A 44114-nucleotide genomic window follows, 5' to 3' on the forward strand; every position below is an offset into this window, starting at 1 on the left:
GGGTGAGGAGGGGGAGGCGGGGGGAGAGGTGGTGGAGCCCTTGGGCGTGGGCGGCGAGGGCGTGTTGGCGGGCTTGCTCGGTGCGGCCGGTGTGCAGGGCTGCTTCGGTGAGGTCGAGGAGGGTGCGCGGGGCCTGGTGGGCGTAGGGCGTGAAGGTGCCGGGGGGTGTGATGCCGATGGCGTGGAGGTAGGCGGCTTCGTGGTCGCCTTCGGCGAGGGAGGCGGTGGTGCCGATGGTGTCGGTGATCTGAGTGAGGAAGCCGATGCCGCGGGGGCGGGCCCAGGCGTCGACGGCCGCTTGGAGTTGGCGGGCGTGTTCGACCTGACCGCGCAGCGCGGCCAGCAACCCCAGGTAGGCCTGCGTGTGATGGACGAACAGAGTGTGCCGGTGTGTCGTCGTCAGTCGCAGACAGCGCTGCCCGGTGCGCTCGGCCTCGTCCCATTCACCGACCGCGATCTGGTCGAGCATGATCAGGTGCAGCATGGTCATGGCGTCGGCCAGGGCCCCCGTCTCCACCTCACGGTCCACGGTGCGCTGGAGATGCGGTCGGTACCGGCTGAGGGTGTCCACGTGGTAGGCGGCGACGGCCAGCCGGGTGAGATCCCACGGCTCCAGGTCACCCGGAGCGGCGAAGGCGCGTTCCACCCGCTCCGCCACCCCGGCGCCGCGACGCACCACGTCACCCCACGCGTCCTGGTAGATCCGCGAGTGCGACGGGACCAGGCCGCCCAGCGAGTCCAGCAGTTCGTGAGACCGCTCCCACGCGTCGGCGTCGCTCGCGTACTGGTTGATCGCCAGCAGCAGGTCGATCAGGCGGGTGAGCACCTCGTTCGGCTCCTCCACCCCGCTGTCCCGCATGCTCTCGATCGCCGCGAAGACCTGGCGCTGCGAGGACCGCACGTCCCCGTCCTCGAAGAACGCGACATAGCCGGACGCCACCACCGACGAGGGGGAGTCGCCGGTCCCGGACCCGGCGTCCGAGAGGACGAGCTGCCGGACGTGGTCCAGCCGCCCCGAGTGTCCGGCGACGTACGCCGCGCTGCCCAGCCGCCTGGACCGTTCCTCGCGGCTCTCGCTGAGCTCCGCGGCTCGGGTCAGCCAGGCGACGGCGGTCACCGCGCCGCCCCGCCTGGTCGCGGAGTCCGCGGCCGCCTCCAGCGCCGCGGCCACCGCCTCGTCCGGGTCGACCGTCGAGGCCGCCAGGTGGGTGGCCCGCCGCTCGATGTCGTCGCGGTGCAGCTCGGCGAGGGCCGCGTGTGCGGCGCGCCGCTCGTTGGGGGTGGCGGTCTGGACCACGGTGGACCGCACCAGGGGGTGCCGGAAGACGAAGTCGCCGCTGAGCGGATCGATCTCCAGCAGCCCGAGGGCGGCAGCCTCGTCGGCGTCGCGCATGCGGTAGCGGGTCCCGCGAGTGCGGTCGGCCGCCGTGCCCGATCCGACGCCGTCCAGCGCGCCGCGCAGCAGTTCGGCGCGCACCGCCCCGTCGAGCGACTCGATGCGCGCGCCGTACACCTGTTGCAGCCGCAGGGGCAGCGGGACGCCTGTGTAGCCGAACAGTTCCGCGGCGCTGCGTCCCGCCCGGCCGCCGCGCACATGGGGCGGCAGTTCGAGCAGGGCCAGGGGATTGCCCCGTGCCTCGTCCAGGACCAGGCGGCGGATCTGCGGATCGAGCCCGGGGTGGCGCAGGTCCAGGAGCCGCTCGGCGATCTCCGTCGGGAGGGTGGTGACCGGCAGTTCCGGCAGCGCCGCCGTGTCGAAGCCGGAGGGCACACCGGAGCGCAGGCCGACGACGAGCTTGATGGAGCTGCCGGTCAGCCGGCGTCCGACGAAGCCGCACACCTCGGTGCTGGAGGCGTCGAGCCACTGGCCGTCGTCGAGGACCAGCAGGAGGGGCTGCCGCGAGGCCGCGAGGGAGAGCAGGTCGAGGACGGCGATCCCGAGCGTCATGACCGAGGGCGGAGTGTCCTGGGCCCTGCCGAAGACGACGTCGAACACCCTGCGGTGCGCGTCGTCCAGCCTGTCGAGGTGGTTGAGCAGCGGATACAGGAACTGGTGCAGTCCGGCGAACGGCAGCTCCGACTCGGCCTCGACACCGGCCGCCCTGATCACCCGGTGGTTCTCGGCCGCCGCGAGGTCGACGACGTGGTCCAGCAGGGCGCTCTTGCCCACCCCCGCGTCACCGCGCAGCACGAGCGCGCGGCCCCCGGCGGCCGCCACGAACGCCGACAGCGCCTGCTGCTCGCCTTCACGACCGACCATGGTTCCGACGATCGACTCCACGCCCCCACTCCCTTCACCGCTGAACCGGCCCGGCCCGAACGGTCTCGCGTCCGTGCGTGCGGATCACGCCGGGCGCCAGGCGAGGGTACGTCGTCGTCCCGGGCAGCCACATGCCGGGCGGCTGCGTGCATGACAGCAGGCCCAGTCGCCGGCCGGTCACTCACACCTGTCGCAGAAGACTAGATGCCCCGGCGGGTTCACGTCACCCGGTATGGCTGAAAAAGGCTCTTGTGAGCCAGTCTCATACGTATGCGCCGACAATCGAATCCAACGCTCTTTCCGCACTGGAGTGCGCTGCGGACGGGACGGCCGGAACGGGCGCGCGGTGCACTCGCCCGTTCCTGTCGGGCGAGACCGCGGACCTCGCCCCCGAGAGCGGCCCTCGTCGACACATGTGATCGACCACCGAGAAACATGTCTACAGTGTGGGCATGACCCAGCACCGCAAGGGCCTCGTTCTCGACTTCGGTGGTGTGCTGACCACCCCGCTGCTGCCCGCCGCGCTCGCCTTCGAGCGCCGCGAGGGACTCGCCGAGGGGACCCTGCTCACCGGCCTCTACCTCGATCCCCGGGGCATCCGGCTCACCGAGGAACTCGAGCGCGGCAAGCTCACCCAGAGCGAGTGGAACGAGGCGGCCGCCGAACTGCTCGGTGTCCGGCCGGACAACCTGATGGGCCGTATCTTCGCCGATCTGCGTCCCCAGCCCTCCGTGATCGCCGCGGCCGCCGCCGCCCGCCGAGCCGGCGTCAGGGTCGGCATCCTCTCCAATTCCGTCGGCCCCGACCCCTGGAACCTTTACGCGGGCTACGAGTTGGAGGAGCGTTACGACGCCCTGGTGCTGTCGGAGGGCCACGGCACGCGCAAGCCCGAGCCGGAGATCTTCCGGATCGTGCTGGACGAACTCGGCCTGCCGGCGGAGGAGTGCGTGTTCGTGGACGACACCGAGCAGTACCTGGCGCCCGCGGCCGCGCTGGGATTCGCCACCGTCCACGCCGTGGAGCCGACGCGGACGGTGGCGGCGACGGAAACCCTGCTCGGCATCCCGTTGACGGGCCGGAACCCGGAGCGGGTCACACCCTGAGGAGACACCTGTGAAACTGGGCCTGGCCCTGCCCACCTTCGGCCCCGACGCCTGCCCCGAGGGCATCGTGCGCGTCTGCCGTACCGCGGAGGACATGGGATACGACTCGCTGTGGACCGGCGACCGCGTCCTCGCCCCGCATGTGCCGGGCGCCCCGTACCCGAGCGCCGACGGTGAGATGCCGCGCGCCTACGAGAACCACATGGACCCGCTGGTCGCCCTGACGTTCGCCGCGTCCCACACCACACGGGTCCACCTGGGCACGAGCACCCTGAACGGCCTGTGGCTGCCGCCGGTGATGCTGGCCCGGAGCCTGACCACCCTCGACCTGCTCAGCCGGGGGCGGCTGATCGTGGGTCTCGGCCTGGGCTGGATGCCCGACGAGTACACCGCGGTCTCCGTGCCCTGGAAGGGCCGCGGCGCCCGCCTCGACGAGACGCTGGACGTCCTGCGGGAGTACTGGGCCAATGACGTCTTCTCGCACCAGGGACCGCTGTTCACCATTCCGGAGACCGTCGTAGGCCTCAAACCGCGTCAGAAGCCCGCACCGCCCGTGCTGCTCGCCGCGTTCACCCCCGGTGGACTGCGCCGCATCGGACGGCGGCTCGACGGCTGGCTGCCCGTGGCGATGCCGCTCCCGCATCTGATGGGGATGTGGGAGGTCATCCAGAAGGCGGCGGCCGAGGCGGACCGCGACCCCTCCGCCCTGCGCATGGCGCTCCGTGTCAACCCGCGGCTGACCGACTCCCGTACCGGTCCGGAGCGGATGCCCGCCGCGGGCACCCTCGCCCAGTACGTCGATTACGCGCGGGCCGCCGCCGAAGCGGGTGTGCACGAGCTGTTCGTGGACTTCGGGCAGACACCCGCCTCCCTCGCCGAACGCGTCGACCTCGCCGGCCGCTTCATCGAGGGGGTCCGCCGCGGCTGATCCGCTTCACGGCGACGGAACACCCACAGCGGGACCGACCGGCGCCGACAGGTGTGTCAGGACGTCCCGAGACCGTTGAGGAGGGTGTCCACGACGACGTCCGCCGCCTGGCCCGCGCTCAGTTCGGGCAACTGCCGGGAGACCAGGTGCATGAGCTGGGGCAGCAGCGCGCTAGCCCAGCCCTGGGGCAGCCCCGGCCGCAGCAGGCCTTCGTCGGTGGCCCGCCGCAGGAAGGCGTCGACCTCCTCGACGGCCGCGTCACGCCGGGCGTGGACGCTCTCGTCGGTGAGCATGCGGGTGAGGTCAACGGGCCAGGTGCGGTTGACGGTGATGATGTTCTCGACGTAGCGGTGCAGGGCGACGGCGACGGGTGCTTCGCGCAGGCGGGCGTCCTGGATGGCGTGTTCGATGGCGGTGAGGCGGGCGTCGTAGATGGCGGCGAGGAGGTCGTCGCGGGAGGCGAAGCGTCGGTAGACGGTGCGTCGGTCGACGCCTGCTTCGGTGGCGATGCTCGCGATGCTCGCGCCGGGGTCGGCGGCGAGCATGCGTGCGCCGGTGGTCAGGACGGCTTCGAGATTGCGCGCTGCATCAGCTCTCACCGCACTGATTCTAGTGGCGGAATGTGATGCCTGAGACATCTAGCGCCTCTCAGGAGTAGAAGCCTGGCTTGTAAGTGCTACATTCTAGTGGCAGATAGATCTGGTAATGACAGATTGATGAGTCCTCTAGAAAGGCACCTTCCATGTCGAAGGCATCCGCAGCTTCATCACCCAGGGCGGGAGGGGTGGCCGCCGCGATGAGCGCGCTGGTCCTGGCGGTCCTCCTCGCCGCCCTGGACCAGACGATCGTCTCGACCGCGTTGCCCCGGATAGCCGAGGACCTGGACGGCTTCGACGACATCGCATGGGTCAGCGCCGCCTACCTGCTCGCTTCGACCGCGGTCACACCCCTGTGGGGCAAGCTCGGCGACATGTTCGGCCGCAAGAGGCTGTACCTGGCCTCGACCTCGGTCTTCCTGATCGCCTCCGTGGCCTGCGGCCTGGCACGGAACCTGCCCGAACTGGTCGGTGCCCGCATCCTTCAGGGCGTGGGCGGCGGCGGCATGATCGTGCTGACCTTCGCCCTCGTCGGCGACATCGTCGCCCCGAGCGAACGCGGCCGCTACCAGGGCATGTTCGGCTCGGTCTACGGCGTCGCCAGCATCGTCGGCCCCCTGCTGGGCGGCGTCTTCACCGACCAGCTGTCCTGGCGGTGGGCGTTCCTGGTGAACCTGCCGGTCGGCATCGTCGCCCTGGCCATCGCGGCGCGGGCGCTCCCCGCCGCCGGCCGGGGCACCCGGGCCCGCATCGACTACCCCGGCGCCACCGTGCTGGCCGCCATCGCCACCGGCCTGGTCCTCGTCACGTCCTTCGGGGAGCGCTGGGGCTGGGGCTCGCCGGCCATCGTCGGCCTGATCGCCGCCACCGTCGTACTGGCCGTGCTGCTGGTGCCGGTCGAGCGCCGCGCCGCCGCCCCGGTCCTGCCCCCGGCCATGTTCGCCTCCCGGACCGTGGTGTTCTCCTCGCTGATCGCCTTCTTCGCCAACGCCGCTATGTTCGCCGTGCTGGTCTACCTGCCGACCCACCTCCAGATCGTCCACGGAGTCTCGGCCACCCTCTCCGGCGTCCACATGCTGCCCCTGGTCGCCGGACTCGTCGTCAGTCAGTCCCTGGCCGGACGCTGGGCCGCGCAAGTCGGGCGCCTGCGGACGATCCTGCTCGCGGGCCTGGTCGCCAACCTCGCCGGACTGCTCCTGCTCGGCACCATCGGAGCGGCCACCGACACCGTCCTGCTGAGCGTCTACTTCCTGATCACCGGTGTCGGCATCGGCATGGTCCCCATGGTCGTGCTGACCACCGTCCAGAACAGCGTGCCCACCGCAGACCTCGGCGCCGCCAGCGCCGTGGTCACCTTCGCCCGCTCCATCGGAGCCGCTTTCGGAGTCGCCGTCTTCGGCACCCTCCTGAACACCGGCTTCGCCGACCGTACGAGCAAACTGCCGACCACCGGCGGCTTCGACGCCACCCGCCCCGACACCATCGGCCGGCTTCCCGGCGCCCTGCGCGACACCGCACTGGACGCCTTCGCCCACGCCACGGCCGACGGCTACCTCTGGATCGCGCCCGCCCTCGCCGTCGGGATCGTCCTCGCCCTGTTCCTCAAGCCGGCACGCAAGAGCGGCGAGACCACCACCGACGACTCCACCCCCGCGCCCGCCGAGGACTCCGTCCGGGCCGCCTGACCCACCACGCCCTCGACCGGCCGACGCCCCCGGGTGCCGGCCGGCGGCGCGCTGCGGGCGTCCGCTCACGCACCGCCGTCCTCCGACGGCGCCCCCGGCCTCCGCTACACCCCGTCGTCCTGCGGAGCCGCCTCCGAGAGCCGCTTGAGCTGGTCGGTCCACAGTGCGTTCAGGCGCTGCGCCCACAGCGGGGACGACGCTGTCAGGGATCTGGCGGCCGGCCCGCGGACCACGTTCTCGGTGACCACGTGGGTGCCGTCCGCCACCGGCGTGAGCAGCCACGCCTGGTAGAGCTGCACCCCGGCGCCGACACCCGACCAGCCGAGCCGCGTGTACGGCACGTGCTCGCCCGTGAACATCTCGAACCGGTGGCCGTGGAAGCACACCTCGAAGCTCCGCGCGAGCGGCCCGGCCCGCACCCCGGTGAGGCCCGGCACCCACTCCGGCCACCGCGGCACATCCGTGAGCAGGGCGAACGCCAGCGCGGGCGGGGCCTGCACGACGGCCTGCGTCTGGCAGAAGCTGTGCGCCTGGTCGGGCGAGAACCCCGACGGCCAGTGGATGTCCGGATGGCGGTCCGCGGCACCGGACATTCCGTCCCCTCTCGTACGCGCTGCGAGGCGGCGTCGGATGCGGCCACCGGTGACAGGGCACCGGCAGGGATGCCCCTCGGTCCACTCTGCTCGGCGGCCGTGGGCCCGGCATACGTCGAATGACTGAGGCGAGGACAGGCCCGCCGCACAGGGCCCGCGGGGTCACCCGCCGCTGTTCGCCTCCAGATCGGAGAGGGCGTCCCGCAGTGCGGCCCTCGAAGTGATGCCCAGTTTGGGGTAGATCTGGTACAGGTGCGTGCCGATGGTCCGATGGGACAGCAACAGCCGCTCGGCGATCTGCTTGTTCGTCAGTCCGGTCGCCGCGAGCCTGGCGATCTGGAGTTCCTGTGCCGTCAGGGCCCCCGGCCCGGGCCTGGCGGCCACCGACGCGGAGTGCCCGCCGGCCCGCAACTCCGCCGCGGTGCGCGCCGCCCAGGGCTTGGCGCCCAGGCGCTGGAAGTCCTCGAGCGCCCGGGAAAGCTGCTCCCGGGCCTCCGCAGCGACCCGCAGCCGCCGCAGCCGCTCGCCGTAAAAGAGCCGCACGCGTGCGACGTCGAACGGCCGGTGCTCCGGATCGGGCAGGGACAGCGCCTGCTCGAACAGCGCGAGCGACGCCTTACCCGGTGTGGTCAGCGCCTCGCAGGCCAGTACCGACAGTTCCAGACGGGGCGACAGCGCGGCCATCGAGCTGGCGCGCATCGCCGCCGCGTGTGCCGCGGCCTCCTTGTCCCGTCCGGTCCGGACGGCGGCCTCCACCAGGTCCATCGCACCCCACATGGCGATCGGCACGTAGGGGGCCACGGTCCCGGCCGGGCTCAGGGCGCAGGCGTGCTGGTACGCGGTCTCGAAGTCGTTGCCGCCCAATGCGGCCAGCGCTCTGGCATGGCAGGCGAAGTACCGGGCGCCGTGCGTGCCGCGAGGGGTCGCCCAGCGGACGATCTCCTCGGTCAGCCCGGCACTGGTGGCCGCGTCGCCCTGTGCCGCGGCCACGACCGCCTGGATGTACTGGAAGTACCAGGCGAAGAACCGGTAGTCGTGGTTCTCGCACAGCGCGAGCCCCTCGGCGGCCAGCTCGGCCGCGTCGTCCCACCGGCCCAGGTGGAAGTAGTCCAGACCCAGGTGCATCAGCGCGCCCAGATGGCGGCGGACGGGCGCGGCACCTGCGCGGCCCTGCTCCACCAGCCGGCGCGTGGCCCACCGGAAGTCCCCGAGCCGGTCCGCGAACACCGCGGCGGTGCCGACACGGATCACCCGGGTGGGGTCGTCGCCCACGGTGGTGATCAGTCGCGACAGCAGGGGCAGCGCCGCGGCCCCGGTGCGCGCCGGGTCGCCGAAGGTCCGGGTGATCACCCAGAGCAGTTCGGGCGGCTCGGGCGTCAGCCGTTCCACGTACTTCAGGAGCGGCTGCCACAGCTTCGGGTCACCGCCGTACCAGCACAGCAGCACCAGGACGTGCAGGGCCTCGATGAGGCCCTCGTCCGAGGCGTCGTAACCGTGCCCCCCGGACTCGATCGCCCCGACCAGGAGCTGGTAGGCGGTGTCCATGTCGCCGTCCCGGTTGATCAGCAGGAACGCCGCCGCGGCCGCCGCGTGCAGGGACTGCTGTCCGGTGGGATGGGCCTGGGCTCCGGCCAGCAGCCGCGTGGCGTCGTCCAGGTCGCCGCTGGAGTCCACGCCGACGTAGGCCGCCTCGGCCAGCCGGCGGCTCTCGTCGGATGCCGCGGGGCTGAGTCCCGCGGCGCGGGTCAGTGCCGCGACCGCGCCGAGCGCGTCCCCGCGCCGCAGCCGGCGGCGCGCGGCCTCCTCCAGCAGCGCCGCGACCGTCTCGTCCGGCCCCACGGCCGCTTCACCCAGGTGCCAGGCCCGTCGCTCCAACTGGTCGCCGAGCACGTCGGCGAGCGCACGGTGGGCGCGTCTGCGTTCGGCGGCGGGGGCAAGCTCCACCACCGCGGAACCGATCAGCGGATGCCGGAAGGACAGCCGCCGGTTGTCGGTGGAGATGGTCACCAGCCGCTTTTGCTCGGCGGGGCAGAGGTCGTCGACACCGGCCCGGCCGGATGCGGCGGCCTCGACGGCGGCCAGGTCACCAGTCCCGTCGAGGGCCGCGAGCAGCAGCATCAGCCGGGTGGGAGAGGACAGCCCGGCCACGCGCGAGGCGAACATCGCCTGGAGCCGTTCGCTGAGGGGCAGCACGCTCGGTATCGCGGCCAGGGTCGTGCGCTGTTCGGCGGAGAGCGCCATCGGCAGCTCCACCAGCGCCAGCGGGTTGCCGCGCGCCTCGGCCGTGATGCGGCGGCGTACGGCGGGGGAGACGTCGGGGTGCGTGCGGGCGAGCAGTTCGGCGGCGGAGGCGTCGTCCAGCGGCTCCAGCCGCCGTTCGGTCAGGCCGCTGGACTCGAAGAAGCTCTCGGAGTCCGTGCGGGAGGCGGCGAGGAAGCCGATCCGGCTGCCGATGAGCCGCCGGGCCACGAAGCCGAGCACGGCGTTGGTCGCCCGGTCCAGCCACGGCAGGTCGTCGACGACGAGCAGCAGCGGCGTGCGGGCCGATATCAGCCGCAGCAGCAGGAGGACCGCGGTGGAGGTCAGGAGCCGGTCGGGCGCCGGCCCGCCGCCGATGCCGATCGCGACCCGCAGCGCCTCGCGGTGCACGGGGTCCAGGACGTCGAACTCGTCGAAGAGCGGCACCAGGAGCTGGTTGAGTCCGGCGTAGCCGATGTCCGCCTCGAACTGCACCCCGGCCGCGCGCAGCACCCGGACGCCGTTGCGCGCGGCATCCGTCGCCACGGCGTCGAGCACGGCGGTCTTGCCCACTCCCGCCTCGCCCGAGAGCAGCAGTGCCGCCCCGTGGACCTCGGAGTTGTTGAGGAAGGAGTGGATGAAGTCGAGGTCCCCGTCGCGTCCGACCAGCCGTGTCGAGGCCGGGCGGACGGGCGGGTCCAGGTCGTTCATCGAGCTGCCTCCAACGGGGGACGTCTGGAGGCCTGGTGGGGTCCGCCGGCCTGGCCGTGCCTGCACCCGGCTCCGTGCGGCCCATGCAATCACTGGAGTGTAAAGGACGTCCACATCGTGCCCACGTCAGCGCGGTCGGGTGCGGAAGGCGACCGGCAGGCGCTCCGGACCCGCCCCGAGGACTGTCCGGAACTGGACCCTCTCTGACGTGAAGGGCGGTGTCGCCGCACCCCGGACGGCGAAGATCGTCGCACCCGGCGCAGAACATTCCACCGCACACGACGAAGTGAGGGACTGCCGTGACCGACCTGACCGCCGCTACCGAATCCGTGGCACAGCTCCGCACGGTCTGGCGTGCCATGGTGCTGGACCGGAACGAGGAGGCGGACGTACGTGATCTGCCGGGGGTCGCCGTCCGCTGGGCCGACTGCCGCTTCGCCTTCTGGAACGCGATCACCCTGACCGAGACGGGGGCCGACGCGACGCTTCTGGAGAAGCGGCTGCGCCAGGCGGCGGACATCATGGCCTCCAAGCGGCACCCGGGCTTCTTGTGGCTCTTCGAGGACCTGCTCGCCGACGACGCGCGCGAGGCGCTGGAAGGGGCAGCGGACAGCGCTGGCCTGTCCTACGCCTTCCCCGGCACCGGCATGGCCGGCGACTTGCTGCCCGTCCCTGACGCCCACCACCCGGAGCTGACGTTCGAACGGGTCACCACCGACGAGCACCTGCTGGCGTACGCGGACCTCAACTCGCGCGCCTACGGCTTCCCCCTCGACGACGGCCGCGACGGACTGGCGGGCTCCCGCCTGTGGAAGCGGGAGGTGTACGCCTACCTGGCCCTGCGGGACGGCACACCCGTCGCCTGCGCCGCCACCGTCGAGGCCCAGGGCAGGCTCTTCGTCGTGCTTGTCGCCACCGAACCCGGGCAGCAGCGCCGCGGTTATGGCGAGGCGGTCACCCGCAAGGCGCTGTACGAGGGTGCCCGCGCCACCGGCCTGACCCGGGCGACCCTGCACGCGACCGTCGCCGGGGCGCCCGTGTATCCGCGCATCGGTTTCGAGCCGAACTCCCCGATGCGCTTCTACGCGCTGAAGGGCTGAGCCGTGACCGTGCGACCCGTCCCTGGGCGTGGGGGACTCACTCTTCTTCGGCGAGGAGTCCTACTGACCGGGCAGTGCCCCGCGTGTGCCGTCCGACGGGCACAGCCCCCGCAGGAGGACGTCGAGGAGCCGTTCCGACCGGGCGTACTCCTCGTCGTCCGCTCCGACCCGCCACAACGGGCCGAGCAGCAGGAGCACGTCCTCGGCCGTCGTCCCGGGCACGATGGCCCCGGCCGCCTCGTTGGCCGCCACGAGGGCCGAAAGGGCGTCCAGCAGCGGCTGGTACGCCTGCCCGCACTCCTCGGTCAGTACGTCGCCCGCCGTGCTCATGGCGCACGCGAACTCCGGTGTGCACGCGCCGACGTCCAGGAGGCGCTTCAGCCAGGTCCGCAGCGCGAGCGGGGGATTCAGGGCGCCGAGGAGGGCGGGCACGGCGGCCGCCAGCTCCTCCACCTCCTCCCAGTACACCTCGAGCACAAGGGCCTCCCGACTGGGGAAGTGGCGGTAGATGGTGCCCTGGCCCACGCCGGCTCTGCGCGCGATGGACTTGAGCGAGGTGTCACCGGCAGCGGCGAGGGTCTCCGCCGCCGCTTCGAGGATGCGCAGCCGGTTGTGGCGTGCGTCGGCTCTCATCGATGCTCCGGCCTCTCTCCGGTGGCGATGCCGAGCAGCGCGGTGTGCCGCGCCGGGCAGGGGAAGGAGTGCAACACATGCAACACATGTCGCCGTCGCCGCGATAGGCACACATGAGACACGTATTCTGATGGAAACCTACACCCGCACGCCGTCCGACCGGGTGGGGGCACCGACATCTCGTCCGCAACCGACGGAAGGCCCTCGCTTCCCATGCCGCATGAGCGCCTCCCCGCACTGTCCGCCGCCCTCACCGCGGACCTCGACCAGGGCGTCTGGGCCCCGGGGCCCCTGGAGTGCACCCTCGCGGCCCGCCTGCTGGTGGCCTGCGCCGGTGACGGCCAGTTCACCCCGGTTCGGCTGCGCGAGATCCTCTGGGAGGGCAACGTCGCTCTGTCGCACACGGGTGGCGGTCGGCTGGCCCGTCTCCTTGCCGCACTGCACGAGGCGACCGCACGGCCGGGGCCTGGCGCCGACGTCGAACTGGCAGCTGCCGCCCGCCTGTTGGAGCGGGTGGCACAGGAACCGGAGTCCGCCCGCGGCCGGTGACGTGGTCAGCGTTCACGGGGGCGGGGGGAAGCCGGAACGGTCCGCGGGGACCCCGCACCCGGTGGCCGGCCGCCGGTGTCGGCGGGAGAGGACGCGTGGTGGGGCTGTCGGTGGAGGTCGCGGAGGAAGTCGGTGAGGAGCTCCAGCGTCCGTTCCGGTTCCTCGAAGGTGGCCGTGTGCCCGCCCTTGACCGCGGCCAGCCGTGCCCCTGGTATCCCCTCCGCGAGTTCCACCGAGTGCTCCGGAGCCACCAACTGGTCGCCCGTGGCCGCGACGACCAGGGTCGGTGCGCTGACGGCGGCGAGATCGCCGCGCAGGTCGATGCCCAGGGCCAAGGCGATCTGCTGAGAGACGCCGGGTGCGGATCCCGCCAGCCGGGCGGTCAGCCGCCGGGCCTCCTGCGAGGTGTGCGCGGCGAGGTAGGCCCGGGAGAAGGACAGTGAGGCGAGGAAAGCGTGCAACTCGGCGTCGCCGCGGGCCAGCACCGACGCCCACATCTCCAGACCGAGCCACAGTGTCGTGCGGGGCCGGGCGAACCCGCAGAGGGTGAACAGGCCGCGAACCGGGCGGGGATGGCGGGCGGCGGTCGCGACGGCGACGGCCGCGCCCAGTGAGGTCCCGGCGATCACGAACTCCGTCAGCCCGGCCTCGCGCGCCGTGGCAGCCACCTCGTCGGCCACGGCACCGACCCGCAGCGGGCCGACGGGCAAGGGGCTGCGGCCCGACCCGGGGAGATCGATCGACACGACCGTGTGCTCGACCGCCAGGTCGGCCAGTAACAGCTCCCAGGTGTCCGCCGCGGTGCCCCCGATCCCGGCCAACAGGACCAGACCGGGTCCGCTGCCCCGGACGTCGTACGCGAGCATGCCCACCTCTTCCGCTTCCCCAGGAGCACGAGCCTGCCCGGGACCATGAGCCTCCCCCGGAGCACGAGGGGAGGAGGGTCCGCGGGTTCAGCCGGCGGGAGCCTATCGGGATGTGTGCCGTGCTGCGTCCGGTTCCGTCTGTCGCGCGGTCCAGGAGGCGAGGATGCGCAGCCCGTCGTGCGAGGGGCTGCCGGGTTCGGCGGTCAGGACCATCAGGCGTTGCCCGGAGCCGTCGCCGCCGGACCAGGTGTCACAGTCCAGGGTGAGGTCGCCCACCAGGGGGTGGCGGTAGTGCTTGGTGCCGTACGTGGCGCTGTTGACGCGCTGCTGGGCCCACCAGGTGCGGAAGTCGGCGTCCTGGACGGTGAGGTCGCCGACCAGGCGCGCGAGTTCAGGGTCGTCGGAATCGGCGCCCGCCTCCATCCGCAGGGCGGCCACCGCGTCCCGGGCGTCGTGGGCCCACTCCCTGTGCAGCCCCCGGATCGCCGGGTCGGTGAACATCAGCCGCAGGTAGTTGCGCTGGTGGGCCGGTACGGCGGCGAAGTCGGTGTAGAGGGCGGTGGCGGTGGGGTTCCAGGCGAGGATGTCGAGGCGTCTGCCGAGGACGAGGGCGGGGGTGTGGGTGAGTTGGTCGAGGAGGCGACGCATGGCGGGCCGTAGGTGTTGGGGTCGTCGGCCGCGGCGTTGTGGGCGGTCGTCGGTGCGGCCGGCGAGTTGGTAGAGGTAGCGCTCCTCGTCCTCATCCAGGTGCAGGGCGCGGGCGAGGGTGGCCAGGACGGGGGTGGAGGCGCGGACGCGGCCCTGTTCGAGGCGGGTGTAGTAGTCGACGCTGATGGCGGCGAGTGCGGCGACTTCTTCGCGGCGCAGTCCCGTGACCCGGCGGGTGGAGTCCGTGGCGGGCAGGCCGCACTGCTCGGGACGCAGTTGCGCCCGGCGGGCCCGCAGAAAGGCACCGAGGGCATGCGGGTCGGGATGTGAGCTCATGTCGTCGATTCTCCTGCGGATCACCCGCAAGGGCGATGTGCCGGGTGAGGTCGGGGAACGGCCCGAGGGCGGCGGAACCCGCGATCGGTCCCACCGCCCTCCGGGGTGTCAGCGGACGGTGGCGCGGGCCGCGCGCTCGATCACGTCGGCCACCAGGCGGGGGTGGGAGACGGCGACGGAATGGGAGGCGGCGACCTCGGTGGTGTGCGCGTGGGCGCGCTTGGCCATGAAGCGCTGCACGGCCGGGGGGATGTTGAGGTCCTCGGTGGTGACGATGTCCCAGCTCGGGATGGTCTTCCAGGCCGCGGTGGTGGCCTTCTCCTCCAGGGCGGCCTGGGCGATGGGACGCTGCTCGGCGGCCATCAGGGCGGCCTGCTTGGCGGGTACGTCGGCGGCGAATTGGTGGTGGAACTCGTCCTGCCGGATGTACAGGTCGGTGACGGTGGAACCGTCGGCCTGCTGGTAGGTGACCGGGTCAAGGGTGCCGGGGAGGGTGGAACCCGGGTACTTGTTCGTGAGCTCCAGGGCGCTTTCGCCGGGGGCGGGCAGGAAGGCGGCCACGTAGACCAGGGCCTTGACCTCGGGATCGTCGGTGGCGGCCGCGCTGATGACGTTGCCGCCGTAGGAGTGGCCGACGACGATCTTCGGGCCCTTGACGTGGTCGAGGACGGTTCGCAGGGCGGCGGCGTCGGATGCCGGGCCGCGCAGCGGGTTGGCGGCGGCGACGACCGGGTAGCCGTCCGCGCGGAGCTTGGCGATGACGCCGTTCCAGCTGGAGCCGTCGGCGAAGGCGCCGTGCTCCAGGATGACGGTGGGCTTGGCGTGCTTGCCGGCGCCGGCCGCCCCGGCGCTCTCGGTCGCGCCGTTGGCGGTGCCGGTGAGGGCGAACGCGCCCAGCGCGAGCCCCGCCGTGGCCGTCGCGACCGCGCCCGTCACCAGCCGCTTGCGTCCACCCTTGATGCTCACCACGACAAAACCCCTCTCAGGAATGTTTCTCGGTTTCGGTACTTGAGGTGTTCCGGTTCGACCGGATTCCGTCACCGCTCCGACCGGTGACGAATTTCGCACAGAAGATCGTCACCTGTCAAGGAGGTGACCGATCGTCGAGGTCGTGCTGCTGCCGATGGCTGTGGCTCAGAGGTGGTCGGCGTCCACCACGGCCTGGGCGAAGGCGGTGGGTGCTTCCTGCGGCAGATCGTGACCGATGTCCGTGATCGTCCGGTGCAGGTACGGGCCGGTGAAGTGGTTGCGGTACGAGGTGCCGTCGCCCGGTGCCGTGAACGGGTCCAGGGCCGCGTCGAGGGTGACCGTGGGGACACCGATGGAGGGCTGAGCGGCAAGGAGGCGCTCGTAGCGGTCGTAGCGCCGGTCGCCCTCGATCAGGCTGATGCGCCACCGGTAGTTGTAGAGGACGATCGCGGCGTAGTCGGGGTTCTTGAAGGCCTCGGCGGTGCGCGCAAAGGTGGCGTCGGAGAAGTCCCAGTTCGGGGAGACGAGGGTCCACACGTAGCGGCACAGCGCGATGCGCTGGTCGACGTTCTCCATGGCCTTCACACCCCGGTCGGTGGCGAAGTACCACTGGTACCACCAGTTGTGCTCCACGGCCGGGATCGCGGGCTCCAGCTGCGCCTTGCGGTCGGTGATGAGGTAACCGCTGGTCGACACAAGGGACTTGACGCGCTCGGGCCACAGGGCGGCGATGATGTCGGCGGTCCGCGAGCCCCAGTCGAAGCCGGCGAGGACGGCCTTGTCGATCTTCAGGGCGTCCATGAACGCGATGATGTCCAGGGCGATCGCGGACTGCTCGGTGGTGCGGGGGGTGTGCCGGGACAGGAAGCGGGTGCTGCCGTGGCCGCGCAGGTACGGGACGAGGACCCGGTAGCCCAGGTCGGCCAGGAGCGGGGCGACGTCGACGAAGCTGTGGATGTCGTACGGCCACCCGTGCAGGAGGACGACGACCGGGCCGTGCGCGGGGCCGGCCTCGGCGTAACCGATCTCCAGGACGCCCGCCTTGACGTGCTTCAGCCTGCTGAACTCGGTGTGGGTGCCGGGCGTGACGGTCGGCACCGTGGGAGCGGCGGCGCCGCTCGACAGCTGCGAGGCGGTCGCTGCGGACGCCTGGATCTGGAGGCCGGCCAGGGAGGCCGCGGCCGCGCCGGTGCCCAGACCGACGGCCTTGCTGAAGGTACGCCTGTTGATCATGTGAAGTCCTCCGGAGTGCGTTCGAGATGACCGGCCCGTGCTCGCCGGGCCGTTGGCGCGATGACCCTCGCACAGCGTCTGTCACCTGTCAAACAGGTGACGAGCGGGGTCGATGTCCATACTCTCTCCCGTAACGAAACCGGACACATCAGTCATGTGACGGTCGGATACGCGGCGTCGGCACGGGCGTGCGGAGCGCCACCCGGTCAGTCATTCGACTCAGGCGAACGACCTGCGTTGCGGGCCTGCGGGTTCCCCTGGGCAAGGTCCAGCGTCAGTTAGCGGCACAGCCGAGACCGGCTTCGGATGACGCTGGTCCAGCAGCCATCGCCAGACCGAGTCCGACAGGACGTCCACGGGAAGTCGGTCGAGGGCGAGGTGTCGAGTCCTGAACGATGCCCGAGCGGCATGTCAAGCCTGTGTGCGTGCGGCTCCGTTTTCGCGGCGAAGTGAGTCGCGGAGCCCGGCCCGCCCCGACTCCGGCGATCCGTCCGTCACGGCCACTTGCTACTGGTGCCCGCCGGGTGTGCGGCGCGCTCACCCGGAGAGCCTGCTGTGCCGCCGAGCCCGCAAAGATACGTGTCGACCGCCACGTCGGCGGCCTGCCCCGGACTCAGGTGGGCGAGGTGATGGGCCGCCAGGTGCACCAGCGCGAGCAGCAGCGACCCTGCCCAGTCCCGTGGCCGGTCCCGGCGCAGCAGATCCCCGTCGGCCGCCCGCCGCAGGAAGGCCTCGACCTCGGCGATACAGGCGTTTCGACGCTGCTTGATCGCCTCGTCGGTGAGCATGCGGGTGAGGTCGACGGGCCAGGTGCGGTTGACGGTGATGATGTTCTCGACGTAGCGGTGCAGGGCGACGGCGACGGGTGCTTCGCGCAGGCGGGCATCTTGGATGGCGTGTTCGATGGCGGTGAGGCGGGCGTCGTAGATGGCGGCGAGGAGGTCGTCGCGGGAGGCGAAGCGTCGGTAGACGGTGCGTCGGTCGACGCCTGCTTCGGTGGCGATGCTCGCGATGCTCGTGCCGGGGTCGGCGGCGAGCATGCGTGCGCCGGTGGTCAGGACGGCTTCGAGATTGCGCGCTGCATCAGCTCTCATCCCACAAAAGTACCGCTCATGTGGATGCTAGAACTCTGCAGTGCACTCTTATGAGAATCTAACCGAGAGAAGTGCTACATTAAAGTGGCAATTAGAAGAGCATGATCTACGACCGCACCCGAAGAGAGAACGCACATGATCACCTACGCCCGACTTTTCATCGGAGGCATCTGGGTCGAGCCGAGCAACCCGGAGCTGCTCGACATCTCCTCCCCGCACGACCGCTCGGTGATCGGCCGCGCCGCCCAGGCGCAGCCGGCGGACATCGACCGGGCCGTCGCCGCGGCGCGGGCTTCCTTCGACAAGGGCGAGTGGCGCCTTACCCCGCCCGCCGAGCGCATCGCGGTCCTGCGGCGGTTCAACGCCCTGCGCGAGGAGAGCGCCGAGAAGATCGCCCACCTGATCTCGCTGGAGAACGGCTCGGCCGGCTGGTTCACCCGCGCAGGCCAGCCGGGCCTGACCCGCCAGGCGAACGCCTACCTCAAGGCGGCGGAGGAGTTCCCGTGGGAGGAGACGCTGGTGCCCTCCGACCCGGCGGCCCCGGTGCGCAGCGTGGTGCGCCGCGAGGCGATCGGCGTCGTGGCCGCCGTCATCCCCTGGAACTCCCCCTTCTCCTCGGCCACTTCGAAGATCATCCCTTCGCTCCTCGCGGGCAACTCGGTGGTCCTGAAGGTGTCCCCGGAGAACTCGCTGAGCATGGGCTTCCTGTCCGAGCTCATCGAACGGGCGGGCCTCCCCGAGGGCGTGATCAGCGTGCTGCCCGCCGACCGTGAGACCAGTGAGTACCTGGTCTCCCACCAGGACGTCGACAAGATCGCCTTCACTGGCTCCACCCGGGCCGGCCGTCGCATCGCCGCGATCGCCGGCGAGCAGCTGAAGCGGGTCAGCCTGGAGCTGGGTGGCAAGTCCGCCGCGATCATCCTGCCCGACGCCGACATCGAAAAGGCCGTCGCGGGCGTGAGGTTCGGCTCCCTGCTCAACAACGGCGAGTCCTGCATCGCCCAGACCCGCATCCTGGCCCCGCGCAGCCGGTACGAGGAGGTCGTGGCCGGGCTCAAGGAACTGGTCGAGTCCCTGAAGGTCGGCGACCCCAACGACCCCGACACCTTCATCGGCCCGATGATCCGCCCCGACCAGCAGGAGCGGGTGCGCAACTACATCCAGCTCGGCATCGAGGAAGGCGCCCGCCTGGTCACCGGCGGCCCCCAGATCCCGGAGGGCCTGGAGAAGGGCAACTACGTCACCCCGACCGTCTTCGCCGACGTCGACAACGCCATGCGGATCGCGCAGGAGGAGATCTTCGGCCCGGTCCTGGTGGTCATCGCCTACGACGACGAGGACGAGGCCGTCCGTATCGCCAACGACTCCGAGTACGGCCTGTCCGGCGGTGTCTGGTCCGCCGACGAGGCCCACGCTCTGGAGGTGGCCCGTCGCGTCCGCACCGGCACCGTCACCGTCAACGGCGCGTCCGTCGCCTTCGACGGCCCGTTCGGCGGGTTCAAGGCCAGCGGCATCGGCCGCGAGTACGGCGCGGTCGGCCTCGGTACGTACACGGAGTACAAGACCATCACGGTCTGACCCGGAACCGTATGGCGGTCCCGGCGCACCCAATGACCCGTTGGTGCGGTGATGAACGCAAAGCGTACGCACGTGTCTCACCCCTCCGGGCGACCAGAAGGCGGTACTGCCGGGCAACCGAAAATCACCGCCTTGGAGGCGCCGTGTCGCCTCAGGGGCTGGACACGACTTCGTCACCGGCTTGACAGGTGACGAGCGAAAGGCCATGCTGAGAGTCGTCCGGGCGACAATCAGGACGCCGTCCGCGATCGACGAAGTGGAGCAGGGTCATGAACAAGGGGCTCAGCACGGAAGACGCCGAGGCGGCGGTTCGGCACGCGCGGTTCGGCAAGCTTCCCGAGCGCATACGTTTCGGCGACATGACCGAAGCGGTCGAGGCCGCCCCGGCCGGCGGGGCGAACGGATCGTACGACCCCGAAGGCTCGTGGAAGTACTACTCCTGCCTCGCCCTCGACCTCGGTCTGTAGATGCCCGCCGGGCGTCGATCCCGGCGACGGACGCTGAATGGCCTGGATCGCCCGGTCGGCCGTGCTCCGCACGGTGCCGACCGGGCGATCCTGCGTTTGAGTCGCCGGCTGCCCGGGCCTCGGGGTGGCTGTGCGGTGGCGAAGGTGTCCGGAGCATTCTTAAGTCTACCGGTGTAGACTTATGTTGTCGTGATGATCGACCCTGGCCGTCATGGCCCGGGAACACCGAGGAGAACAGACATGAACCTGAATCTGACCGGAAGGCGCGCCCTCGTCACCGGATCGAGTGCCGGCCTCGGTGAGGCCACCGCGAAGCTGCTGGCGGCGGAGGGAGCGACCGTCGTGGTGCACGGCCGGGACAAGGAGCGTGCGGACAGGGTCGCGGGCGAGATCCGGGAGGCCGGCGGGACGGCCACCACGGTCGTGGGCGACCTCGCCGACGACGACGCGGCAGCGGAGGTCGCCCGGGCGGTTTCCGCCGACGGCGCCGTCGACATCCTCGTCAACAACGCGGGTTTCTACCGCCACCTGTCGTGGACCGAGGCGAACCCCGACGAATGGCGGAACACCTACAACGTCAACGTCGTCTCCGGTGTCCGGATGATCCAGCACCTGGTCCCGGCGATGCGTGAGCGCGGCTGGGGCCGGGTCGTCACCATCGGCGGCGGTCTCGCCTCCCAGCCGATGAACACCCACCCGCAGTACAACGCCACCCTCGCCGCCCGGCACAACCTCGCCGTGTCCCTGGCCCGCGAACTCAAGGGCACCGGCGTCACCTCCAACGTGGTGTCGCCCGGAGCGATCCTCGTCGAGGCCACGAAGGAACTCGTCACGCAGATCGGCCCCGCCCGCGGCTGGGGCGACACCTGGGAGGAGATCCAGCCGAACGCCGTGAACGCCCTGATCCCCAACGACCAGGAACGCTTCGGCCGGCCCGACGAGATCGCCGCGGCCGTGGCGTATCTGTGCAGCGACTACGCCCAGTACGTCAGCGGAGCCACCATCCGCGTGGACGGCGGTCTCATCCGCTCCGCGTTCTGAACAGCCCCCGGGACCGGACGCCGACGGCTACCCGGCGGCGCCGTCCGGGCCGGCCGCGGGAGACCGGTGCAGGCCCGAGGTCCGGGTGACCGGACGGAGCATGTCGGCCAGGAGATCCGCCAGTTGGTCGTTGTCGGCCGAGGCGAGCGCGGTGGTGCCGACGACAGTGCGCAGCAACCACGTACCGGCGATCACGGCCAGTCCCAGCTGCGCCCGCACCTCCGCGTCGGAACCGTCGAGCAGACCGGCGAGCCGCGCTCCCACGTGGGTCTCGATGCCCTGCCGGACGATGTCCACCGCTTCCGGGTCCGCCGCCGACCGCAGCAACAACAGGAACGGGTCGAGCGGTTCGGCGCCGGGCGCCGTGCGCTCGGCCAGTGTGCGGGCGACGGAGTCCGCCAGGCCCGGCAGCTGGTCGCCGACCACCGTCGGCGGCGCGAAGGCACGCTCGACGGCCTCGGCGAACAGCCGGTCCTTCGAGCCGAAGTAGCGGTTGATCATCATCGCCGTCACCCCCGCCCGCTCGGCGATCTGTCGCACCCCGGCGCGGGCGTACCCGTGCTCGGTGAACTCGACGACCGCGGCAGCGAGGATCGCCTCGCGCGTCGCGGCGCCGTCGCGTCGGCGAACGGGATGTGCGGTACTCATGAGGTCGAGCATACGGGGGGCTCCCGTCCGGGTGGATGCCCTGGTGTCCCGCTGGGACACATGTCTGCCCACGGAGTCATATCCAGGTGTCGAGCCACATCCTGTCGTGCCAGTCGGCGTACGGGATCGTCTGCCCCGTGTAGACCGGGAAGAAGTAGATGAAGTTCCAGGCGATCAGCAGCACCACCACGCCCACGGCCACGGCACCTTGGACGCGCCGTCGGGCCTGCGCGCCCGGCGGACCCCCCAGGGCGCCCAGCATCGTCGCCACGGCCAGGCACAGGTACGGCACGAACACGACGGCGTAGAAGGAGAAGATCGTGCGGTCCTGGTAGAGGAACCAGGGCAGGTACCCGGCCCCCACTCCACACAGGACGGCACCGGCACCCCAGTCGCGCCGCAGGGCCCACCGGTACAGCAGATACACGAGCGCAGCGCATGCCGACCACCACAGTGCCGGCGTTCCGAGCGCGAGGATCGTCTGCGAACAGTCGACGGTCGTGCCGCACCCGTCCACCCCCGGCTTCGGCGACTCGTAGTGGAACAGCACAGGGCGGCCCAGAACCAGCCAACTCCAGGGGTTGGACTCGTACTTGTGGGGCGAGTGCAGCCCCACGTTGAATGTGTACACCGCGTGCTCGTAGTGCCACAGGCTCCGCAGCGGCGCCGGAATCCACGCCCATGGACCGCCGCGTCCCTCGGCCCAGTGCCGCCCGTAACCGTCGTCGGACAGGAACCAGCCCGTCCAGGTCGCCACATACGTCACGACGGCGACCGGGACGAGGGACACCAGCGACCAGCCGGCGTCCCGGCGCAGCACCGCGCGAAAGGGCCGGTACGCCCCCGCCACACGCCGGGCCCCGACGTCCCACAGCAGCGTCAGCACGACGAAGAAGGCGAGGAAGTACAGGCCGTTCCACTTGGTCGAGGCCGCGAGCCCGAGGAAGACGCCGGCCGCGAGCCGCCAGGGGCGCACGCCCGTTCCCGCGTGGTCACCGGTGGGCCCGTGCGGGCGCACCCGGCCGTCCCCGCTCACCGGAAGGGCCGCCGCGAGCCTGGCCCGCGCGGTGTCCCGGTCGATGAGCAGGCATCCGAACGCCGCCAGCACGAAGAACGACACGACGAGATCGAGCAGTGCGACGCGGCTCATCACCAACTGCAACCCGTCCATCGCCAGCAGCAGCCCCGCCAGACAGCCCAGCAGCGTCGAACGGAACAGCCGGCGCCCCGTGCGGCAGAGCATCAGCACCGACACCGTGCCGAGAACCGCCGTCATGAAACGCCAGCCGAACGGCGTGAGACCGAACATCCACTCACCCAGGGCGATCACCCACTTGCCCGTCGGCGGGTGCGCGACGAAGACCCCGCCGTCGGACAGGGGGATCACCTGAGGATGGGCCAGGATCTGCGGGTCGGCGATCTTCCGGTCCGGCCAGGTGCCCTCGTAGCCGAGCCGCAGCATGGCCCAGGCGTCCTTGGCGTAGTACGTCTCGTCGAACACCACGGCCCGTGGCTCGCCCAGCCGCCAGAAGCGCAGCACCCCGGCGAAGAGCGCCACCATCAGCGGTCCGCCCCACCCCGACCAGCGGGCCAGGCGAGCCGCCGACCTCGGGGACAGACCGAGGATCCGCCATGGCCACAGGGCGGGTTCGGGGAACGGCACCACCAGGCGGTCCCGCACGGACACGCGGGCACCTTCGACATGACCGAAGCGCCGCAGCCGTCGTTCCCAGGAACCCGGCTCGTGACTGGCCGGCACCTCGGGCCCGTCGACCGACGGGGAGGCGTTCTCACGTATCACGGGCATCAGCGCGTCGAGCCCGACCAGGTGGCCGCATAGGGCGTGTCGGAGATACGTGTCGGCACCGGGACCCCTGAGGCAGTGGCGCCGGAACGAACCGTCGACGGTGTCGGGACCGACTCGGCGGAAGTGACCGGACGGGGCTGCGGGCTGTTGGACACGCCCTGGGCGAACGCCCCCGTCAGGAACAGGAGTCCGACACCGGCACCGGCGAGGGTCAGCACCGACGCGGTGGCCATCCAGGCCTTCCGTATCCGCTGCCGGGCACGGACTCCGGCCCGCAGCCGGGCCCGGTGCCGTTCCTCGTAGGGGGCCTCCGTGTGACTGTCACGCATCATGCGTGCCAGTTCCTGCTCGAAGTGGTCCATGGCTCCTTCTTCACTCGACGGACTCGACGGACTCGACGGACTCGACCGGAGCGACCGACTCGGCGGACTCGGCGGACTCGGTCGGCTCGACCGACTCGGTCATCAGCCGTCGCAGCCGTGCGACACCCCTGGACGTGAGCGAACGGGCCGTCCCCACCGGGCACCCCAGCACCCGTGCCACCTGCCGCTCGGGCAGGTCCTGGTAGTACCGCAGCACCACCGCGGCCCGCTGCCGGGTCGGCAACAGCGCCAACACCGCCTCCAGCCGGGTCCGTTCGTCCACTACGGCGGCCTCGTCACCCACCCAGGGCGGGTCGGGCATCTCCTCCACCGGCTGCTCACCCCACCAGCGCCGCCGCGCGGAACGTGCCGCGGCGCGAACGAGCACCCGCCGCACATACGCCTCGGGCGCCTGCTCCGCCACCCTCGGCCAGGCGAACCACAGCTTGACCAGTGCCTCCTGGAGCAGATCCTCCGCCCGGTGCCGGTCGCCGCCGGTGAGCAGCCGCGCCAGATGGTGCAGGGCCGACCACCGGGCCGACACGAACCGGTCGAACTCGTCGGTCCGCAACCGCCCCATCGGAGCCGCCCCCTGTCCCTTGCCGCACATGCGCTCTTCCACCTACATCAAAGGCGCTGGGCCCTCCGCCGCTATGCGCTCCGAACACGTGGCGTGGATCACATGGCCCGCGGCGGGGGCAGGGAGGGTACTTCCGCCCGTGGATCCGTCGCCGGGCTGCCAGGGCATCATGGACAGAGCGGACGGGGAGAACATGTCCGTCGGTGCCCGGAGAGGACAGCATGAACGCACGGACCAGCGGCCGGCGGCCGTACCGCAACGACAGACGGGCGGAAGCGGCCGCGGGCACACGGGCAGCGATTCTCGATGCCGCTCTGAGCCTCTTCGTCGAGCACGGGTACGCGAAGGTCACGATCGGCGACATCGCGAGAAGAGCCGGAACCGCCGTGCCGACGGTGTACGCCAGCACCGGTGGCAAGGCCGCCATCATGACCGTCCTGATGAACCGGGGCGTGGACGACCCGGTCGTCGAGAAGACGCTGGACGAGGTCCGAGCCGCAACCGACGCCAGGGCGGCGATCGAGGCCATGGCCCATGGGGTGCGCCTGGACTACGAACGTCATCTGGAGATCATCCAGGTCATGATCACCGCGGCCGCCGTGGAGCGAGGTGTCGAGGAGGAACTGCACCGGGTCGCCGCCGTCTACCGCCGGGCGCTGGGGGTCCTGCCGGAACGTCTGGCGGAGCTGGGGGCGCTGCGCCCCGGGCTGAGTCACGAGCGGGCCACCGACATACTGTGGTTCCTGTTCGGGCTGCCGTCCTGGCGCCTGTTCGTGGCGGAGCGCGACTGGCCCTGGGACGAGACCGAGCGCTGGCTCGCGGAGCAGGCCGCCGCCGCGCTCCTCGCCGGGCCGGACGGTCACTGACGGGGGCCTCCCGAAGCGGTCCGGGCGGGAGGCGCAGGCCGCGAACGGTGCGAGGCACGGGCCGCGAACGGCTGGTAGTGCCGGGACGGTGAAACGGCGGCCAGTGACAGAACCGCCCGCAACCGCATGCAGCACGGCGGCCAGTGGCAGAGCCGCATGCAGCACGGAGGGCGACGCCGGACCGCGACACGGCGGGTGCTTTCCCCGCCGTGTCGGGCTGACGAGCGAGACGGAGGTCAGCCGAGCAGGCCGACCAGGTGCCCGGCGACCTCGCCGGGTGAGGGCATCGCCGCGATCTGCTCGGCCGCGCGGCGTGCGTTGTCCCGGTACTCCCCGTTGCCGAGCACCTCGTCCACCGCTGCCGCGACGGCCTCCGCCCCGGCGGGCGGCATGACGGCGACGCCGGTGCGCGAGCCCGCGACGGCACCCGCCTGGAGGAACTGGTCGGCACCCTGCGGTACGACGACCATCGGCAGGCCGCGCGAGAGCGTGCCCAGGGTGGTGCCCGCTCCGCCGTGGGTGACCACCAGGTCGATGCCGCCCAGCAGTTCGGCCAGCGGGGTGAAGCCGACGAACTCGACCTGGTCGAACCCGTCACCGTAGTCCGCGGCCGAGGCGGTCAGACCGAGGGTCACCACCAGGTCCGCCCTGGCGGACAGGGCGTCCACGATCGGGCGCAGCACCTCGGGTGCGGCGAAGTGCGTGCCGAAGGAGAGCAGCACCCTGGGCCGGGTGCCGCCGCCGACGGACGCCGTCTCGGCCGTGTCCGGTGTGTCGGGGCCGCGGTGGGCCTCCGGCCGGAGCGGCAGACGGCCCTCGGGTGCCTGCCAGTCCGGGCCGCGGAGCGCTTCGGGGCACGGGTCCAGGTACCAGGTGGGAGCGGGCGCGGTCAGGCCCCGCTCCTTGTAGCGGCGCTCGGCCACGGCGTCGAAGACGTCGGTGAACTGCGTGGGGATCAGCGGGCCGAACGCGAGCTTGGCGTAGGGGACTTGGAGAGCGGCCGCGACGAGCGGGCCCACGTAGTCGGTGGCCTCGGCGACGATCAGGTCCGGGCCGAACTCGCGCGCGGCGGCGATGGCCGCGTCCGCGGTCAGGTCGATCCGCGCTCCGGCGAACAACTCGGCGGCCACGGCGGGGTCGGGCACCGTCGGGTCGTCGACACCGGCCAGACGGGCCGCTTCCGCGAGGAGTTCGGGGATCTCGGGGCCGACCGGGAGCAGGGTGATGCCTTCGGCGGCGAACAGGGGCCCGAAGGACGCCGAGGTGATCACGGCGACGTCGTCGCCACGGTCACGGAAGGCGCGGGCGAGGGGCAGCTCCGGCAGCAGGTGGCCGTGCTGCGGAGTGCTCGAGAAGAGGATACGCATGCGAGGGAGTCTATGACATTCGATGAAGTGTGCCTCTATCGAATATGCCGAGTGGTCGACATGTGTGCCGCTACCCCGTTCGTCATCCGTCACCGGCTTGACGGGTGATGGGGCGGCTGCCATGATTACGTCACCGCTTCAACCGGTGACACAAAAGTGCGCAGGTCGGAGGCGTCACGGCCTTTCGATTCAGATGGGGAGCATCAGCCATGGCAGTCAGCTACACCGCCGTCGTCGACGTCGACGGAGAAGGCCGCAACGGCGGACACGTCCGCTCCTCCGACGGTCTGCTGGAGACGTCCCTCGCCCTCCCCAAGGAACTCGGCGGCTCCGGCACCGCGACCAACCCCGAGCAGCTCCTGGCCGCGGGCTGGGCCGCCTGCTTCCTCGGCGCCCTGCGCCGTGCGGCCACTACCCGCAGGATCCGGCTCACCAGCACGACCATCACCGCCGAGATAACACTCACCCACGGCGACGACGGCGAGTTCTCCCTCTCCGCGGTCCTCAACCCCGTCCTCGGCGGTGTCGACCAGGCCACCGCACAGGAACTCGCCGAGGCCGCGCACCAGATCTGCCCGTACTCCAAGGCCACACGCGACAACATCCCCGTCACCATCAACGCCTCCGCCGCCTGAGCGGCCCCTGACCGCGGGTCCCGTGTCCCCTGCGCGGGACCCGCACCCCCACCACCGATCGAAGAGCGAGGGCAGGACATGGCCGCCACGACGCACACCCACGTACGCATCGCCGCCCGACCTCGCTCGGATCGCGCCAGTGCCATCGGCGAACGGCAGCCCCGAGGCACGACGACACCTGGGGACCAGGACCGGCCGACCGACGCACAGGTGTGGAACTGGGCGGAGAGCGCGACCCTCTCCGGATACGGCCCGTCCGCCCTCGACTTCCTGTGAGCCGACGCCAGTCCGACGAACTACTCGAACAACGACCATCGAAAGTGAGACCACAGCCATGGACATGAAGCTCGAAGTCGTCATCCTGCCCGTCTCCGACGTGGACCGGGCCAAGGGTTTCTACGTGGAACAGCTCGGCTGGCGCCTCGACGCCGACTTCCCGATCAACGACGGGTACCGGATCGTGCAGGTGACCCCGCCCGGTTCCGCATGCTCGGTCATCTTCGGCGAGGGCCTCACCCAGCAGGAGGCGGGCACGCTGCACGGCCTTCAGCTGACCGTCACCGACATCCTCGACGCGCAGAAGGAGCTGACCTCCCGCGGTGTGGAGGTCTCCGGCCCGTTCCGCGACGAGACCGGCGCCTTCCACCACGCCGGCGACACCCACCGCGTGCCCGGCACACACCCCGAGCGGGCCAGCTACGGCACCTTCGCCGCCTTCAAGGACCCCGACGGCAACGAGTGGTTCCTCCAGGAGGTCACCGAGCGCGCCCCCGGCCGCTGAGCCCGTCCACCCCCTACCCGTCCACCCCCTACCCACCGGCAACCGGCCAGCGGAGGACACATGCCGACCGAGAACACCCACACGTACGACGTCATAGTGATCGGCGCGGGCCCGGTCGGCGAGAACGTCGCGGACCGCACCACCGCCGCAGGACTGAGCACCGTCCTCGTGGAAAGCGAACTGGCCGGCGGCGAGTGCTCCTACTGGGCCTGCGAACCCAGCAAGGCCCTGCTGCGCCCCGTCCTGCTGCGCGCCGACGCCGCGCACGTGCCGGGTCTGGCGGCCGCCGTCGAGAAGCCCCTGGACGTCGAGGCGGTCCTGGCCCACCGCGACCGTATGTCCGCCGACTGGAAGGACGACGGGCAGGTCGAGTGGATCAAGTCGGCGGGCATCGACTTCGTACGCGGCCACGGCCGGCTGGCGGGGGAGCGGGAGGTGTCCGTGTCGACCCCCGACGGCGACACCGTACGCCTGCGGGCCCGGCACGCGGTCGCCGTGTGCACCGGCAGCAACGCGGCCCTGCCCCCGCTCCCCGGCATCGAGGAACTGCGGCCCTGGACCAGCCGGGACGCGACCAGCGCCCGGCGGCCGCCGCAGCGCCTCGTCATCGTCGGAGCCGGAGTGGTGGGCGTCGAGATGGCCACCGCCTGGCAGGCCCTGGGCAGCAGGGTGACCCTGCTCGCCCGGGAGGACACACTGCTGCCGAAGCTGGAACCCTTCGCGGGCGAACTGGTCACCGAACGACTGCGGGAGGCCGGCGCGGACGTCCGGTTCGGTGTCTCCGTCACCGGCGCGGAGCGAACAGCAGACGATGAGGTCCGGGTCACGCTGTCGGACGGCGAGGTGCTCACCGCCGACGAGATCCTCTTCGCCACGGGCCGCGCCCCCCGCTCGCAGGACATCGGCCTCGGCACCGTCGGGCTGGAACCGGGGGACTGGCTCACGACCGACGACAGCCTCACCGTCACCGCCGTCCCCGGCAACTGGCTGTACGCCGTGGGCGACGTCAACCGACGGGCCCTGTTCACGCACCAGGGCAAGTACCAGGCCCGCGTCGCCGGAGCCGTGATCGCCGCCCGCGCCCGGGGCGAGCGGCTGGAGACCGGCCGCTGGGCGCCGCACAGCAGCACCGCCGACCTCGAGGCCGTCCCCGGCGTCGTCTTCACCGACCCCGAGATCGCCTCGGTGGGCCTGACCGTCCGCGAGGCGGAACGCACCGGACGGGACGTCGAGGTCGTCGACTACGACATCGGCCACCTAGCGGGCGCCGTCCAGTACCGCCCCGACTACCGGGGCCGGGCGCGCATCCTCATCGACCGGGACCGGCAGGTCGTCGTCGGCGCCACCTTCGTGGGACCGGGCGTCGCCGAGCTCCTGTACTCGGCCACCGTCGCCATCACCGGGGAGGTGCCGGTCGAGCGTCTGTGGCACGCCGTACCCGCCTTCCCCACCATCAGCGAGGTGTGGCTGCGCCTGCTGGAAACGAGGAGGGACTCATGACCACCGCACGCGACCTCACCCTGGTCGTACTCGGCCTGCCCGCCGAGCGGCCCGTGGCACAGGGCGACCTGTCCCTCGCGCTCGCCGGCGCGGAGGCCGTCGACCTCCTGGGGAGCGGGGCGCTGACCCTGGACGGCGACCGCATGCTGCCGGGCCCGCCGGCCCCGACCGGTGACCGTCTGCTGGACGAGGCGTCGGCCTCGCTCTCCCGGAGGGAGCCGTACGACACGGTCGCCGAGTGGCTGTGGCGGCGCGGCGCAGAACTCGCCGCGTCCTACGCGGTCGATCTGGAGAGGGACGGGCTCGTCGTCCACCCGCGGGGCCACTTCGGGTTCCGGTCCGCCCACACCGTCCTGGTCGACTCACCGGCTCGCCGCGCGGCGGAGGAACGCAGGGCGGCGGGCGAGCCGGTGCTCGTCGCGCTGCTGGCGGCCGCGGGCATCGAAGCGGAGCCGGACGAGACCGCCGAAACCCTCACCGGTGACGCGGTCACCGCCGTGCTGGCCGCGGTCGGTGACGCGGTGGCACAGTTGGAGGCCATACGGCTTCGGCGGGACGTGGAGAACGCGGCGTTCGACAACGTATGGCGGGCGTAGGCACCACCGACGAGCACACCGTGGGGCGTACTCGGCAGGTTTCACGGCCTCCTGTCGCACCCGGCACACGATCGACCGATGTCGGTGTCAGTCGGAGTCCCTCTCGACCAAGGTGTACATCACGGACCGCTGCTGCTTGTGGCGCCGGATCCGGCCCTTGGCGACCAGCGACTCCAGGGTGTTGCGCACCACCTGCGGGGTGGGGTTGCGGTCCGGGTGCTTCTCCAGGAGTTCGTCCCGCAACTCCTTCGCCAGACGCGGTTCCTCGTACTGGCCGAGCAGTTCCGTCAACAGGTCTCCGAGCAGCGGCTGGTGCGACTTCCCCTTCGCACCGGCCTTCGCCGTGGTGGCGGCCGTGGTGGACTTGCCCGGCGCGGCACGTCGAGCGGAGGCTCCAGCGCGTTTCTGACTCGCCTTCGCGGCGGCCGGCTCGTCCTGCACCTGCTCGGGCAGACGGGACGAGTCCGCGAAACCCTCGTACCGCTCGGCGAGGTTGAGAATGTCCGAGAGCAGGGCCTCTTCCTGCTTCAGGACGGTGATCCGCTCCTCCAGCTCCTTCTGTCGCCGACGGTTCTCCTCCAGGTCCGACGCGGCTTGAGCTACGTACCGCGATCGGAGCGTGGCGGCTGACTGGCTGGTCACAACCGTTCACTCCCTCGATTGAATGACGTTGCGCATGGTACCCACGCTCCAGGGGCCCGTGCGGACAAGTGTCACCGCCGGATGGTTCGTCCGGCCTGCCCGTTTCTCACGATAGGCGCTGACGCACCCGCACGCGGTGCCCTTCGTTCGTACTGCCCGGTAAGTGTGTCGCAGAACCGCCGCCATGGCGATCCCCCGAACTGATCGATGTGTGACGGCGGTGTTGTCACGGCGGACGCACGGAACCCGACAGGACCGTGCCGCCGGTTCACATGTGACCGGGATGTGTTGCGGACCCCCACTGGGACGACGGACGGGAAAACGAGCGCGGGCGCCCCGGGGAAGGGGGCGCCCGCACGGAGGGGTGGGAGGGCAGGACCCTCCCGACGGCTCAGCCGCGTACCGTCACCGGAGGAGTGTTGTATCCCTCCGCCCGCAACCTCGGCCGGTCCGACGGCAGGGCGGACGCGGGCCACGACAGCGTGACCGTCCGGGTCTCGCCGGGCAGGAGCCACAGGTAGTTGTCGTCGTAGAGGGTCGGCAACACCCGGGTGCCGTCCTCGTCCAGCAGGGAGAGCCGGACCATCGCCGCGACCTCGGACCCGCGGTTGCGGACCGTGGCGGTCGCCGTACGCCTCTCCCCGTCACGCGACACCTTCGTGAGGGAGGCGGACAGCTTGGCCTGCTGGACCTGGTTGAGGGCGCGCAGGGCCTCGGGCGTGCGGCAGCGCCAGTACGTGTTGCGCGACCGGACCTTCCCGGTCGCGTCCGTGAGGGTCAGCCGCAGCAGGTGCAGATCCGGCAGGTCCTCCGCGGGTGCCGCGGTGAACGCCGGGACCGAGGCGGCGGGCTCCACGTCCACCCGAGCGGTCCGCGTGCCGGCGATCCGGCGGCCGGACAGGTCGTACGTCTCCGCCCTGACCGTGGCCCCCTTGAGCGCCTTACGGGTGTGGTTGACCGCGATGACCTGCCACTTCACCGGGTCCGCCTGGACGTGCAGGGGCTCGCAGGCGCTCCGGCAGCCGAAGTAGGCGCCGTTGACGTCGAAGTCGTAGTCGTACGTCTGCCAGACCGTGCTGTGCCAGGCCGGGTGGGACATCCACAGCATCAGACCGCTGGCGTTGTCCCACAGGTTGGCGTTCCACGCCTCGAACATGGCACGGAAGTTCTCGTAGTTGACGAACTGCGCCTTGCGCGTGAAGTCGTCCAGGTCGCGGGCGGTGCCGAGGCGCTTCTCGATGGCCGCCTTGTAGTTCTGCGGGGCCTGGTTGCCGCGCTCGCTCCAGTCGTGGAGGTACCAGGCGCCCCCGATGGGCCACTCGGGCCCGTCCTCGCCGACCATCGCGCGGGTGCTGGCGGCGGTGGACACCACGGGCATGCCGATCTCGGTGTGGAACCCGAAGTCCTTGCTGCCGTACGTCGACGGGTCGAAGTAGCGCTCCGGCTCGACCCAGCCGTAGGGGCCGCCGCCGGTGACGATGCCGCCGGCGGAGTTGTTCTGGTAGAGCACGCCGGGCACCTGGCTCTCGACCGCCTTGCGCATGCCCTCGTCCACGGCGGCCGGCGGGTTGCCCTCGTTGGCGCCGCACCACACCGCCACGCTCGGGTGGATGCGGTAGCGCAGCACGGTGTCGCGGGCCGTGGACACGAACGCCTCGTGGTCCGGCGGGTCCATGCCCCAGGCGTTGGGGAAGTCGTTCCACACCAGGATGCCGTGGGCGTCGCAGGCGGCGTAGAACTCCTCGCGGTTGCTGCTGCCGACCCAGTTGCGGATCATCGTGAAGTTCATGGCCCGGTGCATGCGCACCGCCGCGTCCATCCGCTCGGCGGGCATCCGGCGCAGCAGCTCGTCCCAGCCCCAGTTGCCGCCGCGCACCAGCACCCGGACACCGTTGACGCTGATCTTCAGGGGGTCGGGGGTGTTGGTGACGGTGGTGACATCGGTCCAGGTGTCGCCGTCGTCGGAGACCTGAATGGTGTACGTCTTCGGGTACGCCTGCTCCCAGACGACAGCCACCCGGTCGAAACGCCGGCCGGCGCCCAGGTCGACCTGGAGCCACTGGTTGTCCTCGTAGGCGGAGGACCACCGGGTGCCGGGATCGCCGTCGGTGGCGTGGACCGCCAGGTGGCCGTCCGCCTCGCTGGAGGCCCGCGCGTCCCGGTGCAGTGCCAGGTCAGTGCCCGGCTCCGCGCTGTCGATGACGGCGAGGGACCACAGGGAGTTGCCCCAGCTCGTGTTGCGCACGCCGCAGAACAGCCGGACGTAACGAGCCGTACGGGCCTCGAAGTCGGTCACCCGCAGGCTGGCGTCACCGCTGTTGAAGGGCAGCGGCACGGCCGTGTTGTCCACGGACGCGGCGTCCGTCCACTGGTCGCCGTCCGCGGAGACCTGCACGACGAAGGTCCGCGCGTAGGCCTGCTCCCAGACCAGGTCGACCCGGTCGAAGGACTGCACCGAGCCGAGGTCGACGCGGATCCACTGGTCGTCGGCGAAGGCGGAGGACCAGCGGGTGTCCGGGTCGCCGTCGGTGGCGTTGGCGGCCGCGTGGCCGTCCTCGTCGGTGGTGGAGGCCTCGGCCGGGGCGTGCAGCGCGAGGTCGGTGCCGGGGCGCGCGCTGTCGAACACCGACAGGGCCCACAGTGAACTGCCCCAGCCGGTGGCCCGGGTCAGGCAGCGCACGCGGACGTGCCGGGCGCGCTGGTCGCCGAGCTGGACGGTCTGGGTGTACGCGTCGGAGGACGGGGTGAACTTCAGCGGGGTGTCGTACTCGTAGCCGAACTGCCGTATGCCGAAACGGGTGGTGCGCCGGTCGCTCTCGGAGCCACCGCTGCGGGCGACCAGGGTGAGCTCGTGCAGGGTGGGCTCGCCCAGACCGTTGGGCCACCACAGGTCGGGATTCTTCACCCGCAGCGCCCCGAACGCGTCGGGAGTGAAGATGACATCGATGTCTTTCCCCGCCGGGACGGTGACCGTGCGCGAGACGCGGACGTCGCCGAAAGCGGCGGAGACGGTGGCCTCGTGGTCGGTCGTGTCGGCGTTGCGCACCGGCACCGTGAGGGTGAGCTCGGCGACCGACAGGTCCGGCAGCTTGGGCAGCACGGTGTCCACACGCGGGTCGCCGATGACGATGTGCCCGGTCGATCTCAGCCGTACGTGGTTCCAGATGCCGGCCGCCCGGTCCCGGACCGCGGGCATCCAGTCCCATCCCGAAGAGGCGAGGTACGTCGGCGAGTTGAGGTTCATCGTGTTGGCTCCGGCGTCCACCCAGGCCTCGCCCGCCGGGCCCTTGTCGCCGGGGCTGCCGGGCACCGGCATGGGGGAGACGCGCACGGCGAGCGCGTTGCCGCCCTCGACGGCCAGCAGGCCGGTGATGTCGTGGGCGGAGCGGGCGAAGGGGAACGTCACCTCGCCCACTCCGTGTCCGTTGAGCCAGATCTCGGCCTTGTGGTTGACGCCGTCGAACTCCAGCCAGACATGCCGCCCGCTGCCGGTGCGCAGGCCGCGGGGCAGGTCGAAGTCCCGCCGGTACCACCAGGAGTGCCGGGACAGCGCCTCGGGGATGCGCAGGTTGTTCAACCCCGCGACCGGGTCGGGCAGGTGACCCTGGTCGACCAGGGTGCCGAGGACGGTGCCGGGCACGGTCGCGGGCAGCCAGCGGCTGGTGTCGGTGCCGGTCCGCGACAGGGCCGGGCCGTCGCCGTCCGCCCAGTCGTCCATCGTGAGCGTCCAGCCCGACTCCAGCGGCACCGTGCCGTCGGCGGCGACCGTGAGCCGGGGCGTGTCGTGGCGGTGGGTGCCCCAGTCGGTCCAGCCGGTGGCCCTCGGGCGGTGGCCCGGGGCGGTGCCGTACACCGCGAAGCCGTTGAGGCCGAGCGGGTTGTCGCTGGAGCGCCGGCGGGCCGTCATCCGTACCCAGCGCGCCGTGACGGGGACCGACAGCGGGATGTCCACCACGCCGCCGGTGCCGGCCGTGGTGCGGTAGACGCTGCTCCAGGATTCGTGGTCGCGGGACGTCTCGACGACGAACTCCCTGGCGTAGCTGGAGAGGATCTCCTTGCCGGTGGTGCCCGACCGGGGGTTGCCCTCGGTCGGCGGGGTGAACACCGGGTCGCTCGCGTCGGCTTCGAAGGTCAGCCGTACGCGGTCGACGCGGCAGTCCGCCTGCAGATCGACCTCGATCCACTGCGGGTCGCCCGCCTCGGCCCGCCAGCCGGTGCCGCGCACCCCGGGGCCGGGGAGCGCGTCCACCGCGAACTCGGCGGGAGTGGGTGCGTAGGCCTGCGAGGAGACCCGGACCGGGCGGTAGGCGGCGAGCTCACCCGGCGCGGCGGAGGCGGTGGTACCGGTGGCGTCGGCGGTTCGGGGAGCGGCTTCGGCAGCCGGTGCGAGGACCGTGCCGAGGCCGAACCCGGCCAGCAGCGTCGAGCCGGTCGCGACGAGAGTGCGTCGGGAGGGGTGTCGCGGACACGCCTGTTCGACCATGTGTAGTCGTCCAATCACAACGGGTGAGAGAGGATGGTGCGGGTCGTCGACTGCGGGGGTCTCCCCTCGCTCTGACAACGTTGCCATAGGCTGTGGCGGCGGACACGTCCCTGTCAAGACCTGTGACGACATGTGGGGCATTCGCCTCGGTCGCGCCCGAGTGCGAGACATGTGCAGGTGTGCGTCCGCGGCCTCGGGCGGGTGACGGGTCCGCCACAATGTGTCTCCGTGGTGGGCTTGTCATGTGGGTGGCCCCGGGTGTGGACTACGGGAAGGCGTGGCCCGGGCGCGGGGCCGGATGTCAGGGGGTGACGTCTGTCCTGCCGAGGTGCTCCCGGCGCAGTTCGGGTTCGAGTGGCCGGCGGCACGCCGATGTGCCAGCGCACGATGTTTGACGTCGCTGGTCAGCGGGTCCTCGTCCCGTAGGGCGGCGAGTCACCGTGGGGTGTTCTCATCCGATCTCCGCCCGAGGAGTTTGCGGAGACCGTTTACGGGGTGACACGTATCCGCGGACGGGGGCGTGAGGTGTGCCGGGGCCGGGGAGCCTGGAAGTAACCGGTTGGAAAGGTTGCGACAGCGGTTCGCGTGCCTCGCTCTCGGCCCACCGAAACGCATCGGGCCCAGCGCACCGGTGGTGCGCTGGGCCCAAGTGACTCCGTCGCCGGAAGGTCAGCGGGCGGCCGTGGCCGGCGCAGACTTCTTCCGGGCGCGGTACGCGGCAGCCTTGATCTTGTTGCCGCAGGACTCCATGCCGCACCACTGGCGTCGCATGCCGCGGGAGCGGTCGATGTAGACCCGGGTGCACTCGGGGTTCCCGCACTCCTTCATCAGGGGCACGTCGGGGCCGCTGAGCAGCTCGACGGCCTGTCGGGCGACGGTGGCGAGAGCCTGCTCGGGCGTCGCGTCGGTGTGCCGGCCCGACAGGGTGAGCTGCGGGGTCGCGGGCGCCTTGCGCGCGGCCGCGTTGAGCACGGCGAGCGCCTCCCGGTCGAACTCCTCGCCGAGCCGGCGGTCGGTGACGAGCCGGTAGACGGCCTCGCGCACGGTCGTGGCTTCCTGGACGTCCTCCTCCTTCCCAGGAGTGATGGCGTCCACCAGCCCGGACTCCAGGTACCAGGCGTTCAGGCGCTCCGGCGTCACGAACATCTCGAACCGGGTCGAGCGTCGGGCCCGGAGCGTGGCCGCGAAGTCGAGAGCCGGGTGCCCGCATACGAAGACATGGTCAAGATTCACATCACCATTTTGACAGGTGACTTATGTGGAACGCAAGAACCGTCACCCCTCCAACCGGTTCCCGGAACGGCAGCGTGTCCGTGATCGTACGACATCTGACCCGATGGGCCTGGTCAGAGTAGTTGAGGGCGGTGTTCGACGAGGGCGGGTCCTCCTTCTCCCTGATGACCGGCTCCGGGGGTCAGGCGTAGTTCGCGGCCCTGCCAGCGGCGGCGCAGCCAGCGGTCGTGGCTCGCGACGACGATCGCGCCGAGGCCCGGACCCAGGGCGGCCTCCAGTTCGTCGCACAGGGCGGGGGAGAGGTGGTTGGTGGGCTCGTCGAGGAGGAGGAGCCGCGGCGGGCAGGCCACCAGGAGGGCCAGCGCGAGGCGCCGGCGCTGGCCCACGGACAGGTGGCCGACCGGCTTGTCCAGATCCGCCTCGTGCATCAGGCCGAGCGAGTTCAGCGGCACTTCCTCGGCCCGCCGGGTGCCCAGCGCCTGCTCGTAGGTGTCGCGGACGGTGCGGTCGGGCCGCTCGAACGCGGTGTCCTGCGTGAGCAGTCCCACCGTCAGCCCGCGCCTCCGGTGGACCCCGCCCTCGGCCGGGAGATGTCCGGCGAGTACGGCGAGGAGCGTCGACTTGCCCGCCCCGTTGCCGCCTGTGACCAGCAGCCGGTCGACCGGTGAGATCTCCAGGCCGCTCACCGAGAGCCGCCCGGGGACCCATACGTCACGCAGCCAGACCAGGGGACCGCCGTCCTCCTCGCTGCGCGCGGCCAGTTCCCCGGCGGCGAACCGCAGCGGGCGCGGCGGCTCGGCGACTCGGGTGCGTTCCAGCTCCTCCAGGCGCCGGGCGGCGTTGCGGACCCGGCGGGAGATCTGGCTCTGCACCCGGCCCGCCCGGTGGCCGTAGCCCATCTTCTCGTTGTCGGTAGGGCCTCGGTCCGGCGCGACCCGGTGTGCGGTCACACCCGCCGTCTGCCGCAGCTGCGTCAGCTCCTCCTGCTCCTCGGCGTACCGGCGCTCCCAGCGGTCCCGTTCGGCGCGCTTCTGTGCCAGGTAGGCGCTGTAGCCGCCGCCGTAGCGGACCGGGCCGTCGACCGCCGGGTCGAGGTCGATCAGGTCTGTGCAGACGGCGTCGAGGAAGGCCCGGTCGTGGCTGGCGGCGACCACGGTGCCGGGCAGCTCGCGGAGCTGCACCTCCAGGAAGGCGGCGGCTCCGTCGTCGAGGTGGTTGGTCGGCTCGTCCAGCAGCAGCGCCGAGGGCCGCCGTACGAGCAGGGCGGCCAGGGCGAGGCGGCCGCGCTGCCCGCCGGAGAGCGAGCCGAGCGTGCGGTCGTGACCGAGCGCGCCGAGGCCCAGGCCGTCCAGCACCAGGGCGGCGCGTCGGTCGGCGTCCCAGGACTCGCGGTGCTGGGCCTGTTCCAGGCGCCTGCCGTAGGCGTCGAGGAGCTCCTGATGGGCCGGGTCGTCCTCGGGGACGTGGGAGAGTTCCGCGCCGAGCCGGTCCAGCTCGGCGAGGTCCTCGCGGGCCTCGCGCAGTGCCTCGTCCAGCACTGCGGCGATGGTGGCGTCGGCGTCGTAGGGCATCTCCTGGTGGAGGAAACCCAGATCGGCGGGGCGGGTGACGCTGCCCGCGTCCGGGACGTCCACGCCGGCGAGGACGCGCAGCAGGGTGGACTTGCCGACGCCGTTCTCGCCGATCAGGCCGATGCGCCGGCCGGGGGCGGCGGTCAGGGAGATGCCGTCGAGGACGCGGCGGTCGCCGAGGGTGCGGACGAGGTCGTGGGCGAGCAGCGCGGGCTGCGGGGCGTGCTGGGGCATGGGGAACCGTCCGACGTGTTCGGTGTTCGGCCCGCGGGGCGTCTCGCCTCGGGCACGGGCCATGTCACACGTCGGCGGTTCACACCTCGGGGGCTCCCGTCTCGGTGAGGGTGCCGTCGGCCAGCCGCAGCCAGCGGTTCACACCGATCTCGGCGAGGAACCGCTCGTCGTGGCTGACCACCATGAAGGCGCCCTGGTAGGAGTTGAGCGCGCCCTCCAACTGGGCGGCGCTTACCAGGTCGAGGTTGTTGGTCGGCTCGTCGAGCAGCAGCAGGTGCGGGGCCGGTTCGGCGCACAGCACGCAGGCCAGGGTGGCGCGCAGGCGTTCGCCGCCGGAGAGCACGCCGACCGGCAGGTGGGCGCGGGCGCCCCGGAAGAGGAAGCGGGCGAGGAGGTTCATGCGCTCCGCCTCGGGCCGCTCGGGGGCGAACGCGGCGAAGTTCTCCGCGACCGTGCGGTCCGGGTCCAGCAGGTCGAGGCGCTGCGAGAGGTAGGCGATCCGGCCGTCGTTGCGCTTGATCTCCCCGCCTTCCGGCGCGAGGTCACCGGTGACCAGCCGCATCAGGGTGGTCTTTCCGGCGCCGTTGGGGCCGGTCAGCGCGATGCGCTCGGGGCCGCGGACGGTCAGATCGATGCCGCCCGGGGCGAACACCTGCCTGTCCCCGAGGCGGGCCTGCATGCCCTCGCCGATGAAGAGGTTCCGCCCGGCGGGTACCTGGGTGTCGGGCAGTTCCAGCGTGAGGCGCTGCTCGTCGCGCAGCGCGCGTCCGGCCTCGTCCAGGCGTGCCTTGGCCTCGCTGACGCGGGAGGCGTGCATCGTGCCGGACTTGCCCGCGGCCTCCTGCGCGCCGCGTTTCATGTTGCCGGCGAAGATCTTGGGAAGGCCGGCGTTCTTGAGGTTCTTGGAGGCGTTGCTCATCCGGCGCTCGGCGCGTTCCCGGGCCTGCTGCATCTCCCGCTTCTCCCGCTTCAGCTCCTGCTCGGCGTTGCGGACGTTCTTCTCGGCGACCTCCTGCTCGGCCCGCACGGCTTCCTCGTACTCGGTGAAGTTGCCGCCGTAGAAGCGGAGTTCGTCGCTGCCCAGCTCGGCGATGCGGTCCATGCGGTCGAGCAGCGCGCGGTCATGGCTGACCAGCAGCAGGCAGCCGGTGAAGTCCGAGAGCACGGCGTAGAGCTTGTGCCGGGCCTCGGTGTCGAGGTTGTTGGTGGGTTCGTCGAGCAGCAGGACGTCGGGGCGCCTGAGCAGCTGGGCGGCGAGGCCGAGGGAGACGACCTGGCCGCCGCTGAGCGTGCGCAGACTGCGGTCCAGGCTCAGGTCGGCCAGGCCCAGGCGGTCGAGCTGGGCGCGGGTGCGCTCCTCGATGTCCCAGTCGTCGCCGATGGTGGCGAAGTGCTTCTCGTCGACGTCCCCGGACTCCACGGCGTCCAGGGCGCGGATCACGTCGGCGATTCCCAGCACCTCGGCGACGGTGAGATCACCGGTCAGGGGCAGGCTCTGCGGGAGGTAGCCGAGGGTGCCGCCCACGCTCAAGGAGCCGGTGGCGGGCTTGAGTTCACCGGCGAGCAGTTTGAGCAGGGTGGACTTGCCGGAGCCGTTGGGGGCGACCAGGCCGGTGCGGCCACCGGCCACGGTGAAGGACAGGTCCTGGAAGACCGGGGTGTCGTCGGGCCAGGCGAAGGAGAGGTTCGAGCAGACGATCGCGGTGTCGGACATGGAGGCGACCTCGAAAGGACGGAGGGCAGAGCTGGTACCGCTGCCCTGGGCAGACGTGGGAAAAGGGGACGACGAAACGGACCACCTCGGCAGCGCTCCTGAGCGCCGGCCGGTGGCCGTCAGATCCGGATCTCACCCGGAGATGTCGTCTTCACCCACCACGTCTGTGACTCCTCGATCGACGGTCAATGTCTCCACAAGCCTAACAGCCGACCCTCCGACCGGTCGACGGGTTTTGCCCTGGGGCGACCGCATACGTGTGCGCGAATGCCCCTGCCGTTTGACAGTCCTGTCGGCGCATGCCAGCATCGTCACCAGTTGAACCGGTGACGACGTCGAGTCTGCTCGACAGGGGTCACATGTGCCGGAAGGAGCGCACACCATGGTGGACAAGCCGAAACCGAGGACCGGGGGCGCACCGGTGGGGCGGCGGGCGATGCTGGGCATGCTCGGGGCGGGTGTGACCGGGCTCGCCGCCGCGCCCTACCTCCAGCGGGGCTGGGAGGGGTTCCTGGCCAAGGCCTCGGAAGTCGACGCGACGGGCCTGACTGGACTGCTGCCCAATCCGGGCGGCTTCCGCTACTACAGCGTCGTCGGCTCGGTCCCGCACAAGGACGAGACGAACTACGCGCTCACCGTCGGCGGACTGGTGGAGCGCCTGAAGACGTACACCCTCGACCAGTTGCGCGCGATGCCGCAGACCCGGGTCGTCCACGACGTCCTGTGCACCGACGGATGGCGCGTGGACGACACGCCCTTCGAGGGGGTGAGACTCGCGGACATCCTCGACGACGCCGGTGTGCGCTCCTCGGGTGCCGCGATCCGGTTCACCTGCTTCGACGGCGCCTACAGCGAGAGCCTCACCCTGGAACAGGCGCGCCGCTCGGACGTCCTGGTGGCGCTGAACATGCAGGACAAGCCCATCACCCACGCGCACGGCGGCCCGGTCCGCCTCTACGTGGCACCCATGTACTTCTACAAGTCGGCCAAGTGGCTGTCCGGCATCTCGGTCACCGACAAGGTCGTTCCCGGCTACTGGGAGGAGCGCGGTTATTCGGTCGACGGCTGGCTCGACGGGGCGGACCGGCGCAGCGACGCGGCCTGAACACCCGGGCCACGTACGCCGGTTCAGCACCGCCGAGCGGATGGTCCACCGGGCCACCGGTTACCTGATGCTCCTCTGCCTGGTCACCGCCGCCTGCCTCTACCTCGGACCGCTGGCCCAACTCGTCGGACGGCGGCACCTGATGGTCACCGTCCACGAGTGGTCCGGCATCACGCTGCCCGTGCCCTTCCTGCTCGGGCTCCTCTCACCCGCCTTCCGGGCGGACCTGCGCCGCCTCAACCGCTTCGCGGTGTACGACCGCCAGTGGCTGCGCGCCGTCCGCAGACGCCGCACCTCGCCCGAGGCGCGCCCCGCCGGCAAGTTCAACGCGGGGCAGAAGCTCTACGCGGGCTGGATCGCCGGCGCCGTGCTGGTGATGATGTTCACCGGCCTGCTGATGTGGTTCATGGGCCTGCTGCCCTTCCTCTCCCGCACCAGCGCGATCTTCGTCCACGACGTCCTGGCCTGGGCGATCACCTTCGTCCTCCTCGGCCACATGCGCAAGGCGTTCGAGGACCCCGAGGCGCGGCTGGGAATGCGCACCGGATACGTCAGCCGGTCATGGGCCGAGCGGCACCACTCGCGGTGGCTGCGCGAAGAACAGGTGGATGACGGCACCGCCGACACGGCTGACCGTCGGATGACCTAACGCGTCCGCGACAGGGCGCGGCCGGCAGTCGTGGACACGGACCGTCAACTGACTGTCGTCGTCGCAGAGGGCTCCTGCGAGCCTGGGGCCAGGTCGATAGCCGCCAGGCCCACTCGACCACCCAATTTCGCTACATTTCCTCTCGTCACCGCTTCAACCGGTGATACAGTCCGGTCAGTTCCTGGCCCGCCCGTGTGCCCCGCACATGTGTCGCCCGTGGCCGGACACCCCCTACTTCTCCGATGGGAAACCCATGAGACGACTTCTGACTGTCCTCGCGGCCGGTGTTCCACTGGCTGCGGCGGTGCATCTGCCCACCGCCTCGGCGGAGACCGAGGACGCCTCCGCCACCACCGTCTCCACCTGCTCGGCGCCCGCCGTGAAGGCTCCGGCCGGCACCGCGGTGGAGTCCGTGACGGCGGTCAGCCGGGAGGGCGGCACCATCGCCGGTACCGGGGTCCTCGGCGGTTCGGTCTCCGGCGTACCCGCCTACTGCGAGGTCACGGTCACCCTCACCCACCCCGGGGACGACGACCACGCCACGGTGCGGACCTGGCTCCCCGCCACCGGCTGGAACGGCCGCTTCCAGGGCCTCGGCGGCGCCGCCTACCTCGCCGGCGACAACAACGTCGGCCTGGGCACCGCGGTCAAGAGCGGCTACGCCGCCGTCAGCACCGACGCCGGCGTCGGCGACGCCCTCGACACGAGCTGGGCCCTGAACAGCACAGGACAGGTCGACACCGCCCTGCTGAAGAACTTCGCCTCCCGCTCCCAGCACGAGGCAGCGGTCGTCGGCAAGGAGGTCGTCGACGCGGTCTACGGCAGGCGTCCGTCGTACTCCTACTTCACCGGCTGCTCCACCGGGGGGCGCCAGGGCTACATGGAGGCGCAGCGCCACCCCGACGACTACGACGGCGTCCTCGCCGACGCGCCCGCCGTCAACTGGGACGAGTTCGAGGTCGCCACCCTCTGGCCCCAGGTCGTCATGAACAACGAGAAGACCTACCCGTCCCGGTGTGAGTTCACCGCCTTCACCAACGCCGCCGTCAAGGCCTGCGACTCCCTCGACGGCGTCAAGGACGGCCTGGTCGGCGACGCCTCCCGGTGCGACTTCGACCCACGCCGGCTCATCGGCACCAAGGTCCTGTGCGAGGGCGAGGAGCTGACCATCACGGCGGCCGACGCCACCGTCGTACGCAAGATCTGGGACGGACCGCGCACCGCCTCCGGCAGGAAACTCTGGTACGGCGTCCCCGTCGGCGCCGACATCTGGGCCCTGGCCGCGCACACCGACCCCGACGCCGACGGGAACGTCGTCGGTTCGCCCTTCCCGGTTCCCGCCGCCTGGCTCGGGCTCTGGGTGGCGAAGGACCCGTCCCTCGACCTCTCCACGATCACCTACAGCCGGTTCACGCAGCTGTTCCAGCAGTCCCGGACCGAGTACGACAAGGTCATCGGCACCGACGACCCGGACCTGTCAGGCTTCCGCAAGTCCGGTGGCAAGCTCCTCACTTGGCACGGCGAAGCCGATCAGTACATCCCCACCCAGGGCACCGTGCAGTACCGCCAGAAGGTCGAGCGGGAGCTGGGCGGCACCAAGAAGGTCGACGACTTCTACCGTCTCTTCCTCGCCCCGGGCACCGACCACTGCGGTCTCAACGGTGCCGACGGCTTCACGGACGGCCTCGCCGCGCTGACCGCCTGGGTCGAGCACGGCAAGGCCCCCAAGACCCTGCCGGCCACCCTGGTCGACGCCCAGGGCCAGAACGTCTCCCGCGACCTGTGCGGCTACCCGCAGGTGTCCCGCTACCAGGGCCACGGCGACCCGGCCGTCGCGTCCAGCTTCAAGTGCGTTGCCCCGTCCCGGCACTGACCGGGCGAACGACGACCGACTGACCTGAGAAAGGCCGGACCATCATGAGCCCCCAGACATCGGCCCCCGCCCCCGCGGCGGCCACCGACGAACGCTCCTCGCTGCTGAGGCTGTACCTGAGCCGCGGTGTCCTGGCCCTCGCCTGGGCCCTGGCGTTCGCCGGAGCACACGAGGACGTCGACGCCGTGGCGATCACACTCCTGGTCGCCTACCCGCTGATCGACGCCGTGTCCTCGCTGCTCGACCACCGGGCCACCCCGAACGGTTCCGAGCGCCGGGTGCTGGCGTTCAACGGGGTGCTCAGCGCGCTCGCCGCCCCAGCGCTCGGTATCGCCGGTGCCGGGGGTGTGGCGCCCGTGCTCCACGTGTTCGGCGCCTGGGCGCTCGTCTCCGGAGCAGCCCAGGTGCTCGTCGGACTGCGGCGGCGAGGTCCCGAACTGGGCAAGCAGTGGCCGACCCTGATCTCGGGCGGACTGTCCTTCCTCGTCGGCATCACCTACAACATCCAGGCCGCGGGCGACAACCCCTCGCTCGACGTGCTGTCGGTGTACGCCACGGGCGGCGGCGTGTGGTTCATCCTCCAGGCACTGCTCCTGGGCTGGAAGTCCCGCCGACTCCGCACCCGGACCACGTGACCTGCTCCCACCCCGCCACATCGCCCCGCGGCCGTCTCGGTCGCGGGGCGATGTGCGTTCGGGGCCATCGGCGTGCGCCGGCCGCCTGTCTCAGGGGGCGCGAGTGAGGCTGGACCGGCGGACCATGAGTGGCTGTCCGCGCCGTTCACCGTGCGCCGGCAGACACATGGGCGGGGGGGGGGCAGGCCGATGCGCACCTGAGAGG

Annotated in this window: 38 protein-coding genes; 18 read left to right on the forward strand and 20 right to left on the reverse strand. The window is 71.4% G+C overall.

The genetic code is table 11. The annotated features are described in order from the left end of the window. The coding region (locus AOJ26_RS01410) for an AAA family ATPase (RefSeq protein WP_420713181.1) at positions 1–2260 on the reverse strand (2260 nt) is incomplete at its 3' end. Between the two features lie 452 nt (positions 2261–2712). Between AOJ26_RS01410 and AOJ26_RS01415 the strand changes: the two genes are divergently transcribed. Both AOJ26_RS01415 and AOJ26_RS01420 read left to right on the forward strand, forming a co-directional pair. Then, positions 2713–3363, forward strand: a complete 651-nt coding sequence (locus AOJ26_RS01415) for an HAD-IA family hydrolase (RefSeq protein WP_053846290.1) — start codon at positions 2713–2715, stop codon at positions 3361–3363. A 10-nt stretch (positions 3364–3373) separates the two neighbouring features. Beyond that, positions 3374–4291, forward strand: coding sequence for a TIGR03619 family F420-dependent LLM class oxidoreductase (locus tag AOJ26_RS01420; protein WP_053846291.1), 918 nt, complete (start codon positions 3374–3376; stop codon positions 4289–4291). A 56-nt stretch (positions 4292–4347) separates the two neighbouring features. On the opposite strand, the gene AOJ26_RS01425 is transcribed toward AOJ26_RS01420, so the two are convergent. After that, positions 4348–4836 (reverse strand): TetR/AcrR family transcriptional regulator, encoded by a 489-nt coding sequence (locus AOJ26_RS01425; RefSeq protein ID WP_053846292.1) that lies wholly within the window; start codon positions 4834–4836, stop codon positions 4348–4350. Between the two features lie 251 nt (positions 4837–5087). Here AOJ26_RS01425 and AOJ26_RS01430 point away from each other — a divergent pair, with 251 nt between their 5' ends. Beyond that, positions 5088–6572, forward strand: coding sequence for an MDR family MFS transporter (locus AOJ26_RS01430; RefSeq protein WP_234358399.1), 1485 nt, complete (start codon positions 5088–5090; stop codon positions 6570–6572). Between the two features lie 104 nt (positions 6573–6676). Here AOJ26_RS01430 and AOJ26_RS01435 read toward each other — a convergent pair whose 3' ends face one another. Next, positions 6677–7165 (reverse strand): SRPBCC family protein, encoded by a 489-nt coding sequence (locus tag AOJ26_RS01435; protein WP_053846294.1) that lies wholly within the window; start codon positions 7163–7165, stop codon positions 6677–6679. Between the two features lie 162 nt (positions 7166–7327). Further along, positions 7328–10114, reverse strand: a complete 2787-nt coding sequence (locus AOJ26_RS01440) for an ATP-binding protein (protein ID WP_053846295.1) — start codon at positions 10112–10114, stop codon at positions 7328–7330. A 299-nt stretch (positions 10115–10413) separates the two neighbouring features. Here AOJ26_RS01440 and AOJ26_RS01445 point away from each other — a divergent pair, with 299 nt between their 5' ends. Beyond that, complete coding sequence (locus AOJ26_RS01445) at positions 10414–11214, forward strand: GNAT family N-acetyltransferase (protein ID WP_053846296.1); 801 nt, start codon at positions 10414–10416, stop codon at positions 11212–11214. A gap of 60 nt (positions 11215–11274) precedes the next feature. On the opposite strand, the gene AOJ26_RS01450 is transcribed toward AOJ26_RS01445, so the two are convergent. Beyond that, positions 11275–11847 carry a TetR/AcrR family transcriptional regulator gene (locus AOJ26_RS01450; RefSeq protein WP_053846297.1) on the reverse strand — a complete coding sequence of 191 codons (573 nt, stop codon included), beginning with the start codon at positions 11845–11847 and terminating at the stop codon, positions 11275–11277. A gap of 213 nt (positions 11848–12060) precedes the next feature. Between AOJ26_RS01450 and AOJ26_RS01455 the strand changes: the two genes are divergently transcribed. Next, entirely contained in the window at positions 12061–12396 is a 336-nt protein-coding gene (locus AOJ26_RS01455; RefSeq protein WP_053846298.1) for a hypothetical protein, read from the forward strand. 5 nt (positions 12397–12401) lie between these two features. On the opposite strand, the gene AOJ26_RS01460 is transcribed toward AOJ26_RS01455, so the two are convergent. The 5 genes from AOJ26_RS01460 to AOJ26_RS01480 all read right to left on the reverse strand — a co-directional run bounded on the left by AOJ26_RS01460 (position 12402) and on the right by AOJ26_RS01480 (position 17488). Continuing rightward, complete coding sequence (locus AOJ26_RS01460; protein WP_078959695.1) at positions 12402–13262, reverse strand: alpha/beta fold hydrolase; 861 nt, start codon at positions 13260–13262, stop codon at positions 12402–12404. A 102-nt stretch (positions 13263–13364) separates the two neighbouring features. Next, positions 13365–14246: a helix-turn-helix domain-containing protein gene (locus tag AOJ26_RS01465; RefSeq protein WP_053846299.1), complete on the reverse strand. Its 882-nt coding sequence runs from the start codon at positions 14244–14246 to the stop codon at positions 13365–13367. Between the two features lie 108 nt (positions 14247–14354). Then, a complete protein-coding gene (locus AOJ26_RS01470; RefSeq protein WP_053846300.1) occupies positions 14355–15215 on the reverse strand; it encodes an alpha/beta fold hydrolase in 861 nt (286 codons plus the stop codon). 165 nt (positions 15216–15380) lie between these two features. Next, positions 15381–16448, reverse strand: a complete 1068-nt coding sequence (locus AOJ26_RS01475; RefSeq protein ID WP_053846301.1) for an alpha/beta fold hydrolase — start codon at positions 16446–16448, stop codon at positions 15381–15383. A gap of 494 nt (positions 16449–16942) precedes the next feature. Continuing rightward, the gene (locus AOJ26_RS01480; protein WP_053846302.1) at positions 16943–17488 is read right to left on the reverse strand and encodes a TetR/AcrR family transcriptional regulator; all 546 of its coding nucleotides are present in this window, start codon (positions 17486–17488) and stop codon (positions 16943–16945) included. A gap of 189 nt (positions 17489–17677) precedes the next feature. On the opposite strand from AOJ26_RS01480, the gene AOJ26_RS01485 reads away from it, so the two are divergent. The 3 genes from AOJ26_RS01485 to AOJ26_RS01495 all read left to right on the forward strand — a co-directional run bounded on the left by AOJ26_RS01485 (position 17678) and on the right by AOJ26_RS01495 (position 20628). Further along, on the forward strand, positions 17678–19120 hold the full coding sequence (locus AOJ26_RS01485; protein ID WP_053846303.1) for an aldehyde dehydrogenase: 1443 nt from the start codon (positions 17678–17680) through the stop codon (positions 19118–19120). Between the two features lie 269 nt (positions 19121–19389). Continuing rightward, complete coding sequence (locus tag AOJ26_RS01490) at positions 19390–19587, forward strand: hypothetical protein (protein WP_053846304.1); 198 nt, start codon at positions 19390–19392, stop codon at positions 19585–19587. Between the two features lie 240 nt (positions 19588–19827). Then, a complete protein-coding gene (locus tag AOJ26_RS01495; RefSeq protein WP_053846305.1) occupies positions 19828–20628 on the forward strand; it encodes an SDR family NAD(P)-dependent oxidoreductase in 801 nt (266 codons plus the stop codon). A 27-nt stretch (positions 20629–20655) separates the two neighbouring features. On the opposite strand, the gene AOJ26_RS01500 is transcribed toward AOJ26_RS01495, so the two are convergent. The 4 genes from AOJ26_RS01500 to AOJ26_RS01515 form a co-directional block, all read right to left on the reverse strand. Next, entirely contained in the window at positions 20656–21276 is a 621-nt protein-coding gene (locus AOJ26_RS01500) for a TetR/AcrR family transcriptional regulator (protein ID WP_053846321.1), read from the reverse strand. Between the two features lie 76 nt (positions 21277–21352). Beyond that, a complete protein-coding gene (locus AOJ26_RS01505; RefSeq protein ID WP_078959692.1) occupies positions 21353–23083 on the reverse strand; it encodes a dolichyl-phosphate-mannose--protein mannosyltransferase in 1731 nt (576 codons plus the stop codon). Beyond that, entirely contained in the window at positions 23083–23445 is a 363-nt protein-coding gene (locus AOJ26_RS01510) for a hypothetical protein (protein WP_053846306.1), read from the reverse strand. The genes AOJ26_RS01505 and AOJ26_RS01510 overlap by 1 nt, the downstream gene beginning before the upstream one ends. 10 nt (positions 23446–23455) lie before the next feature. After that, positions 23456–24025: a SigE family RNA polymerase sigma factor gene (locus tag AOJ26_RS01515; RefSeq protein ID WP_078959693.1), complete on the reverse strand. Its 570-nt coding sequence runs from the start codon at positions 24023–24025 to the stop codon at positions 23456–23458. A 221-nt stretch (positions 24026–24246) separates the two neighbouring features. On the opposite strand from AOJ26_RS01515, the gene AOJ26_RS01520 reads away from it, so the two are divergent. Continuing rightward, positions 24247–24891: a TetR/AcrR family transcriptional regulator gene (locus AOJ26_RS01520; RefSeq protein ID WP_053846307.1), complete on the forward strand. Its 645-nt coding sequence runs from the start codon at positions 24247–24249 to the stop codon at positions 24889–24891. A gap of 236 nt (positions 24892–25127) precedes the next feature. On the opposite strand, the gene AOJ26_RS01525 is transcribed toward AOJ26_RS01520, so the two are convergent. After that, the gene (locus AOJ26_RS01525; protein WP_053846308.1) at positions 25128–26258 is read right to left on the reverse strand and encodes a glycosyltransferase; all 1131 of its coding nucleotides are present in this window, start codon (positions 26256–26258) and stop codon (positions 25128–25130) included. 209 nt (positions 26259–26467) lie between these two features. Here AOJ26_RS01525 and AOJ26_RS01530 point away from each other — a divergent pair, with 209 nt between their 5' ends. The 5 genes from AOJ26_RS01530 (at position 26468) to AOJ26_RS01550 (ending at position 29770) form a co-directional block, all read left to right on the forward strand. After that, the gene (locus AOJ26_RS01530) at positions 26468–26893 is read left to right on the forward strand and encodes an Ohr family peroxiredoxin (RefSeq protein ID WP_053846309.1); all 426 of its coding nucleotides are present in this window, start codon (positions 26468–26470) and stop codon (positions 26891–26893) included. Between the two features lie 78 nt (positions 26894–26971). Continuing rightward, a complete protein-coding gene (locus AOJ26_RS01535) occupies positions 26972–27169 on the forward strand; it encodes a hypothetical protein (RefSeq protein WP_053846310.1) in 198 nt (65 codons plus the stop codon). 58 nt (positions 27170–27227) lie between these two features. Then, positions 27228–27674 (forward strand): VOC family protein, encoded by a 447-nt coding sequence (locus AOJ26_RS01540; protein ID WP_053846311.1) that lies wholly within the window; start codon positions 27228–27230, stop codon positions 27672–27674. A 60-nt stretch (positions 27675–27734) separates the two neighbouring features. Beyond that, positions 27735–29174, forward strand: a complete 1440-nt coding sequence (locus AOJ26_RS01545; RefSeq protein ID WP_053846312.1) for a dihydrolipoyl dehydrogenase family protein — start codon at positions 27735–27737, stop codon at positions 29172–29174. Next, positions 29171–29770, forward strand: coding sequence for a GPP34 family phosphoprotein (locus tag AOJ26_RS01550; RefSeq protein ID WP_053846313.1), 600 nt, complete (start codon positions 29171–29173; stop codon positions 29768–29770). The genes AOJ26_RS01545 and AOJ26_RS01550 overlap by 4 nt, the downstream gene beginning before the upstream one ends. Positions 29771–29857: 87 nt before the next feature. Here AOJ26_RS01550 and AOJ26_RS01555 read toward each other — a convergent pair whose 3' ends face one another. From AOJ26_RS01555 to abc-f, 5 genes are all read right to left on the reverse strand, one after another. After that, on the reverse strand, positions 29858–30412 hold the full coding sequence (locus tag AOJ26_RS01555; RefSeq protein WP_053846314.1) for a hypothetical protein: 555 nt from the start codon (positions 30410–30412) through the stop codon (positions 29858–29860). Between the two features lie 391 nt (positions 30413–30803). Then, positions 30804–34895 (reverse strand): discoidin domain-containing protein, encoded by a 4092-nt coding sequence (locus AOJ26_RS01560; protein WP_053846315.1) that lies wholly within the window; start codon positions 34893–34895, stop codon positions 30804–30806. Positions 34896–35564: 669 nt separating this feature from the next. After that, a complete protein-coding gene (locus AOJ26_RS01565) occupies positions 35565–36128 on the reverse strand; it encodes a CGNR zinc finger domain-containing protein (protein WP_053846316.1) in 564 nt (187 codons plus the stop codon). Between the two features lie 113 nt (positions 36129–36241). Continuing rightward, entirely contained in the window at positions 36242–37933 is a 1692-nt protein-coding gene (locus tag AOJ26_RS01570; RefSeq protein ID WP_053846323.1) for an ABC-F family ATP-binding cassette domain-containing protein, read from the reverse strand. 79 nt (positions 37934–38012) lie between these two features. Beyond that, positions 38013–39647 (reverse strand): ribosomal protection-like ABC-F family protein, encoded by a 1635-nt coding sequence (gene abc-f, locus AOJ26_RS01575; protein WP_053846317.1) that lies wholly within the window; start codon positions 39645–39647, stop codon positions 38013–38015. Between the two features lie 382 nt (positions 39648–40029). Here abc-f and AOJ26_RS01580 point away from each other — a divergent pair, with 382 nt between their 5' ends. The 4 genes from AOJ26_RS01580 to AOJ26_RS01595 all read left to right on the forward strand — a co-directional run bounded on the left by AOJ26_RS01580 (position 40030) and on the right by AOJ26_RS01595 (position 43909). After that, positions 40030–40752 (forward strand): molybdopterin-dependent oxidoreductase, encoded by a 723-nt coding sequence (locus AOJ26_RS01580; protein ID WP_199828825.1) that lies wholly within the window; start codon positions 40030–40032, stop codon positions 40750–40752. Then, entirely contained in the window at positions 40700–41401 is a 702-nt protein-coding gene (locus AOJ26_RS01585) for a cytochrome b/b6 domain-containing protein (RefSeq protein ID WP_078959694.1), read from the forward strand. Before AOJ26_RS01580 ends, AOJ26_RS01585 begins: the two co-directional genes overlap by 53 nt. A 253-nt stretch (positions 41402–41654) precedes the next feature. After that, positions 41655–43274 (forward strand): tannase/feruloyl esterase family alpha/beta hydrolase, encoded by a 1620-nt coding sequence (locus AOJ26_RS01590; protein WP_053846319.1) that lies wholly within the window; start codon positions 41655–41657, stop codon positions 43272–43274. Positions 43275–43318: 44 nt separating this feature from the next. Further along, positions 43319–43909 carry a DUF308 domain-containing protein gene (locus tag AOJ26_RS01595; RefSeq protein ID WP_053846320.1) on the forward strand — a complete coding sequence of 197 codons (591 nt, stop codon included), beginning with the start codon at positions 43319–43321 and terminating at the stop codon, positions 43907–43909. Positions 43910–44114 lie beyond the last annotated feature (205 nt).

This window comes from Streptomyces sp. NRRL B-24085 (genome assembly GCF_001282115.1).
Taxonomy (GTDB): domain Bacteria; phylum Actinomycetota; class Actinomycetes; order Streptomycetales; family Streptomycetaceae; genus Streptomyces.

Excerpts from the sequence above, each read along its gene's own strand:
- AOJ26_RS01415 (WP_053846290.1), top strand. The coding sequence starts at position 2,713 with ATGACCCAGCACCGCAAGGGCCTCGTTCTCGACTTCGGTGGTGTGCTG.
- AOJ26_RS01425 (WP_053846292.1), bottom strand. The coding sequence starts at position 4,836 with ATGCTCGCCGCCGACCCCGGCGCGAGCATCGCGAGCATCGCCACCGAA.
- AOJ26_RS01430 (WP_234358399.1), top strand. The coding sequence starts at position 5,088 with ATGAGCGCGCTGGTCCTGGCGGTCCTCCTCGCCGCCCTGGACCAGACG.
- AOJ26_RS01435 (WP_053846294.1), bottom strand. The coding sequence starts at position 7,165 with ATGTCCGGTGCCGCGGACCGCCATCCGGACATCCACTGGCCGTCGGGG.
- AOJ26_RS01440 (WP_053846295.1), bottom strand. The coding sequence starts at position 10,114 with ATGAACGACCTGGACCCGCCCGTCCGCCCGGCCTCGACACGGCTGGTC.
- AOJ26_RS01450 (WP_053846297.1), bottom strand. The coding sequence starts at position 11,847 with ATGAGAGCCGACGCACGCCACAACCGGCTGCGCATCCTCGAAGCGGCG.
- AOJ26_RS01455 (WP_053846298.1), top strand. The coding sequence starts at position 12,061 with ATGCCGCATGAGCGCCTCCCCGCACTGTCCGCCGCCCTCACCGCGGAC.
- AOJ26_RS01460 (WP_078959695.1), bottom strand. The coding sequence starts at position 13,262 with ATGCTCGCGTACGACGTCCGGGGCAGCGGACCCGGTCTGGTCCTGTTG.
- AOJ26_RS01465 (WP_053846299.1), bottom strand. The coding sequence starts at position 14,246 with ATGAGCTCACATCCCGACCCGCATGCCCTCGGTGCCTTTCTGCGGGCC.
- AOJ26_RS01475 (WP_053846301.1), bottom strand. The coding sequence starts at position 16,448 with ATGATCAACAGGCGTACCTTCAGCAAGGCCGTCGGTCTGGGCACCGGC.
- AOJ26_RS01480 (WP_053846302.1), bottom strand. The coding sequence starts at position 17,488 with ATGCTCGCCGCCGACCCCGGCACGAGCATCGCGAGCATCGCCACCGAA.
- AOJ26_RS01485 (WP_053846303.1), top strand. The coding sequence starts at position 17,678 with ATGATCACCTACGCCCGACTTTTCATCGGAGGCATCTGGGTCGAGCCG.
- AOJ26_RS01490 (WP_053846304.1), top strand. The coding sequence starts at position 19,390 with ATGAACAAGGGGCTCAGCACGGAAGACGCCGAGGCGGCGGTTCGGCAC.
- AOJ26_RS01495 (WP_053846305.1), top strand. The coding sequence starts at position 19,828 with ATGAACCTGAATCTGACCGGAAGGCGCGCCCTCGTCACCGGATCGAGT.
- AOJ26_RS01500 (WP_053846321.1), bottom strand. The coding sequence starts at position 21,276 with ATGAGTACCGCACATCCCGTTCGCCGACGCGACGGCGCCGCGACGCGC.
- AOJ26_RS01505 (WP_078959692.1), bottom strand. The coding sequence starts at position 23,083 with ATGCCCGTGATACGTGAGAACGCCTCCCCGTCGGTCGACGGGCCCGAG.
- AOJ26_RS01510 (WP_053846306.1), bottom strand. The coding sequence starts at position 23,445 with ATGGACCACTTCGAGCAGGAACTGGCACGCATGATGCGTGACAGTCAC.
- AOJ26_RS01515 (WP_078959693.1), bottom strand. The coding sequence starts at position 24,025 with ATGGGGCGGTTGCGGACCGACGAGTTCGACCGGTTCGTGTCGGCCCGG.
- AOJ26_RS01520 (WP_053846307.1), top strand. The coding sequence starts at position 24,247 with ATGAACGCACGGACCAGCGGCCGGCGGCCGTACCGCAACGACAGACGG.
- AOJ26_RS01525 (WP_053846308.1), bottom strand. The coding sequence starts at position 26,258 with ATGCGTATCCTCTTCTCGAGCACTCCGCAGCACGGCCACCTGCTGCCG.
- AOJ26_RS01530 (WP_053846309.1), top strand. The coding sequence starts at position 26,468 with ATGGCAGTCAGCTACACCGCCGTCGTCGACGTCGACGGAGAAGGCCGC.
- AOJ26_RS01535 (WP_053846310.1), top strand. The coding sequence starts at position 26,972 with ATGGCCGCCACGACGCACACCCACGTACGCATCGCCGCCCGACCTCGC.
- AOJ26_RS01540 (WP_053846311.1), top strand. The coding sequence starts at position 27,228 with ATGGACATGAAGCTCGAAGTCGTCATCCTGCCCGTCTCCGACGTGGAC.
- AOJ26_RS01545 (WP_053846312.1), top strand. The coding sequence starts at position 27,735 with ATGCCGACCGAGAACACCCACACGTACGACGTCATAGTGATCGGCGCG.
- AOJ26_RS01550 (WP_053846313.1), top strand. The coding sequence starts at position 29,171 with ATGACCACCGCACGCGACCTCACCCTGGTCGTACTCGGCCTGCCCGCC.
- AOJ26_RS01560 (WP_053846315.1), bottom strand. The coding sequence starts at position 34,895 with ATGGTCGAACAGGCGTGTCCGCGACACCCCTCCCGACGCACTCTCGTC.
- AOJ26_RS01570 (WP_053846323.1), bottom strand. The coding sequence starts at position 37,933 with ATGCCCCAGCACGCCCCGCAGCCCGCGCTGCTCGCCCACGACCTCGTC.
- abc-f (WP_053846317.1), bottom strand. The coding sequence starts at position 39,647 with ATGTCCGACACCGCGATCGTCTGCTCGAACCTCTCCTTCGCCTGGCCC.
- AOJ26_RS01580 (WP_199828825.1), top strand. The coding sequence starts at position 40,030 with ATGGTGGACAAGCCGAAACCGAGGACCGGGGGCGCACCGGTGGGGCGG.
- AOJ26_RS01590 (WP_053846319.1), top strand. The coding sequence starts at position 41,655 with ATGAGACGACTTCTGACTGTCCTCGCGGCCGGTGTTCCACTGGCTGCG.
- AOJ26_RS01595 (WP_053846320.1), top strand. The coding sequence starts at position 43,319 with ATGAGCCCCCAGACATCGGCCCCCGCCCCCGCGGCGGCCACCGACGAA.